The sequence below is a fragment of the Stenotrophomonas sp. YJH_SMC_135 genome (assembly GCF_059372355.1).
Window position 1 is genome coordinate 1 of sequence record NZ_JCAFVN010000006.1, and the last position, 57,671, is coordinate 57,671.

Annotated in this window: 44 protein-coding genes and 1 pseudogene (1 of these 45 running past the window's edge); 35 read left to right on the top strand and 10 right to left on the bottom strand. The window is 60.1% G+C overall.

Annotated elements, in window-relative coordinates; all coding sequences use genetic code 11:
• The 19 genes and pseudogenes from AC5P98_RS17890 to AC5P98_RS17980 all read left to right on the top strand — a co-directional run.
• Nucleotides 1-781: bifunctional molybdenum cofactor biosynthesis protein MoaC/MoaB (locus AC5P98_RS17890; RefSeq protein ID WP_495230132.1), on the top strand; the 781-nt coding region annotated here is incomplete at its 5' end.
• Nucleotides 778-2,031: a molybdopterin molybdotransferase MoeA gene (locus AC5P98_RS17895; protein WP_017354495.1), complete on the top strand. Its 1,254-nt coding sequence runs from the start codon at nucleotides 778-780 to the stop codon at nucleotides 2,029-2,031. The genes AC5P98_RS17890 and AC5P98_RS17895, both read left to right, overlap by 4 nt.
• Nucleotides 2,031-2,291, top strand: a complete 261-nt coding sequence (locus tag AC5P98_RS17900; RefSeq protein ID WP_017354494.1) for a MoaD/ThiS family protein — start codon at nucleotides 2,031-2,033, stop codon at nucleotides 2,289-2,291. Before AC5P98_RS17895 ends, AC5P98_RS17900 begins: the two co-directional genes overlap by 1 nt.
• Nucleotides 2,292-2,294: 3 nt before the next feature.
• On the top strand, nucleotides 2,295-2,813 hold the full coding sequence (locus tag AC5P98_RS17905; protein WP_495230133.1) for a molybdenum cofactor biosynthesis protein MoaE: 519 nt from the start codon (nucleotides 2,295-2,297) through the stop codon (nucleotides 2,811-2,813).
• Nucleotides 2,779-3,345 (top strand): molybdenum cofactor guanylyltransferase, encoded by a 567-nt coding sequence (gene mobA / locus AC5P98_RS17910; RefSeq protein WP_026070512.1) that lies wholly within the window; start codon nucleotides 2,779-2,781, stop codon nucleotides 3,343-3,345. Before AC5P98_RS17905 ends, mobA begins: the two co-directional genes overlap by 35 nt.
• Nucleotides 3,342-3,701: a hypothetical protein gene (locus AC5P98_RS17915; protein WP_017354491.1), complete on the top strand. Its 360-nt coding sequence runs from the start codon at nucleotides 3,342-3,344 to the stop codon at nucleotides 3,699-3,701. Before mobA ends, AC5P98_RS17915 begins: the two co-directional genes overlap by 4 nt.
• A gap of 87 nt (nucleotides 3,702-3,788) precedes the next feature.
• A complete protein-coding gene (modA, locus tag AC5P98_RS17920) occupies nucleotides 3,789-4,532 on the top strand; it encodes a molybdate ABC transporter substrate-binding protein (protein ID WP_026070511.1) in 744 nt (247 codons plus the stop codon).
• A 3-nt stretch (nucleotides 4,533-4,535) separates the two neighbouring features.
• Complete coding sequence (gene modB, locus AC5P98_RS17925; protein ID WP_005413347.1) at nucleotides 4,536-5,219, top strand: molybdate ABC transporter permease subunit; 684 nt, start codon at nucleotides 4,536-4,538, stop codon at nucleotides 5,217-5,219.
• Nucleotides 5,209-5,868, top strand: a pseudogene (locus AC5P98_RS17930) (ATP-binding cassette domain-containing protein); the annotation flags it as partial. The gene modB and the pseudogene AC5P98_RS17930, both read left to right, overlap by 11 nt.
• A gap of 685 nt (nucleotides 5,869-6,553) precedes the next feature.
• Nucleotides 6,554-7,951 carry a sigma-54-dependent transcriptional regulator gene (locus AC5P98_RS17935; RefSeq protein WP_026070510.1) on the top strand — a complete coding sequence of 466 codons (1,398 nt, stop codon included), beginning with the start codon at nucleotides 6,554-6,556 and terminating at the stop codon, nucleotides 7,949-7,951.
• A gap of 9 nt (nucleotides 7,952-7,960) precedes the next feature.
• Nucleotides 7,961-9,982 (top strand): cache domain-containing protein, encoded by a 2,022-nt coding sequence (locus AC5P98_RS17940; RefSeq protein ID WP_017354487.1) that lies wholly within the window; start codon nucleotides 7,961-7,963, stop codon nucleotides 9,980-9,982.
• A 120-nt stretch (nucleotides 9,983-10,102) separates the two neighbouring features.
• On the top strand, nucleotides 10,103-11,026 hold the full coding sequence (locus AC5P98_RS17945; protein ID WP_227832955.1) for a bestrophin family protein: 924 nt from the start codon (nucleotides 10,103-10,105) through the stop codon (nucleotides 11,024-11,026).
• Between the two features lie 233 nt (nucleotides 11,027-11,259).
• Nucleotides 11,260-13,239 (top strand): excinuclease ABC subunit UvrB, encoded by a 1,980-nt coding sequence (gene uvrB / locus AC5P98_RS17950; RefSeq protein ID WP_017354485.1) that lies wholly within the window; start codon nucleotides 11,260-11,262, stop codon nucleotides 13,237-13,239.
• A gap of 212 nt (nucleotides 13,240-13,451) precedes the next feature.
• Entirely contained in the window at nucleotides 13,452-13,727 is a 276-nt protein-coding gene (gene frmR, locus AC5P98_RS17955) for a formaldehyde-responsive transcriptional repressor FrmR (protein ID WP_017354484.1), read from the top strand.
• A 503-nt stretch (nucleotides 13,728-14,230) separates the two neighbouring features.
• Nucleotides 14,231-15,559 carry a DUF3422 family protein gene (locus AC5P98_RS17960; protein ID WP_026070509.1) on the top strand — a complete coding sequence of 443 codons (1,329 nt, stop codon included), beginning with the start codon at nucleotides 14,231-14,233 and terminating at the stop codon, nucleotides 15,557-15,559.
• 68 nt (nucleotides 15,560-15,627) lie between these two features.
• Nucleotides 15,628-16,458: an S-formylglutathione hydrolase gene (gene fghA / locus AC5P98_RS17965; RefSeq protein WP_017354482.1), complete on the top strand. Its 831-nt coding sequence runs from the start codon at nucleotides 15,628-15,630 to the stop codon at nucleotides 16,456-16,458.
• A gap of 15 nt (nucleotides 16,459-16,473) precedes the next feature.
• Nucleotides 16,474-17,778 (top strand): NAD(P)/FAD-dependent oxidoreductase, encoded by a 1,305-nt coding sequence (locus AC5P98_RS17970; RefSeq protein ID WP_026070508.1) that lies wholly within the window; start codon nucleotides 16,474-16,476, stop codon nucleotides 17,776-17,778.
• Between the two features lie 54 nt (nucleotides 17,779-17,832).
• Entirely contained in the window at nucleotides 17,833-19,161 is a 1,329-nt protein-coding gene (locus tag AC5P98_RS17975; protein WP_005413341.1) for a replication-associated recombination protein A, read from the top strand.
• A gap of 41 nt (nucleotides 19,162-19,202) precedes the next feature.
• Nucleotides 19,203-21,854, top strand: coding sequence for an excinuclease ABC subunit UvrA (locus tag AC5P98_RS17980; protein ID WP_032967168.1), 2,652 nt, complete (start codon nucleotides 19,203-19,205; stop codon nucleotides 21,852-21,854).
• Between the two features lie 85 nt (nucleotides 21,855-21,939).
• On the opposite strand, the gene AC5P98_RS17985 is transcribed toward AC5P98_RS17980, so the two are convergent.
• A complete protein-coding gene (locus AC5P98_RS17985; protein ID WP_032966742.1) occupies nucleotides 21,940-22,899 on the bottom strand; it encodes a LysR family transcriptional regulator in 960 nt (319 codons plus the stop codon).
• 131 nt (nucleotides 22,900-23,030) lie between these two features.
• On the opposite strand from AC5P98_RS17985, the gene AC5P98_RS17990 reads away from it, so the two are divergent.
• From AC5P98_RS17990 to AC5P98_RS18030, 9 genes are all read left to right on the top strand, one after another.
• Nucleotides 23,031-23,438, top strand: coding sequence for a ketosteroid isomerase-related protein (locus tag AC5P98_RS17990; protein ID WP_005413338.1), 408 nt, complete (start codon nucleotides 23,031-23,033; stop codon nucleotides 23,436-23,438).
• A 1-nt stretch (nucleotide 23,439) separates the two neighbouring features.
• Complete coding sequence (locus AC5P98_RS17995; RefSeq protein WP_017354477.1) at nucleotides 23,440-24,045, top strand: GNAT family N-acetyltransferase; 606 nt, start codon at nucleotides 23,440-23,442, stop codon at nucleotides 24,043-24,045.
• Nucleotides 24,042-24,914: a carbon-nitrogen hydrolase family protein gene (locus AC5P98_RS18000; RefSeq protein ID WP_017354476.1), complete on the top strand. Its 873-nt coding sequence runs from the start codon at nucleotides 24,042-24,044 to the stop codon at nucleotides 24,912-24,914. The genes AC5P98_RS17995 and AC5P98_RS18000 overlap by 4 nt, the downstream gene beginning before the upstream one ends.
• 72 nt (nucleotides 24,915-24,986) lie before the next feature.
• Entirely contained in the window at nucleotides 24,987-26,276 is a 1,290-nt protein-coding gene (locus AC5P98_RS18005; RefSeq protein WP_037590709.1) for an NAD(P)/FAD-dependent oxidoreductase, read from the top strand.
• Between the two features lie 265 nt (nucleotides 26,277-26,541).
• Nucleotides 26,542-27,651 carry an S-(hydroxymethyl)glutathione dehydrogenase/class III alcohol dehydrogenase gene (locus tag AC5P98_RS18010; protein ID WP_005413335.1) on the top strand — a complete coding sequence of 370 codons (1,110 nt, stop codon included), beginning with the start codon at nucleotides 26,542-26,544 and terminating at the stop codon, nucleotides 27,649-27,651.
• 56 nt (nucleotides 27,652-27,707) lie between these two features.
• Nucleotides 27,708-28,283 carry an S-(hydroxymethyl)glutathione synthase gene (gene gfa / locus AC5P98_RS18015; RefSeq protein WP_005413334.1) on the top strand — a complete coding sequence of 192 codons (576 nt, stop codon included), beginning with the start codon at nucleotides 27,708-27,710 and terminating at the stop codon, nucleotides 28,281-28,283.
• 121 nt (nucleotides 28,284-28,404) lie between these two features.
• Nucleotides 28,405-29,124 (top strand): cation diffusion facilitator family transporter, encoded by a 720-nt coding sequence (locus AC5P98_RS18020; protein WP_017354474.1) that lies wholly within the window; start codon nucleotides 28,405-28,407, stop codon nucleotides 29,122-29,124.
• A 543-nt stretch (nucleotides 29,125-29,667) separates the two neighbouring features.
• Nucleotides 29,668-30,708, top strand: coding sequence for a lipid A deacylase LpxR family protein (locus AC5P98_RS18025; RefSeq protein ID WP_017354473.1), 1,041 nt, complete (start codon nucleotides 29,668-29,670; stop codon nucleotides 30,706-30,708).
• A gap of 108 nt (nucleotides 30,709-30,816) precedes the next feature.
• Complete coding sequence (locus tag AC5P98_RS18030; RefSeq protein WP_157804745.1) at nucleotides 30,817-31,431, top strand: flavodoxin family protein; 615 nt, start codon at nucleotides 30,817-30,819, stop codon at nucleotides 31,429-31,431.
• Nucleotides 31,432-31,575: 144 nt separating this feature from the next.
• On the opposite strand, the gene AC5P98_RS18035 is transcribed toward AC5P98_RS18030, so the two are convergent.
• The 4 genes from AC5P98_RS18035 to AC5P98_RS18050 form a co-directional block, all read right to left on the bottom strand.
• Nucleotides 31,576-32,061, bottom strand: a complete 486-nt coding sequence (locus AC5P98_RS18035; RefSeq protein WP_017354472.1) for a hypothetical protein — start codon at nucleotides 32,059-32,061, stop codon at nucleotides 31,576-31,578.
• A gap of 273 nt (nucleotides 32,062-32,334) precedes the next feature.
• Complete coding sequence (locus AC5P98_RS18040) at nucleotides 32,335-35,091, bottom strand: caspase family protein (RefSeq protein ID WP_017354471.1); 2,757 nt, start codon at nucleotides 35,089-35,091, stop codon at nucleotides 32,335-32,337.
• Nucleotides 35,092-35,148: 57 nt separating this feature from the next.
• Nucleotides 35,149-36,714: a hypothetical protein gene (locus AC5P98_RS18045; RefSeq protein ID WP_017354470.1), complete on the bottom strand. Its 1,566-nt coding sequence runs from the start codon at nucleotides 36,712-36,714 to the stop codon at nucleotides 35,149-35,151.
• A gap of 353 nt (nucleotides 36,715-37,067) precedes the next feature.
• Nucleotides 37,068-37,925, bottom strand: coding sequence for a BrxR family helix-turn-helix transcriptional regulator (locus tag AC5P98_RS18050; protein WP_146027645.1), 858 nt, complete (start codon nucleotides 37,923-37,925; stop codon nucleotides 37,068-37,070).
• Nucleotides 37,926-38,043: 118 nt separating this feature from the next.
• Here AC5P98_RS18050 and AC5P98_RS18055 point away from each other — a divergent pair, with 118 nt between their 5' ends.
• The 5 genes from AC5P98_RS18055 (at nucleotide 38,044) to AC5P98_RS18075 (ending at nucleotide 48,311) form a co-directional block, all read left to right on the top strand.
• Complete coding sequence (locus AC5P98_RS18055; protein WP_049400904.1) at nucleotides 38,044-39,465, top strand: Wadjet anti-phage system protein JetA family protein; 1,422 nt, start codon at nucleotides 38,044-38,046, stop codon at nucleotides 39,463-39,465.
• Between the two features lies 1 nt (nucleotide 39,466).
• Nucleotides 39,467-40,123, top strand: a complete 657-nt coding sequence (locus tag AC5P98_RS18060) for a DUF4194 domain-containing protein (RefSeq protein WP_017354467.1) — start codon at nucleotides 39,467-39,469, stop codon at nucleotides 40,121-40,123.
• Nucleotides 40,110-43,529, top strand: a complete 3,420-nt coding sequence (locus AC5P98_RS18065; protein WP_158704768.1) for an SbcC/MukB-like Walker B domain-containing protein — start codon at nucleotides 40,110-40,112, stop codon at nucleotides 43,527-43,529. The genes AC5P98_RS18060 and AC5P98_RS18065 overlap by 14 nt, the downstream gene beginning before the upstream one ends.
• A 50-nt stretch (nucleotides 43,530-43,579) precedes the next feature.
• Nucleotides 43,580-44,737, top strand: coding sequence for a Wadjet anti-phage system protein JetD domain-containing protein (locus tag AC5P98_RS18070; protein WP_192813847.1), 1,158 nt, complete (start codon nucleotides 43,580-43,582; stop codon nucleotides 44,735-44,737).
• Nucleotides 44,738-44,828: 91 nt separating this feature from the next.
• Nucleotides 44,829-48,311: a hypothetical protein gene (locus AC5P98_RS18075; RefSeq protein WP_495230134.1), complete on the top strand. Its 3,483-nt coding sequence runs from the start codon at nucleotides 44,829-44,831 to the stop codon at nucleotides 48,309-48,311.
• Nucleotides 48,312-48,735: 424 nt separating this feature from the next.
• Here the strand turns inward: AC5P98_RS18075 and AC5P98_RS18080 are convergent, their stop codons facing one another.
• Both AC5P98_RS18080 and AC5P98_RS18085 read right to left on the bottom strand, forming a co-directional pair.
• Nucleotides 48,736-49,017 (bottom strand): DUF427 domain-containing protein, encoded by a 282-nt coding sequence (locus AC5P98_RS18080; protein ID WP_102947209.1) that lies wholly within the window; start codon nucleotides 49,015-49,017, stop codon nucleotides 48,736-48,738.
• Between the two features lie 203 nt (nucleotides 49,018-49,220).
• Nucleotides 49,221-50,360, bottom strand: a complete 1,140-nt coding sequence (locus tag AC5P98_RS18085) for a glutathione-independent formaldehyde dehydrogenase (protein WP_102947208.1) — start codon at nucleotides 50,358-50,360, stop codon at nucleotides 49,221-49,223.
• A gap of 350 nt (nucleotides 50,361-50,710) precedes the next feature.
• On the opposite strand from AC5P98_RS18085, the gene AC5P98_RS18090 reads away from it, so the two are divergent.
• Nucleotides 50,711-51,667, top strand: a complete 957-nt coding sequence (locus AC5P98_RS18090) for an IS5 family transposase (protein ID WP_102947207.1) — start codon at nucleotides 50,711-50,713, stop codon at nucleotides 51,665-51,667.
• Nucleotides 51,668-51,793: 126 nt separating this feature from the next.
• On the opposite strand, the gene crcB is transcribed toward AC5P98_RS18090, so the two are convergent.
• The 3 genes from crcB to AC5P98_RS18105 are packed head-to-tail and all read right to left on the bottom strand — an operon-like array spanning nucleotide 51,794 to nucleotide 56,452.
• Nucleotides 51,794-52,171, bottom strand: coding sequence for a fluoride efflux transporter CrcB (gene crcB, locus AC5P98_RS18095; RefSeq protein WP_102947206.1), 378 nt, complete (start codon nucleotides 52,169-52,171; stop codon nucleotides 51,794-51,796).
• Nucleotides 52,168-55,170, bottom strand: coding sequence for a Tn3 family transposase (locus AC5P98_RS18100; protein ID WP_102947214.1), 3,003 nt, complete (start codon nucleotides 55,168-55,170; stop codon nucleotides 52,168-52,170). Before AC5P98_RS18100 ends, crcB begins: the two co-directional genes overlap by 4 nt.
• A gap of 7 nt (nucleotides 55,171-55,177) precedes the next feature.
• Entirely contained in the window at nucleotides 55,178-56,452 is a 1,275-nt protein-coding gene (locus AC5P98_RS18105; protein WP_102947205.1) for a tyrosine-type recombinase/integrase, read from the bottom strand.
• A gap of 223 nt (nucleotides 56,453-56,675) precedes the next feature.
• Between AC5P98_RS18105 and AC5P98_RS18110 the strand changes: the two genes are divergently transcribed.
• A protein-coding gene (locus AC5P98_RS18110) for a DNA-binding protein (RefSeq protein ID WP_102947322.1) crosses the window boundary here: on the top strand, nucleotides 56,676-57,671 show its 5' portion. Its footprint extends 57 nt past the window's final position; the window shows 996 of its 1,053 coding nt (coding positions 1-996); its start codon is at nucleotides 56,676-56,678; the stop codon falls past the right edge of the window.

The window sequence follows — 57,671 nt, forward strand, 5'->3', positions numbered from 1 at the left end:
CCCGCTGCCGCTGGAACTGGTGCAGGTGTTCTGCGCGCCGGTACCGGAACGGCAGGCGATCCGCGTGTGGTGCGAGTGCGCCAGCGAGGCGCGCACCGGCGTGGAGATGGAGGCACTGGCCGGCGTCAACGCGGCGCTGCTTACCCTGTACGACCTGAGCAAGCCGGTGGAACCGGCCCTGCGCATCGAAGGTATCCGCCTGCTGTTCAAGGAAGGCGGCAAGCGCGGTGTCTGGCTGCACCCCGACGGCATGGACGATGCCGAGCGCACGCGTTTCAAGCCGCGTGCGCCGAAGGGCCTGGAGGGCGCGGCCTGCGCGGTGATCACGCTGAGCGATCGCGCCAGCGACGGCACCTATGAGGATATCTCTGGCCCGACCCTGGTGACCGGCCTGAAAAAGCTGGGCGGCGAGGTGGTGGCCGCTGAGGTGTTGCCCGATGGCATCGAGCCATTGGCGGGTCGCCTGCAGGCCTTGGCCGCCGAGGGCGTGCGCCTGTGCCTGTGTACCGGTGGTACCGGACTGGGCCCGCGTGACCTGACCCCGGAGGCGCTCCGTTCCCTGAACGCGCGGCCGGTACATGGCCTGGCGCAGATGGTGCGCGCGCTGAGTGCACAGCACACGCCGATGGCCTGGCTGAGCCGCGCCGAGGTGGTGCAGCTGGGCAACATGCTGGTGTTCGCGCTGCCCGGCAGCCCGAAGGCGGCGGCGCAGTGCCTGGATATCCTGGCGCCGGTACTGGGCCACGCCCTGGCGATGGTCGAGGGGGATGGCCACTCATGATTCCCTATTGCGAAGCCTTGCAGCACCTGCTGGACGCGGCCACGCCGCTGCCGGCCGAGCGCGTGCCGCTGCATGAAGCCGGCGGCCGTACCCTGGCCAGTGACATCCACAGCGGGCAGTCGTTGCCGCCGTTCGACAATTCGGCGATGGACGGCTTTGCGCTGCGCGCCAACGGCGCGACGTTCGAGGCCGGTACCGAATTCGCGGTGCAGGGCTGGCAGGCAGCCGGCGATGCCGGCGCCGAAGGCGGCGAGGGTGCCTGGGAAATCATGACCGGAGCGCGCATGCCGGTTGGCCTGGATACGGTGGTGCCGGTCGAGAACGTGGAGATCCTCGCCAGCGAGGACGGCCGCCCGACCCGCATCGCGCTGACCGCGACGGTGAAGCCGGGCCAGAACGTGCGCCTGCGCGGCCAGGACGTGCGCGAGGGTGAGCGCGTGCTGTGCGCCGGCCAGGTGCTGGATATCAATGCCCGCACCCTGCTGCACGCCCTGGGCGTGGGTGAGGTGGCGGTGGTGGCGCGGCCGAGGGCGGCGGTGATCGCCACCGGCAAGGAACTGGTGACCGAGGCGGCGCAGGCGCTGGAATCGGGCCAGATCCGTGACAGCAATCGCCCCTACCTGGTGGGCCGCCTGCAGGCGGCCGGTGCCGAGGTGGTCTGGCAGGGCACGGTGGGCGACGACGTGGCCGCGTTCAATGCGGTGCTGGATGAAGCGCTGGCCGCTGGCGCGCAGCTGCTGATCAGTACCGGCGCGGTGTCGGCCGGCCGCTACGACTTCGTTCCCGATGCGCTGCGTGGCCGTGGTGCGCGCATCGTCTTCCATAAGGTGGCGATCCGCCCCGGCAAGCCGTTGTTGTTCGCGGTGTTGCCCAATGGCGCGCTGTACTTCGGCCTGCCCGGCAACCCGGTTTCGGCTGCCGTGGGCCAGCGCTTCTTCGTCGAGCCGGTACTGCGCCGCCTGCTGGGGCTTGCACCGGAACCGGTGTTGCGGCTGCCGCTGCAGGCCGACGTGCGCAAGCCGCCCGGTCTGCGCTTCCACGCGCGGGCGCGGGTGGAAATGGACGGGCAGGGGCGCCTGAGTGCGCGCGTACTGTCCGGGCAGGAGTCGTTCCGTTTGATGTCCATGCTGCAGGCCAACGCCTGGGTGGTGCTGGAGGCCGAGGGAGACCTGGCCAGCGCTGGCACCTTCGTGCGCGTGCAGGGCTGGGGTCACCACGAACCGGTGCAGCTGGTGAGCCAGGAGTCATGATGAAACAGGTGAATCTGCAGTTGTTCGGTGCGTTTTCCGATCTGGATGCCAGCCGCGAAATCGCCGTCGATGTGGCCGGTGGCACCGTGGCCGATCTGCGCCAGGCGCTGCGCGAGCTGCTGCCGGTGCGTTGGCCGGGTTTCCGCGCGGGCCTGCTGGACTACTCGGCGTTTGCCGACCAGCAACGCGTGCTGCGCGACCACGAGGCGCTGCCCGACGATGGCCGCGTGGCGATCCTGCCACCAGTGAGCGGGGGCTGAGCGATGAGCGAGAAGATCATCGCGACGGTGGTGGACCGCGCGCAGGCGGCGATCGATCCGGCCGAAGGCATCGCGGCGGTATCTGATCCGGGCTTCGGCGGCATCGACGTGTTCATCGGCAAGGTGCGCGACGTCAACATCGGCCGGCCGGTGGCCGGGATCACGTACGACCTGTTCGAACCTTTGGTGCTGAACGAGTTCAAGCGCCTGGCGGCAGAGGTCGAGGCGACGTTCGGTCCGAAGCTGAAGCTGTATGTGGCCCACGCCAAGGGCCGGTTGGGCATTGGCGATGTGGCGGTGGTGGTGGCCGCCGGCAGCCCGCATCGAGACGAGGCATTCCGGGCCTGCCGGCAGTTGATCGAGGTGGTCAAGCACCAGTGCCCGATCTGGAAGCAGGAGCATTACGAGGACGGCGACAGCGAGTGGACCGAAGGCTGCAGTCTCTGCCATGCGGATAACGAACCCACGCAAGCTCATGACAATGCCCATGAATGTGCACACGATCACGAACATTCCCACTGACGGCATCGTGCTGGCCGGTGGTCTTTCCAGCCGGATGGGCCGTGACAAGGCGCTGCTACCGTGGCACGGGCGAACCCTGCTAGAGCACATGCGTGGCCTGCTGCGACAGGCAGGTGCGGAAAGGGTATGGGTGAGTGGCAACTACCCGGCCTTCGGTGGCATTCCTGATCGCGTGGCACGCTGCGGCCCGTTGGGCGGGCTCTACAGTGTGGCCATGTGCATGCCGGACGCTGCCGCTCTGGTGCTTCCGGTGGATACGCCCAATGTGACCCCGGCGTTACTACAACGGTTACGTGATGCGCCTTCGGCTGCCTGTGTGCTGTTTGCGGAAGAACCCCTGCCGATGCGGTTGCAGATTGATGACCATTGCCGGCATGTGTTGCGGGAATTGATCGAGAATCCGGCGGCGCACCGCTCGCTACACGCCCTGCGAGAACGCTTGGGCGCAATCGAGCTGCCACTGGCGGATAGCGAATACGACCAGCTACTCAACTGCAACACCTCAACCGAGCTCGAGTTCATTGCATCATGAAAGTCCAGCTACAGCGGCAGGCAGTTCGTCTGCGCGTTGATGAAGAGGAGCTAGCGCAGTTGCTGGCCGGCGAATCGGTGGAGAACCTGACGCGGTTCGGCGGCGATCGCGGCTGGGGCATGGTGCTATCACTGCATGCAGGGCAACAGGCGGTGCTTCTGGAGGGGAGCGAGTACTGCCGGTTGATGCTTCCTCGCGAAGCGGTTCAGTCCTTGGCATTACGTTTGCCCTGTCGTGATGGTCTGGGTTTTGGCATTGCGCTGGATGATGACATCTCGCTGCAGCTTCAATTCGATGTGGATGTACGAGACAGCCTGCGCCAACGAGGTCCGCACCGTCGTGCACCCTCTACCTAGCTCTGGGCGGGCCAGCTATGTAGCGCCTGCGATGCCAAGGATAGGCGGTGAAACCGATCTAAACCCAACCAAACGGGGAAACCAATGATGAAACGAGTTGGACTGTTGTTGCTGGGACTGCTGGCCACGGTGCCGGCCTTGGCGGCCGACCTGACGGTGTCGGCGGCATCGAGCTTGACCGAGAGCTTCCGCGAACTGGGCACCGCCTATGAGAAGGCACACCCGGGAACCAAGGTCGATTTCAACTTCGCCGCGTCCGGCGTGCTGCTGCAGCAGATCAGCCGCGGCGCGCCGGTGGATGTGTTCGCGTCGGCCGATGAAACCACGATGGACCAGGCCCAGCAGCAGGACCTGCTGGCGGCCGGCACCCGCGAGGTGTTCGCGGTGAACGCGCTGTGGGTGGTGGTGCCGCCGCAGGCCAAGGCTGCGCCGCGTACCTTGAAGGACCTGGCCGGTGCCGGTGTGCAGCGCATCGCACTGGGCAACCCGGACAGCGTGCCGGTCGGCCGCTATGCCAAGGGCGCGCTGGAAGCGGCGGGCCTGTGGCCGTCGGTGCAGGGCAAGACCATCACCACGCAGAACGTTCGCCAGTCGCTGGACTACGTGGCGCGCGGTGAAGTGGATGCCGGCTTCGTCTATGCCACCGATGCGCAGGCGATGCCTGATCGGGTGCGCCGTGCCTTCGCGGTGCCGGTGGCGGGGCGCATTGCCTATCCGTTGGCGGTGACCAAGGCCAGTGCGCAACCGGTTGAAGCCAAGCGCTTCACCACCTTCGTGCGTTCGGCACAGGGCCAGGCGATCCTGGCCAAGCATGGGTTCGGCAAGCCCTGAGGCATGGATCTCGACTGGAGCGCACTGTGGTTGTCGCTGAAGGTGGCCGGCTGGGCCACCGCGATCAATCTGGTGCTGGGCGTGGCACTGGGCGCGCTGCTGGCACGTCGGCGATTTCCTGGCCGTGAGCTGCTGGATTCGCTGCTGACCCTGCCGATGGTGCTGCCGCCGACCGTGCTGGGGTATTACCTGCTGGTGCTGATCGGCCGCAACGGCCCGATCGGCGCGTGGCTGCAGTCGTGGTTCGGCATCAACCTGGTGTTCACCTGGCAGGCGGCGGTGATCGCTGCGGCGGTGGCCTCGCTGCCGCTGGTGTTCAAGCCGGCACGCGCGGCGTTCGAGGAAGTGGATGGACAGTTGGAGCAGGCCGCACGCACGCTCGGTGTGTCCGAAGCAGCGGTGTTCTTCCGCATCACGCTGCCGCTGGCGTGGCGCGGCATCCTCGCCGGCCTGCTGCTGGCGTTTGCACGCGCGATGGGCGAGTTCGGCGCGACGCTGATGGTGGCGGGCAGCATTCCCGGCCGCACGCAGACGCTGTCGATCGCCATCTACGAAGCGGTGCAGGCCGGCCAGGACGGCAAGGCCAATGCGCTGGTGATCCTGACCTCGGTGGTGTGCATCGTGATCCTGCTGCTGGCCGCGCGGCTGGTGGGCGGACGTCGCCGGGAGCTGCGTGATGTGGCTTGACCTGCAGGTGCAGCGTCGCCTGCAGGCGGCCGGCCAGGATTTCGTATTGGACGTGTCGCTGCAGTGCACGCAGCGGCAGGTGGTGCTGTTCGGGCCCTCGGGCGCGGGCAAGAGCCTGACCCTGAAGGCGGTGGCCGGGCTGCTGAGGCCGGGCCAGGGTCATGTGCGCCTACAGGGGCAGACCCTGTTCGATGCGGCCACCGGTGTGGATCTGCCGCCGCAGCACCGCCGGCTGGGCTACGTGTTCCAGGATTACGCGCTGTTCCCACACCTGAGCGTGCGCCAGAACGTGGCGTTCGGTCTGCAGAAGGGCTGGTTGAATCCGCGGGTCGGCCAGCGCTTCGATGCGGTGGAGCAGTGGTTGCACGCATTCCGCATCGATACGGTGGGTGATCTGCTGCCCTCGCAGGTGTCCGGCGGCCAGCGCCAGCGTACCGCCTTGGCACGCGCCTTGGTGACGCAGCCGCAGGCGCTGCTGCTGGATGAACCGTTCTCCGCGCTGGACCAGGATCTTCGCCAGCACTTGCGGCAGGAGCTGGAGGCCGTGCTGGACGGGGCCGGTATTCCACTGCTGCTGATCAGCCATGATCCCAACGACATTGAGATATTTGGGGGCCAGATCGCCTGCATCGAAAATGGGCGACTGATCTCTCCTCCCGGCTCGCGTCAGAGGCCGACCCGTCAGCCCCGCCTTCTACCATCCTTAGTCGGCTCCCCAACAAGCCCGGGTCTTGAGGGGAAGAGCAACCATCAGTCAGTCGGAGACTCAGAGAGTCCAAAGCCACGATACATCTGCCCGCGAGCCGCGCAAATGGGAGACGACCCTGGTGCATAGGCATCTCTATGCCGGTAGGCGAGCGGTAGGGCCTGGACCTTCTTGCAAGGCGGATCGACTCGCCCGCGCTTGGCCGCGCTGCGTGGCTCCGGCCGAGGCGGGGACAACGCGCACCCAGCGCTTCCCATATGGCCGAATTGGCGTAATGATCCGCTCGAAGGGAGCGAGACTTCTCCAGCCTCCCGTGGCGACCGACCGCCGAGGGGCTTGGAGGGGCACGGAGGCCATTGGCGCTCTGGGCAATATGGCGAGGAGCCCCCGGTCCGTTTGGCCACCAAGAGGTCGATACTAGGCTCGTAGGGCAAGAGTTCCGGATTGGCATATGACTGAGGTCGACAGCATTGAACGTCTCAGACTGGCCTTTGGTGCACAACGTCCTACGTCGTGAGAGGGGGTGTTTTGTTCGATATGTCACCCGTCATCTAGCGGTCGAAAGATCGAAATGAACTCGAACACGAATCGACGGAACTAGCCACGCTTCAATTGTACTGAGGGAAACATGACGCCAAAGAGCGCCAACCAATCTTCCGAAGAGCGCGCAAACGGCGATCTTGCATGGCCGGACCTTGCGCGCTCATCGATACTGATCGTTGACGACGAACCTGGCATGCGTAGCTTCTTGGTTCGTGCCTTGCGACCGCGATGCAAAGTTGTGGAAGCTGCAGCTGACACCATTGAAGCGGAGCAGCATCTGACGGAGCGCCACTTTGACATCGTGATTGTGGACAACGTGTTGCCAGGGAAGAGTGGCATCGCGTGGCTGGAGGACCAGCGCAGGGGAGGGGTCTTGGCCGACTTCATTCTGATTACTGCGTACGCAGACTTGGATTCCGCTATCGGCGCTATCCGCGCGGGAGCGGCTGATTTTCTTCTCAAGCCTTTCAGAACCAATCAGTTGCTGGCCGCTATATCGCGCTGCCTGGAACGCGGTCGCCTACGGCGGGAGAATGCCATTCTCCGTCACGAGCTACATGGCTCCGGTGCACCAGCTGCGCTTCGAGACAGGCTCACAGGTAGCTCGCGTGCGATTCAGGCCACCAAGGATCTGATCGCGAAGGTCGCACCACTGCCCAGTAGCGTGCTGTTCACTGGAGAATCCGGCTCTGGAAAGGAGGTTGCCGCAAGATCGCTGCACGCGTTGTCCGCACGGGCATCTCATCCTTTCATTCCAATAAATTGTGCAGCTGTTCCCAGCGAGTTGATTGACGTTGAACTGTTCGGGAGTCTCAAAGGAACGTTCAGTGGAGCGAACTCGTCTCGCCAAGGACTGGTCGCCTATGCAGAAGGCGGAACATTGCTGTTTGACGAAGTCGCTGATCTTCCCTTGGCTCTCCAAGGAAAGCTGCTAAGGATGCTTGAAGATAGACGGATACGACCAGTTGGCGCAGATCGGGAGATTCCGATCGATGTCAGATTCATCTTCTCAACCAACAAGAATTTGGTTGCGGAAGTGAAGAATGGAACATTCCGGTCGGATCTCTACTATCGCATCAACGTTCTCGAGGTGTCGCTTCCTCGCCTTCATGACCGCGGCGCTGATGTGTTGGAGCTGGCGGCGGGCTTCATGCGTGAGCTGGGGCTGCAGCTTGGCCTTCAACCGATTCCGATCGACGAAAGGATCCGGGCATATCTTCAGAGCTACTCGTGGCCCGGGAACGTCCGCGAGCTTCACAACTACGTTGAGCGTAGCCTGATACTCGGACACTTTCCGACTCAGCTTGAGCGGTTGGAGTCACTCTCTGACCCACGAAGCCGGCTGCTCTCGGAGGTCGAGCGCAGGCACATCCTTGCAGTGCTTCGTGAGACTGGCGGAGATCGCGAAAGAGCGGCCACGATCTTGGGCATATCGCGAAAGACGATTGATCGTAAGTGCTCCAGTTGGAATGTATCAGCCTAGGAATCTGCAATGAACCGAGCGCGCTCAGTTCGCTTCCGCCTGCTTCTAATCGCGATCCTTCCAATGTTTGTGATCCTGCCGGCTATCGTCGGCGGACTCATCTACCAATGGGATTTGCGCTTCGACCGACTGCTCGCCTCGAAGGTTGGCGGGGACCTGAAAGTTGCGGGACAGTACATGAACCAGCTGCTCGTCAACGACCGCGCGACGCTGGCTGCGATTGCTGATTCGCAGAGCTTCCATGGCGTCATTAGCCAGGGGGTCAACAAGAATGCAGAGCTTGGCAGCCTACTAGCGTCGAAAGCCCAAGGTGGTTCACTAGACTTCATCGCACTGTTGGATTCAAACGGTCGCTTGTTGGCTAGTAGTGAGCCGGCCTCGCCAGCTGAGCTTGACTTGGACTGGTCAGTCATCGAAAAGGCCCTGAAGGGAGCGTCCAGCGTGGAGGTGGGGGTGGTAAGCCGGGACGATCTGATGGAGATCTCCCCAAAGCTCGCCGCACGGGCCGAGGTCATTCGTCCGCATAACGCAAGGAATCCTGTCGATTCGGCCCAGAGTGAGAAGCGGGGCCTAATGATTCAAGCTGCAACGCCGGTTGCACTTCCAAACAATCAGGTTGGCGTCTTGATTGCGGGTACTCTGCTGAACCACAACACCGAGTTCATCAAGCAGATCACTGATCTTGTCTACCGAGATAAGGCCCTGCGTACTGGCGCAACAGGGATAGCCTCCATCTTCCTTGGTGATACCCGCATCAGCACCAACGCGTTGTTGGCGGGAGGGAACCCAGCGTCGGGGACACGGGTGTCTTCTGAAGTGGCCGAGGCCGTGCTGGGCCAGGGAAAGACCTGGCAGGCGAGAGCCTACGTAGTCAATGATTGGTACATTGCCGGCTATATGCCCATTCTCAATGGCCGGGGCGTACCTATTGGTATGCTCTTCGTGGGCTTTCTGGAGGAGCCATTCACCACCGCCCGTCGAAATTCCATCGGAGCGATCGTGTTCGGTTGCCTCCTTGTTGCAGTCATCACCGTACCCCTTTTTCTGTACATCGCTCGCGGCGTGTTCAAGCCACTTGAGCGGATGGATCAGGCAATTGGACGGGTCAAGGCGGGCGACCGCAGTGCTCGCTCCGGAGCAGGGGCATCCAATGATGAAATCGGACGTGTCGCTTCGCACTTGGACCAGCTGCTCTGTCAGCTGGAAGAGAAGGAACGGCAGCTGGTCGCCTGGAACGAGGAGCTCAATTCCAGGGTAGAGGAGCGAACTGCTGGTCTCGCACTAGCCAATAGACGGTTGGAAGAGACGACCCAGCACCTGATTGTCACTGAGAAGCTGGCAACAATTGGCGAGATCGCAGCAGGAATAGCGCACGAGATCAACAATCCGCTTGCCGTCATGCAGGGGAACCTCGAGCTTCTGCGTGACTCGATCAGGGAGCCCGAGGGTCAAGGGTTTGGAGAAGAGATTGACCTCATTGAGGATCAAATTGGGCGTATCAGCACCATTGTTTCCAAGTTGCTGCAGTTCTCCAAGCCCAGTGAGTACTCCGGTCATAGTGAGCTGTTAGAGCCTGCCACGCTGATGTTGGAGACGCTGCCCCTGATTCAACACCTCATCAAGCGCCATCCCGTGAAGATAGAGAAGAACTTCCTGTCCACACGGCTCGTAACGGGCAATCGGGGCGAGCTGCAGCAAATTCTTGTGAACCTCCTGATCAATGCAATCTATGTCATGCAGAAGGGCGGAACGCTGGGATTGGCGACGTTGGACGTTGACGACGTTCATGGTCACCCTGGCGTCGCTTTGCGAGTCTCAGATACTGGAAGCGGCATTCCTCAGGACATTCTGGTCCGAATTTTTGAGCCATTCTTTACGACCAAACATCGTCAAGGTACTGGGCTGGGTCTTTCCATCAGTCAGATGCTTGCCAACCGCCACGGTGGCAGCCTGTCGGTAGTGAGAACCGGCCTGACAGGGACGGTCATTGAACTATGGATGCCCGAGGCTGCCGACGATGAACTGCTTTAGACCTGCTGTAGCAGTGTCATGCGAACGGCGTGATGTCATTCGCATTTCGAACTCAAGTGGAAGGAATTTGTTGCCTAGGCGTATCGACGCCAGCAGTCGATCAATGAATCAGAGGTTGGCATGACACACCGTCTCCCAGATGTTGAAACGAGAATGCGAAGGCAGCCGACGTTGTGGGACGTTGCGTTTGCCGTCAGGGGTACCATCCTGCCCAGGATCGCATTGCATCTACTACTGATTAGCATTGTGACCGCAGGAGCGGTGCTCGCATCAACGGAGCATCCAGGAATCTTTGCTCGCTTCAGTGCCGTTCCGTTCACGCTCATTGGTATCGCACTTTCCGTATTCATGAGCTTTCGAAACAACGCTTGCTACTCCAGATGGTGGGAGGCGAGGCACCTTTGGGGTGACCTGGTCATAGCGTGTCGCTCAATAGCCAGGCAGACGTCCCTGCTGGATCCAAACAGCCGAGCACAGATCCTGCGAGGCCTGTGTGGCTTCAGTGCTGGCCTCTATTCTCGACTGCGCCGGGCCGACGAAGCCCATGCGATCGCACCTTGGTGGGATATTGGCAAGGCATCACAAGGCCCGAATCCGACGGACGCTGTGCTCCAGGGCATTGGCTTGAAGCTTGCCCATCTGGCTCATGAGGGAAGGATCGACTCGATTCAGTACTCGGTGATGGATAAGCAGCTTGCCAACTTGGCTCGTATCCAGGGGGGGTGCGAGAGGATACTCAATACTCCGATTCCATTCTCGTATTCGCTGCTGCTTCACCGGACTGCGATCGTATTCTGCACAACACTTCCTTTTGCGCTGGCAGGAACATTGGGGTGGTGGACCTTTTTACCGGTGCTCATTGTGGCGTACACGTTTTTTGGTCTCGATGCGCTGGGCCGTCAGCTGGAGGAGCCATTCAGTTCCGCGCCGAACGCGCTCCCGATCTACTCAATGCAGAGGACGATCGAGACAGAGCTAATGTCAACGCTGGCTCTGACTGCGGTCGATCAGGAGTCGGTACAGCAGCCAGGTAGGGAGGAGTGAGGCGTGAGCGGAGGGCGGCGGGTGCACTTCTGAGGCCGCTCCGGCATGTAACGACATGCCAGCTCACGCCCTAGCGCTAGTCAGGCATGGGTTGCCAGGCTCACCTGAAAGGAACTCGCCCAAAGATAGCATTCGTACAGCCCCCTTGGTTCCGCTCGCACATATGGGATGGAGTCTGTGAGACGGGAATAGTTCCTCTAACGATCAAGAATGAGCCAGTAGGAGCGTAAGTGATGTCAACAGATATGTTCGTAATGCATTCGGATCATACGCCGGCCGGGGATCAACCCGAAGCGATTGCCAGGCTAATTGCTGGCATCGAGGAGGGAGCAACACATCAGACCTTGAAGGGAATTACAGGGTCAGGGAAGACCTTCACGATGGCCAATGTGATCCATCGGCTGAAGCGACCCACGCTCATTCTTGCGCCAAACAAGACGTTGACTGCTCAGCTCTACGGGGAGATGAAGGCGCTGTTCCCCGAGAACGCCGTGGAGTATTTCGTTTCCTACTACGACTTCTTCCAGCCAGAGGTCTATATCCCAGGTAGCGATCGTTACATCCAGAAAGACTCAGCCATCAATGATCACCTTGAGAGGCTTCGACTATCGACTACGAAGTCTCTGATTGAGCGTAGAGACGTGATTGTTGTCGCTTCGGTGTCCTCAATCTATGGACTGGGAGACCCACAGAGCTACCGGGATCTGCAGGTTGAGCTTGCGCTTGGAATCGAACTGGATCAGAGGGACTTCCTGCGTCGGCTTGCATCGCTTCAGTACGACAGGACTGAGCGGACCCTGAAGCGTGGCACGTTCCGTGTGTCTGGCGATGTGGTCGATATTTTTCCCGCCGACTCTGAGTACAAGGCAATTAGAGTAGAGCTCACGGACGAGGGGAGAGTGCAGTCGCTCACCTGGATTGATGCGGTTACAGGGAAGAAGCTTGGCGATGAGACGCGCTACCTCGTTTCTCCAAAGACACTCTTCGCAAGCCCCAAAACAGAAATCAATGAGGCTACGAAGGCCATCCTCAAGGATTTGGAGGCCAGGGTGACGGAGCTCAACGCATCTGGTCGAATCGTTGAGGCAAATAGGCTTTACGAGAAGATCACGAACGACGTGGAGATGATGAGGGAGCTGGGATATTGCTCTGGCATGGAGAACTACTCCAGTTACCTGAACTCGAAGCCTTCAGGAGCTAGGCCGACGACACTCATGGACTACCTCCCGAAGGATGGCCTGCTATTTGTTGATGAGTCGCACGTCATGGTTCCTCAGATCGAGGCGATGTTCAGGAGCGATCAGAGCAGGAAGGATACTCTAATCGAGTACGGGTTCCGTCTACCTTCGGCGATGAACAACAGACCGCTTAGCTTCTCTGAGTTTGAAGCCATCAAGCCCCAGACGATCTTCGTTTCGGCTACGCCTGGCGCCTATGAGATTGGGAGATCCAAGGGAAGATTGATTGACCAGCTCATCAGGCCCACTGGCTTGCTCGATCCGCTGGTAGAGGTGAGGCCGAGGGAGGGCTACAGGCACGATCTTCTGTCAGAGATCGCCCGTTGTGTACGAGAGGGCGACAGGGTCTTGGTGACCACGCTGACAAAGGTGTCTGCTGAGGAGCTGTGCGAGTTCCTCGAGGATCAAGGGGTGCGTGCGAAGTACATGCACTCGGATATCAAGGCAGAGGATCGAGTTGAGATCATCAATGGGCTGAGGGCCGGCGAGTTCGATGTGCTAGTGGGTATCAGCCTGCTGAGAGAGGGGCTCGATATTCCTGAGGCCTCTCTGGTCGCTATCGTTGATGCGGACCAGGCGGGCTTCCTTCGGTCGAGCCAGGCCCTCATTCAGATGATTGGACGAGCCGCAAGAAACTCGCGCGGTAAGGCGATCATGTATGCCGATACGATCACTAGTGCGATGCGGCAGGCCATTTCTGAGACTGATGACAGGCGACAGCATCAGATCGCGTTCAATGAGGAGTTCGGCATCACCCCGTCAACGTCTCGCGGAATGTTGGGATCAACAGAGGCTCGACCTGACCGGTCGCAAGCCCATTCAGCGGAGTTCTGCGCCAACCTAAAAGACCTCTGTGATCGAATTACATCAAAGGAGCGACAGCTTCTGGAGCTCTCTGATGCCGGGGACGAGGAGGAGATCGAGTTCGTCAGGCTGGAGCTAGACAAGCTATACCGCCAATTCATCTACATGTAACCACTCTTTCGAGTGGTGGGGCGTGGCTCCTACAGGAGCCCGCCTTTTGTGGTGTGGGGGTGGGGCGGGAGGGGTCTGTCACTGGCCTCTGGCGGCGGCTCGAAATCAGGCGCAGACTCAGTTGACGGAGTTAAAGACCCTCGCAGATTGCTAGCTTGCATACTATCGGGGAGTATAGTATCGTTCCCTCATGTGATACGGACAGGTGCGCAATGCCTCACAGCCCTCGGGAGAAAAAGCAGGCCCTTACCCGCGTACGTCGGATCAGCGGACAGGTGGCTGCATTGGAGCAGGCTCTGGAGAGCGGGGCGGAATGTGCTGCAGTACTTCAGCAGCTTGCTGCTGTGCGCGGGGCGGTCAATGGTTTGATGGCGACGGTTCTGGAGAGCTATCTGCGTGAAGAGTTCCCGCATAGCGACACCCACACCGACTCTCAAAGGAAGTCGATTGACGAGACCATCTCTATTGTCCGCTCCTATCTCCGTTAGTCAGTTCGCGACATTGCTTGATGGCGCTAGTACTAAGTAGAGGAGGCAATCTATGGGTGTCCGAACTACTTCATTTCCAAGTAGAACCCGCCATTCCTAACCCCTTCGTGGGTTAGGGCGTCACGACTAGGACGTTGAGGCCTTTCCAGGAGGCTCCAAGGCATGCTGGATGATGTCAGTCGAGTTGCGCCTGTCTGTATTTCTTGGAGCGGGCAATCTCTGTCGGCATCGTTGCCTTCGGCATCTGACTGAGTCATGGGAGGCCCTTTGAAGTGAGCTTCCAGCCTCGTTGCGACTCCCATGCGGTCCGCGCCTGGCTGGAAGGTGGGAGAGCAAGGGCCTGCGATCTATGCGGTGCTGTCCTCCCAGCTTGTTGTGGTTCCCACTACCGCCCTACACCAGAGCCGGCTCCACCACACGACCTTTCGCTGAGCTATCGCACAAGCAAGTGATAGACCTCCCGTGAGCGGTGTTTAGAAGATCATCCATTCTTGAGGCTATGTATGAATGACCCATCCGGCCTGAGCCAAGCTGCAGGCACGCCAGCAGAAGGCTACGTATATGGGATGCCGGCGCACGCGGACCGCCGCGCCGCCGTTGAGGAAGTCCATGCGCGACCGCACCTTCTCACCCAGTCTCCGCGAAGCCTTCTCCAGCTCTCCTTCATGACAGAAGGGGACATGAGTCGAGATCGTGCCGCGATCGACGATCTTTCAGGTCGTATGGGGGCTGCAGTCGAGGATCACACCACACCTCATCACGCGCTTACGTGGAATGAGGGTGATCTGCACTGCGAGAAGCACACTGAGTTCTCTTCCTACCTCTGGAGCGCACCACTGAGCTCAGAAACAGGTGAGCCTTGTGGGGACAACCCGTTTAGACAGGGATTCAAGCCGCCAGGACCCGTGATCTCGGCTGTTAGCGTCAGGCTTTTGCCTTGGACCGCGGAGGCGGAGAAGGAAATAGATTGCTTTGATCCCGTCAGCCGCTGCTACTCGCTGGTTGAGAACGGTGCCGCGGCCATTGTGACCGACTTCCGTCAAGACGAGGAAGGGCTAACCCACATGCTCATCCTTGATCGCGACCTGACTCCGGCGCGGGCAGGAGCGCTGGCGCAACGACTGCTCGAGGTCGAGACATACCGAACGCTTGCCCTCCTAGCGCTACCGCTGACTCGTTCCATGACGTCGAATCTTCGTCGCATGGAGGCGCGTCTGGCTGCAATTACTGAAGAGATGCGCAGGGCCTCCGGCGGACGTCGTGACAGTGACGTGCTCCTCTCGGATTTGACCAGCCTGGCTGCAGAGTTGGAGGCGGACGCCGCGGCAAATCTCTATAGGTTTGGTGCAAGTCGGGCTTACTACGAAATTGTTGAAGAGCGACTGGATGCGTTGGCGGAGGATCAAGTTGCCGGCTATAGCACCTGGGCGGACTTCTTGTATCGAAGGATTGCACCGGCCATGCGAACTTGCCAGTCAGTGAAGGAGCGACAGGGGAAGCTCTCAGACAAGTTGACGCGCTCGATCTCGCTCCTCCGGTCGTGGATTGATGTTGAGCTCGAGCGGCAGAACCGCGACCTACTGGCGTCCATGAATGAACGGGCGAAGGTTCAGCTGCGCCTGCAGCAGACGGTGGAAGGTTTGTCGGTGGCCGCCATCTCGTACTACGTCGTGAGTCTTCTCGCATACCTGCTCAAGGGTTTGCCTGGGACGCATGACATCGCAGCAACCGTCACTGCGATCTTGGTTCCCGCTGTATTGCTGCTGATTTGGTGGATTGTCCGAAGGATCAGGCATGCACACGGTGACTCGGCAGTCGAGGACAAGGCCTAAAGCCTCGCTTAAGGCCACATTCGATTCGCGATAGATGGCCTATCAAATTCAACTCAGAGGAAAGAACAATGGAACGCATTGAGCGTCACGCAAGCTTCGGTGGATGGCAGGACGTCTACCAGCATGAATCATCCAGCCTTGGTTGCACCATGAAGTTTGGAGTCTATCTCCCTCCGCAGGCGTCCAGCGGCCCGGTACCTGTTCTCTACTGGCTCTCTGGCCTGACGTGCACAGAGCAGAACTTCATCACCAAGTCTGCAGTGCAGCAGCTCGCTGCTGAGCATGGCATTGCCATCGTTGCTCCGGATACAAGTCCGCGCGGAGAGTCCGTCGCGGATGATCCAGCTTACGATCTCGGCCAAGGTGCGGGGTTCTACGTCAATGCCACCGAGGCACCGTGGTCCGACCACTACCGCATGTATGACTACGTTGTAAGTGAGCTGCCTGCTCTCGTTGAGAAGAACTTCCCTGTTAGCCAGGCTCGCTCAATTAGCGGCCACTCAATGGGCGGCCACGGTGCCTTGGTCATCGCTTTGCGAAATCCAGGTCGCTATCGCAGCGTATCCGCCTTCTCTCCGATCGTGGCACCCACCCAGGCTCCTTGGGGCCAGAAGGCGTTTTCGGCCTACTTGGGGGGAGATCAGGAGCAGTGGCGGCAGTATGACGCCGTGGAGCTGATTGCAGATGCAAAGGAGCGCCTGCCCCTGCTCGTGGATCAAGGGCTCAGCGATGATTTCTTGCAGAATCAGCTCCGCCCCGAACTGCTTCAAGATGCATGCGCCAAGGTGAATCATCCGCTTTCGCTGAACCTTCGCGATGGTTACGACCATAGCTACTACTTCATCTCCAGCTTCATTGCCGATCATCTCAAGCACCACGCATCGGCGCTGAACACCTAACCAAGGAGTGCTGCCGTGATCAAGACCTCCAGAAATCGTCATCAAGTTGTGATCGTTGGGGCGGGCTTCGGCGGACTGGAGGCCGCCACGCACCTTGAAGGAGTGGATGTCGATGTAACAATCATTGACCGGCGGAACTATCACTTGTTCCAGCCGCTGCTCTACCAGGTGGCTGGTGCGTCACTGTCACCGTCGGAGATCGCATGGCCGATCCGCTATCTGTTCCGTGACCGCCCGGAGGTCAGAACCCTCATGGCGGAGGTCGAGGGTGTGGATAAAGCTGCCCGCCAAGTGATCCTTCAGGACGGCACTCGATACCCTTACGACACCCTTGTGCTCGCTACGGGAGCAACACATGCCTACTTTGGGCATGACGAATGGTCGAAGTACGCTCCAGGCCTGAAGAGCCTGGAGGATGCAACAACCATTCGAGGCAGGATCTTGAGCGCGTTCGAGCAAGCGGAGCTCTGCAATGATCCCGAGGTTCGAGAGGCCCTTCAAACCTTTGTGATCATTGGTGGTGGGCCTACAGGTGTCGAGCTTGCCGGAACCATCGCGGAGCTGGCGCGTGGCACGCTGCAGGATGACTTTCGGTCAGTTGATCCCAGCAAAACCCGGGTATTTCTCATTGAGGCGGGTCCGCGGCTGCTCCCCGTCTTTCCTGAAAAGCTCTCCGAGTACACGAGGCGCGCCCTCGAGAAGCTTGGGGTATCCGTTTTGTTGGGGGCCCCTGTCACCGAGTGCGCCTCTGATGGGGTGATGCTCAATGGCAAGAAGCTGGCGGCATCCACAATCGTCTGGGCAGCGGGAGTTCAGGCGTCTCCAGCCGCACGTTGGCTCGACACCGAATCAGATCGGGCGGGGCGCGCAATCGTCGGCCCTGATCTAACGGTGCCTGGTTCCCCCAACATTTTCGTGATCGGGGACACTGCTTCATCAGCCACTGCGGACGGAAAGACCGTTCCTGGAATCGCGCCGGCGGCCAAGCAGCAAGGCAAGTACGTCGCGGGCCAGATTGAAGGGCTGATAACAGGGGCGCGGAGGACCGCTGCATTCAAGTACCGGCACCAGGGCAACCTCGCCACGATTGGACGCAGCCTTGCAGTAATCGATATGGGGAAGCTAAAGCTGAGCGGAGGAATCGCATGGTGGATCTGGAAGCTCGCTCACATCTACTTCCTTATCGGAGTGCGAAATCGCCTGAGCGTCGCAATGAGCTGGGTATGGAATCACAGCGTTGGATACAGAGGGGCTCGCATCATCCTCCGTGAAAAAGCAAGCAATGCCACAAGCGGCTCATTGGATGGGAAGCTGAAATAGGGGCCAAGACGCTCTGAATGCACACTCGCAACTGACTTCCCGAAGGAGAACACCTTGGCAGATCTATTCACAGCGAAACCAAGGGCACCACTGGCCGAACTGCTACGACCGAAGTCTCTCGACGAGTTTGTTGGGCAGCAGCACCTGCTGGGGCCGGGGAAGCCTTTGCGTCTTGCCTTTGAAGCAAGAAGTCTGCACTCCTTCATCATGTGGGGGCCCCCGGGCGTCGGTAAGACCACCCTGGGGCGCCTCGCAGCGATGGTGACTGACAGTCACTTCATTGCGATCTCCGCCGTACTCGCCGGGGTAAAGGACATCAGGCAGGCCATTGATGATGCGCGGGCCGAACTCGACGTACGCGGTCGCTCCACGGTGCTTTTCGTCGACGAAATTCACCGGTTCAACAAGGCCCAGCAGGATGCGCTGCTACCTCACGTTGAATCAGGGCTACTCACGCTGGTGGGCGGCACCACAGAGCATCCAGGACTGGCCGTTAACTCGGCGCTGCTTTCGCGCGCGCAGGTGTACACACTTGAGCCTCTGTCTGACGCAGATCTTGAGAAGCTCTACGAACGCGCCAGACCTCACTTGCGAGGCGTTGACCTCTCCGATCCCGCATTGCAGCTGCTGAAGGGCTTCGCTGATGGTGATGGCCGCAGATTCCTGAATCTTCTCGAGCAGGTCTCAACTGCGGCCTCTGAGAAGCGGGTGGAAGAGGTGGATCTTGAGTTTGCCAAGCGCTCCACCAGCCCGTCACTGCGTCGATTCGATAAGGGTGGGGACGAGTTCTATTGGCAGCTCTCCGCGTTTCACAAATCACTGCGTGGCTCTGATCCCGACGCCTCCCTCTACTGGCTAGCGCGCATTCTGGATGGGGGCGGGGACGTGAGCCAGGTCACACGTCGAATGATTGTTATGGCAAGCGAAGATATCGGAAATGCTGATCCGGGCGCTCTGCACTTGGCCATCCACGCTGCGCAGGCGTATGAGCGACTTGGCTCTCCTGAAGGTGAAATTGTCTTGGCCCAGGCTGCGACCTATCTGGCGCTCTCCCCCAAGTCGAATGCGTCCTATGCGGCTTGGGATCTAGCAAGGGCCTTCGTCAAGGAGCACGGATCATTACCAGTTCCCATGCATCTTCGGAATGCTCCAGCGAAGCTTATGAGGCAGATGGGGTATCGACAAGCATATCGCTACGCGCATCATGAGCCAGACGGCTACGCAGCTGGACAGACGTACCTGCCGGAGGGTGTGGAGAGGCCGAACTGGTATCGGCCCACTGATCGGGGAGCTGAGCGCGCCTTGGCTGAGAGACAGGCATGGCAGCGAGCCTTGGATGAAGAGGCATCGCAAACCGAAGCCGATCCCTCTTCGGGCCAGTGATCCAGCTGAACTTAACGTCTACAACCTACAGAGACATGCACATGCCAAACGCCACATTCGGTGAAGCTTCCTGCAGTGTCGCAGCAAGCGGCCTTGTAGAGGTGCGCGGTGCGCGTGAGAACAACCTTAGAGACGTTGATGTCTCAATTCCTCGCAACGCACTGGTCGTCTTTTCCGGTGTATCCGGTTCCGGGAAGTCATCTCTTGCATTCGGGACAATCTATGCGGAAGCTCAAAGGAGGTACTTTGAGTCCGTTGCTCCCTATGCTCGACGCCTAATCGATCAAGCAGGCGTCCCTGATGTTGACTCCATCGATGGACTCCCGCCAGCGGTAGCACTGCAGCAGCAGCGTGGTGCCAGCAATGCGCGATCTTCGGTGGGTAGCGTCACCACGCTATCCAGCCTCATTCGTATGATGTATTCCCGCGCGGGAGCATATCCGGCTGATCAGCCTATGCTCTATGCCGAGGACTTCTCACCCAATACTCCCCAGGGCGCATGCGCGACCTGCCATGGCCTTGGCCATGTGTACGAGGTGACAGAGGCCCTCATGGTGCCGGATCCAAAGCTGAGCATCCGTGAGCGTGCCATTGCTTCGTGGCCACCTGCATGGCACGGGCAGAACCTTCGCGACATTCTGGTGACGCTGGGCTACGACATTGATAGACCTTGGAAGGACCTTCCCAAGAAGGACCGCGATTGGATTCTGTTTACCGAGGAGTCGCCCACTGTGCCGGTCTATGCTGGGTTCACGCCAGCGGAGACGCGTGCGGCCCTGAAGCGTAAGACTGAGCCAAGCTACATGGGAACCTTCACTGGCGCCCGTAGGTATGTCCTGCACACGTTTGCTAACACGCAAAGTGCCCTGATGAGGCGCCGCGTATCGCGATACATGGAGGGAAAGCTTTGTCCCACCTGCCATGGCAAGCGCCTTAAGGCAGAGTCGCTGTCAGTGACATTTGCGGGTGTGGACATTGGTCAATTCATGCAGATGCCTCTTGACCAACTGGCGTCCCTGCTCGAGCCCATTTCTCGAGGAGACTTCAGTGCTCATGCTGGCGGGGGGAAGGCGAACAAGGAGGCCACCCGTCGTGATCGCGCCGATAGGGCGGCCAGTGGGCGGGCGGTCCACGCGGTGTCTCCTGACGTCCGCCGCACCTCAGCGCTGTCGGAGGAGAAGCGCCTGGCCGCGCAGCGCCTCGCTAGTGGAGTGATGAGCCGAATCAGTCAGTTGCGTGGCCTTGGGCTTGGTTATCTAACTTTGGATCGCGCTACGCCGACATTGTCCGCTGGCGAGTTGCAGCGATTGAGACTCGCCACGCAGTTGAGCTCGCTGCTCTTTGGCGTGGTGTACGTGTTGGACGAGCCGTCGGCAGGCCTTCATCCCTCCGACAGCCAGGCTCTCTATGACGCCTTGGACCGCCTCCGCGACGGTGGTAATTCCGTATTTGTTGTGGAGCACGATCTGGAGCTGATGCGCCGTGCCCAGTGGTTGGTGGATGTTGGGCCTGAGGCGGGAGAGCGGGGCGGCAAAGTGCTCTACAGTGGAGAGCCGGATGGTCTTCGTGACATCGACGAGTCACGTACCGCGTTGTACCTCTTTGACAAGGTCCCGCCCCCTAGTGGCCAAGAGCGTCAAGCGAGTGGTTGGCTGGAACTTCAGGGCATCCAGCGTCACAACCTGAAGCGCATTGATGCAAAGATACCTTTGGGCATCCTCACCGCGGTGACCGGGATTTCGGGATCGGGCAAGTCCAGCCTCGTCGCCCAGGCGTTGCCGGAGCTGATGATGCTTCAACTTGGGCACGAGCCTGAGGACGACGCGGTGGAAACGGGGGCAGCAGACGGGCCAACCGTCATCGAGACGACAGGGGGACACCTCGGCGGAGATGTCGATGCTATTCAGCGTCTCGTCCAGGTTGATCAGAAGCCAATCGGACGGACGCCGCGATCGAATCTCGCGACTTACACCGGCCTTTTCGATCATGTTCGAAAGCTTTTTGCCGCAACACCAGATGCGCGGCGTCGACGTTACGACGCAGGTCGATTCTCCTTCAACGTGGCCAAGGGACGTTGTGAGACGTGCGAAGGGGAGGGATTCGTGAGCGTCGAGCTGCTGTTTATGCCTAGCGTCTATGCACCGTGCCCAACGTGCCACGGTGCGCGATACAACGAGGCTACGCTGAAGGTGCTTTGGAACGGTAAGAACATTGCAGACGTTCTGCGGATGACTGTGGAGGATGCACGTGAATTCTTTGGCGATGAGGACGCGATCGCTCGCCCACTTCAGTTGCTGAAGGAGATCGGCCTTGGATACCTTCGACTGGGCCAGCCGGCTACCGAGCTATCGGGTGGTGAAGCGCAGCGAATCAAGCTGGCCACAGAGCTTCAACGGAGCCAGCGCGGGCGGACACTGTATGTCCTGGATGAACCTACTACGGGCCTCCATGCCTCGGACGCGGATAGGCTGCTTGTGCAGCTCCAGCGGCTCGTTGATTCCGGCAATACGGTGGTCATGATCGAGCACGACATGCGTGCCGTTGCTCAGGCGGATTGGGTAATCGACGTGGGTCCAGGTGCCGGTGACGCGGGCGGGCAGATCGTGGCGGCAGGAACTCCAAAACAGGTCGCTCGCGTGAAGAGAAGCCGTACCGCCCCCTTCTTGGCTGAGGAACTCGCCCGCGCGGGTTGACCCGACGCTCTTCTGGCCACCATGAGCGTCCCTGGCGCTCATGGTGGCCAGATCCCGTATCAGAGAGCGGCCAAGCGACTCGGCGTTAGCGCTTCCCTGCTTTGGATGGCGTTAGGGCCGAGGTGGGGGAGGGCGTCATCTGCATAAGGCTCGGTAGTGCTCCGACGGCGGAATGGAGTGCATCGAAAACTACTCTGACGCGAGGTGAGACTGGGCCGCGTTGTGGCCGATAGACGTACAAGCCCCACGGGGCAGGATCGAATTCTTCCATCACACGCTGCAGAACACCTGACTGAATGAGTGGGGCAGCCATGTAATCAGCAAGTTGGGCAAACCCCAAGCCCGCAATGACCCCTGCCATCTCCATGTCGGCATTGTCTGCAATGAAGGCCGGTGCTGTCGGCGCCACCTGTACGCCTCCAGCCAGGTACCAGGGCCAGGGCCTGCCTGTATTGATGTCCACCGACGCAACCAGTGGAAACCGCGAGAGCTCGCTAGTCTCCGCTGGTGCTCCGATTCTCTCTACAAGTGCGGGGGAGCCAACGATGTGCAGTCGCATCTCTCCTGCCTTCTTCGCAATGAATCTGCTATCACGCATGAAGCCGACGCGGATTCCGACATCGATCCCTTCATCGACAGCGTCTGCAACCCGATCGCTTAAGCGAACGTCCAAGACAATTCCCGGGTGACTTTGGGTCACTGTATCCAAGGCGGCAAGAACTGCCCTGGAGCCCATGCTGTGAGGGGCACTAATTCGGACTGTGCCCACAATCTGTGAGGCCGTCGCCTTGGTTCGCGGGCGCCACAGCTTGTCTAAGCCCTCAAGCGCCGGCCGCAGCTGATGTAAGAGATCCTCCCCAAAGGCCGTGATGCGAACCTGGCGTGTGCTTCGGTGGAACAACAGCTCCCCGTAATGACTTTCAAGGGCCTGTATCGCTCGGGTGATGGCCTGAGGAGAGCTTCCCAGTCGAACAGCGGCCTCACGAAAGCTCGGCGCCTCAGCCGCGGCCCTAAACGTCTTTAGAAGATCCAGCTCGCTGTTCATCTCAAGGCCCCCGTGGTCGTTGGGCTCATATTATTCCATTTTAGGGAATTATGAAATCCTATCAATTCCATATACAACAATTCTCCAGGTCTCCAGAATTCCTCCACACCCTCACCTGACCGGAGAACCTGATGAGCAAGTTCAACTACATCGAAGAGTACTACCAGGCATTCAACCGCGGTGATCGCGACGCGATGCTCTCGATGCTCACTGATGACGTTGTGCACGATCTAAATCAGGGGAATCGCGAAGTAGGGATCGACGCATTCCGCGCGTTCCTGAGCCGCATGGATTCCTGCTACAGCGAGCAGCTTCACGACATCGTGGTGATGTACAGCAGCGATGGTGCGCGTGCCGGCGCGGAGTACGTGGTGCACGGACTCTACCACCACACGGACGAAGGTCTCCCTGCAGCGGCAGGGCAGATCTATGTTCTTCCCGGTGGCGCGTTCTTTGACATCCGTGATGGAAAGATTGCGCGCGTTACCAACTACTACAACCTGGAGGACTGGATTTCCCAGGTCCACAAGGCGCCCTGAAATGGCTACCAACGTGCGAGTAGAGGTACTGGTCGGCACCGAAATCGAGGACTGGCTCGATCGCGTCGCTCAGCTGCGGATCGAGATATTCAGTAGCTATCCCTACCTGTACGAAGGAGACATGGACTATGAGCGTCACTACCTCCGCAACTATGCGACGTCTGACGGGGGCATCGTTGTCCTGGCCAGGGATGGAAGGGACGTTGTAGGTGCATCGACTGGCCTTCCTTTGTTGAGCGCCGATGCCGCTTTCATTCGTCCCTTCCAGGAGCACGGTCCCCGGCCAGAAGAAGTCTTCTACTGCGGGGAGTCCGTACTGAGGCCGGAGTACAGAGGAGCTGGCTTGGGCCACGTCTTCTTTGATCGAAGAGAGGAGCAAGCCCGACGAAAGGGCTTCAAGTGGTCTTCTTTCGCGTCGGTGGTTCGGTCGGAGACTGATCCGCTTAGGCCACCTGGATATCGAAGCAATGAAGGCTTCTGGACTCGCCGTGGGTATGCACAACAGAGCGCGATGAAGGTCGCTCTTCCCTGGCGGCAGCATGGGGCCACGCACGAAACCGAGCAGACACTTTCACTTTGGCTCCGTTCCTTGGAGGACGTTACATGAAGATTGCAGCAGCTAAGTACGTGATCGGTCGTCCGAAGACCTTTGCCGAGTTCGCTGCGCGCCAGCGCCGAATTCTGAATGACGCAAGGGAACAAGGAGTTGAGCTTGCAGTACTTCCGGAATACCTGTCGCTGGAACTGGGTTCGACTCTTCCAGAAGCTCTTCAGCTTAGCCTGAGGTCCACCCTGGAGTCGCTCCAGATCTATCAGAGCGCATGGTGTGAGCTCTATAGCACCTTGGCTGTCGAACTGGGAATGACCATCCAGGCAGGAACGTTCCTCACCGCAACATCCCATGGGATGTATCGCAACCGTGCCTGGTGGTTCACAGCTGATGGTCGCAGCGGATGGCAGGACAAGCTTCAGCTTACTGGCTTCGAGAAGCAGGCAGTTGTCATCGAGCCTGGCGATCGCATCGCGGCGTTTGAGCAGGACGGAAAGCGTGTCGGGATTGCGGTTTGCTATGACAGCGAATTTCCGCTTCCTGTTCGCCTCCAGCAGGAGGCAGGGGTGCGCTTGCTGTTGGTGCCAAGTTGCACCGACACCGACGCCGGTGCCACCCGTGTCGATGTTGGGTGCCGAGCGCGAGCGCTTGAGAATCGGATGTTCGTGGCAAAGGCGGTCACCGCCGGCGTCGCCGACTGGAGTGAAGCGCTTGATGTCAACACCGGTGAAGCAATGATCCTCTCACCGATGGACCATGGCTTCCCCAGTGACGGCGTGCTCGCAGCGACCTCCGACGATCAGGAGTGGGCGATTGCTGACATTGACTTCGCAGCGCTCGAAGCAAGCCGTGCACGAGCGCAGGTAGCCGTCGACAAGGATTGGGATGGTCAGCTCCGCTTCCATTCCGTTGAGGTCCTGAACTAACCAACGTCTAGATGCCTGAGCCATGAAGTGCTCGTGGGCGTCGCTGGCAACTCAAATACCTGGGGAATCAAAATGCATCGTATTGTCATTGTTGGTGGTGGGGCCGGAGGGCTGGAGCTGGCTACGCAGCTGGGCCGGAAGCTCGGGCGCTCAGGGCGAGCAAAAGTCACTCTTGTCGATGCTCGGATGACGCATCTGTGGAAGCCACTTCTTCACGAGGTTGCCTCAGGCGCGTTGGATGCCGCAGAAAGTGAGCTCAACTATCTCGCCCAGGCTAGCTGGAATCACTTCCAGTTTCAGTTGGGGCGGATGACGGGTTTGGATCAGAAGTCCAGAAAGATCGAGCTTGCCCCACTGTACGATGAGGAGGGCAACGTTATTGCGCCCCGTCGCTCGATCTCCTACGACACCCTGGTGATCAGCGTGGGTAGCGGAACGAACGACTTTGGAACTCCCGGTGCAGCGGATCATTGCCTGTTCCTGGACGATCCCGATGCCGCCATTGCTTTCCAGAAGCGGCTGCTGAGCGAGTACATGGGCGCGCAAGCGCGCGGCAAGTCAGAAACACTGGAGGTTGCGATCGTCGGCGCCGGCGCCACCGGTGTCGAGCTGGCGGCCGAGCTGCGTGATGCTGCAAGGCAATTTAGCGCTTATGGGCTGGACAAGATCTCTCCCGAGAATCTGAAAATCACGCTTATCGAGGCTGGTCCGCGAGTGCTGCCAGCTCTGCCAGAGCGCGTGAGCCTGCCGGTCGCCGAGCGACTTGTACATGAAGGCGTTCGTGTCATGTGTGGCTCGGCTGTGACCCTAGTGGATGAAGAGGGCCTGCAACTCGCCAATGGCATCAAGGTTGCTGCGAGGCTGAAGGTATGGGCGGCGGGCATCCGTGCTCCCGTCTTCCTTGCATCCCTCGGGAACCTAAAGACCAATCGCATCAACCAGCTCGAGGTATCTGAAACGCTGCAGACAACGCAGGATCCGAACATCTTCGCATTCGGGGATTGTGCAGCCTGCCCGAATGGACACAGCGGTACAAACGTTCCCCCCAGGGCACAGGCCGCTCATCAGCAGGCTCACTTCCTTGCGCAGGCGATTACCCGCCGTATCGAGGGACGCCCGCTGCCCAGCTTCACCTATCGAGACTATGGATCGCTGGTGTCCCTGTCGAGGGAGGGCGCCGTTGGCACGCTGATGGGTAACCTCATGGGGTCATTCAAGGTCGAGGGCTGGCTGGCCAGGATGTTCTACATCTCACTGTATCGCATGCACCAGAGGAGCCTGTTCGGTACACGCCGGGTGGTTGCGCGCATGCTGGCAGACGCATTGGGACGGAGTACGGAGCCTCGCCTCAAGTTGCATTGATGCGGGCGAGCTGAGGGGCGGAGCTGCGAGTCAACAATTCCAACGCAAGGAATTATGAAATCCAATCTGTTCCATATACAGCAATCCATCGAAGTCCAATACTTGGTCCCAACAGCTCGCTAAGAAGAATGCTGTAGGCGCATTCGACCTGATTGAAACGCGTTCTAGAGCCGGCGCCAGGGGCGGCGCGCCCGATGTACCACTGATCAAGCTCGCCCCAAAGACCGTTGTCGCACTTATCTCGTTACACCCAAGGAGAACTCACATGAAATCCCGTGCAGCCGTTGCATTCGGTCCCGGTCAACCGCTCGAGATCGTCGAAATCGATGTTGCTCCGCCGAAGAAGGGCGAAGTACTGGTGAAGATCACCAGCACTGGTGTCTGCCATACCGACGCATTCACCCTGTCGGGCAATGACCCTGAAGGCCTGTTCCCGGTGGTGCTGGGCCATGAAGGCGCCGGCATCGTTGTCGAAGTGGGCGAGGGCGTGACCAGTGTGAAGCCCGGCGATCACGTCATCCCGCTGTACACCGCAGAATGCGGTGAGTGTCTGTTCTGCAAGAGCGGCAAGACCAACCTGTGCGTTGCCGTACGCGCCACCCAGGGTAAGGGTGTGATGCCTGATGGCACCAGCCGCTTCAGCTACAACGGCCAGCCGCTGTATCACTACATGGGCTGCTCGACCTTCAGCGAGTACACCGTCGTGGCCGAAGTCTCTCTGGCCAAGATCAATCCGGAAGCGAATCCGGAGCACGTCTGCCTGCTCGGTTGCGGTGTCACCACTGGCATTGGTGCGGTGCACAACACGGCCAAGGTGCAGGAAGGTGACAGCGTGGCCGTGTTCGGCCTCGGTGGCATCGGCCTGGCGGTGATCCAGGGTGCTCGTCAGGCGAAGGCTGGTCGCATCATCGCAGTGGACACCAACCCGTCCAAGTTCGAGTTGGCCAAGCAGTTCGGCGCAACCGAATTCGTGAACCCGAAGGATTACGACCGTCCGGTTCAAGAAGTCATCGTTGAGATGACCGGCTGGGGCGTCGATCACAGCTTCGAGTGCATCGGCAACGTCAATGTGATGCGTTCGGCGCTGGAGTGTGCACACCGCGGCTGGGGCCAGAGCGTTGTCATCGGTGTGGCCGGTGCTGGTCAGGAGATCTCCACCCGTCCGTTCCAGCTCGTGACCGGTCGTCGCTGGATTGGCAGCGCCTTCGGTGGTGTGAAGGGCCGTAGCCAGCTGCCTGGCATGGTCGAAGACGCCATGCGGGGTGAGATCGATCTGGCTCCGTTCGTGACCCATACGATGGGCCTGGAAGCAATCAACGAAGCCTTCGAACTCATGCACGAAGGCAAGTCCATTCGTACTGTCATCAACTACTGATGCACCGCAGCACCGGGCAACCGGTGCTGCACTTCCAACAATAGGAGTTTAAGTCCATGCAACACCAAACTATCCATCCCTCGGTCGATTCCGGCGTCGTTGCCGGAACCGCCGGCTTCAAGGGCGGCACGCTGAAGTGCCTGTGCTCTGACAAGCCGGTTGAGATCTCCGTCGCAAGCAATGTGGCCCACAACCATGCCTGTGGTTGCACCAAGTGCTGGAAGCCGGAAGGCGCCATCTTCTCCGTGGTCGGTGTCGTTCCCCGCGATACCGTTTCGATCACGGCGAATGCCGACAAGCTGGCGATTGTCGATCCGGCTGCGACCATCCAGCGCCACGCGTGCAAGGACTGCGGTGTCCACATGTTTGGCCGCATCGAGAACAAGTCCCATGCCTTCTACGGCCTGGACTTCATTCACGTTGAACTGTCCGAACAGAAGGGCTGGGAAGAACCGCGCTTCGCCGCATTCGTGTCTTCGATCATCGAAGGCGGCGGCGCAAGGCCGGAACAGATGGACGGCGTCCGTAGCCGCCTGAAGGCTCTGTCCCTGGAGCCGTACGACGTGTTGAACCCGCCGCTCATGGATGCGCTGTCCGCGCATGCTGCACGACTCAGCGGCGTTCTCTCCTAAGCAGTGTAAATGCCGCCCCTTGCATGCAAGGGGCGGTACTTCCTGACAGTACGCCACCGGCGTATACATTTTCGCTCAGAGCCTGGAGTCTTCGACCATGTCCTTGCTTCCCCCCAACGCAATGCACGAGCGGACTCTGCAGGGCGTACAGAGCACCGGCAACGCACGGGCAATTACGAAGGCCGCGACTCTCACTGCGGTCATGATGTCCGTCGAAATTGCTGGAGGATGGGCCTTCAACTCGATGGCTCTTCTCGCAGATGGCTGGCACATGAGCTCTCACGTGCTGGTACTCCTGTTCGCACTTTCTATCGCTTGGTACGCTGAGCGGAATCAGAGCCGCCCAGAGCGCGCGGCTCGGGTGCTAGCGGTTGAGCTCATCGCGGCGAGCGTAAGCGCGATGATCATGCTTTGGATTGCCGCTTCGATGGCCTATGAATCGACGGAGCGTCTCCATGCGCCAGAGGCTGTTCAGTACTCAGAAGCGCTTGCCATCGCCGTTGCGGGTTTGATTACAAATATATTCTCAGCGCGGTGGCTACATTCTGCCTACCATCGCGAAGGTGCTGCGGTTGATCACTGCCACGTTCCGCATGAGCGCCATGCTGACGAGAAGGGGGCCGATGCGCGCAGGAGTCCCAATCTTCGTGCGGCCTATCTTCACGTCGCTACGGACACCGCTGTAACGGCACTCGCAATTACTGCACTTGTCGTGGGGATGATCTGGGACGTGACGTGGCTGGACTCAGTCACAGGCCTCATCGGAGCGTCGGTTGTCGCAGTCTGGGCCATTAGATTGCTTCGTAGCTCCATTTCGGCGTGGATAGGTCGGCGTAAGTAGCTAGTGCGGTGGTGCCTCCGTGCTCAGCACGGAGGCTAGCCCTGCGATTGGGAGCCTTCCACAAAACTCGCTGCGACCGGAGTCATTCCTGGACGCATCTGGCGAGCCCGCTGAGCGCATATGCCCCACCTCACATGATGCGGAGTTGCTGGCGGGGTGGCCATTCTCTCAGTCAGAGATCAACAAACTGACTGTGATTCTGAAACGTCCATCTTGAGCGGCTGACGTTGCTTCGCAGCGAGGTGACGTGCCCTTCAGTCTAGGTCAGTACCTGGGGCGCCGGCTGTTGCGGCACTAGGGGAGGGCCTGGACGATCTCTTGCTCAGGCGAACGTCTTGGCGAGCCCAAGAGCGCTAGATACTGCTGCAGGGATGCGCCGCCTTTGAAAGCAATTGGCGTGCGGCCGGCTGATGGCCTGGTGTATGGCTCAAACCCCTTCCTCCGGGTCTACTGCGACAGCGCATTAGATCTTCAATTGAACCTCACATTGAGTCAAATGGCAGCAAGCCCATGAAAAGACTGGCGCTTAGTCGGTTGTCTGTGATGGCGGCACTCGTGTTCCTGGCCGCTGCCCGAGCCCCGGTGGCCCAGGCGGCCGAACAATGTGGCCCGGACGCGATGCGCGATCACCCGCCGCAGATCAGCTTCCGCGTCGACAACGACCTGTTCGGTGGCCGCCACCAAGACCAGGGCTATACCAACGGCGCGCAGCTGACCCTGGTCTCGCCGAACCTGGTCGACTACACCGCCGACCCGTGCCTGCCGCGCATGGCGCGCTGGGTGAACCAGTACCTGGAAGGCCTGCACCCCGGCAGGTTCGAGCAGCAGAACATGATCTTCAGCATCGGCCAGGCCATCTTCACCCCCACCGACCCGACCCGCCGCGACCTGATCGAGGATGACCGGCCGTATGCCGGCGTGCTGCTGGCCAGCTTCGGCTTCAACGCACGCAGCGGCGACCGCCTGCAGACCACCCAGCTGGCCGTGGGCGTGGTCGGGCCCTGGGCCCAGGGCAGGCAGGTGCAGAACGCCGTGCACGACGCGCTAGGGGACGAGAAGTTCAAGGGTTGGGACAACCAGCTGCACAACGAGCCGGTGTTCATGCTGACCCACGAGCGCATGCGCCGCTGGCCGGCCGATGCCAGTGTCAATGCCGGCGGCTGGGGCTGGGATGCGATCAGTCACTATGGCGGTGCGATCGGCAACCTGGAAACCAAGGCCAACGCCGGTGGCGAAGTGCGCTTCGGCTGGAAGCTGCCCGACGACTTCGGCAGCACGCCGCTGCGCCCGGCCGGCGAGAACACCGCGCCGACCCGTGGTGGCCGCCTCAGCGGCTGGTCCTGGCACTTGTTTGCGACCACCGACGCGGCATGGGTAATCCGCGACATCACTCTGGACGGCAATACCTTCCGCAACAGCCACAGCGTGGACAAGCGCCACGTGGTCGCCCAAGGCGGCTACGGCATCGCGGTGATGCGCGGGCGCTGGAGATTCGCAATGGCGCGTTACCACAGCACCCGGGAGTTCTATGGCCAGCGCCAGTCGCCGGTGTTCGGAAGCTTCACTATTAGCCGCTCGCTATAGTAGGTGGCGACGATCGCGGGTGTTCGACCATGCAATGTCCTTGAGTGCAGTACCTCGCAGAGCGACTACAGAAGTAACGCGGGAGTGCATGATGGAGAGTACTGAATGATGCTAATCACCAAGCTCGTCGTAGTCATCGTCGCGCTTGCCGCTGGGATCAAGGTGATTGATTGCTGTGTCGTGTGGGCAGCGCGACGAAGGCTGGAGAAACTTCAGAAGCTAAAGGCGCCGGCCCCATCGAGATCTCCTTTACCCGATGCCCTGGTGGTCTACTACTCTCGCTCTGGGCACACCGCCTTAGCCTCTAGTTATCTGGCGAACCAGTTACACGCCGATCTGCGTGCTGTCGAAGCATTTGACTACTCATTGGGCTTGGCCGGGTGGGTGAATGCTATGGCTGATGGGGGTCTTGATGACGCGTGGATAAATCCCGCGTGGATGGATCTAGCTCCCTATGACGCTATCTATTTGGGAACACCCATCTGGCGTGGTTGCCCAGCGCCGCCGGCTTGGGAGTTTGTTAGGAGCAACATGTTCCCTGGGAAAAAGGTCGTACTAGTCACTACATCCAGAGGATCATGGAAGCAGTCAGCTATTGAGCTCCTTGGGCGAGAGATAGTTCGACGAGGTGCGCGATCATTCGAGCATCGGCCTTTGGCGCGCAAGCGTGCCTGGTTCAGAAGATCGGACCCAGATGATCTCAGAATTACGGATCTGATGTGACCGACCTACCATGAATGCCCCCGGCCAATGCTGCGTTTAGTCGGCACCCCTCGCCTTAGCTAGCGCTATGCCAATCGCCGCGTCGCCCCTTGCTGCACGCTCGTCAACGGCCTAGGGCCGTCCCGAGAGTTTCGTGAGGTGGTTTCATTCGCGATTGTCGAGCCGTCCGTTAGACAACGCATGCTGGAGAGCAATCGCAACCTGCGTCGCGGCGTAGACCCAATCGTTGTCTTCTTCGTACGGATCCACTTCCGAATCTTCTTTGCCACCATGGAAGAGGTTGTTGCGGACTTGCCGCATGGCTTCCACCAGCGCGACCGCATCCGATTCGGCATCCAATGGGCAGGGGCAAAAGCGGGCCACCAAGTTCCCGTTCTCTTCAATAATCATCTGCTTCATGGGGCGCTCATCGCGTTGACAGAGAAGGCGCGCACGCGCCGACTCAGGAACCTCTGACGCGAAATCGTCGCCCAACTTTCGGACGCGCTCTTGCACCTTGCGCCAAGCCACGTCGGACGTCGGTTGCCCCGTCCGGTCTTTCCGGAAGAAGTCCCCGTGCCGTCGGAGCTGGAATTCCAGTTTGCTCACGGTCTTGAGAAGGTCGTAGGCGAGATTGGCGCTTACCGGCATTTCAGCATTCTATGTGAGTAGTGTGAGGTCCGAATCGCAAACTGCCACAGCGAAGGCACAAGGACCACCAAGAAATGGCGCTACTTGAGAGCCGCCTAACACGCGGGAGGATGTCATCCTGTAGGCCGGGCGTCGCACCTCATCTAGATTCTTGACCTATAACCGCTTCGGGCTGGCAACGCAGGTCGGCAGTGACTTGGGACAACTTTGCCTAGACACCGCTAAGAATACTTGGATGGGGTTCGCGTGAAGGCCGCGCTTACGATTCGCCTCTCAGTAGTCGTCCATTGATTGCAGGTGAGTGCTGCGCTTCGACTTGGTGGCTGTCGAGTCTGGGTCGGGTTCATCTCCGTTCACCGTTACCCACTCGATGAGAGGGCCCAGGTCGGATTGGCGGCGGGCTTCCGCATACAGCTTGCTATAGGCGGCCATGGCGTATATCGGCGACAGCATGAGCTCCGCTGCCAAGGCGAAGACATCGGACTCGGGTGGCAGCGACACAGTGGTGAAGGCGCCGCTGTCGGCATCGGTGTGGCGCTCAGCCAGCGCATCCAGAAGACGCCGACGGAGTGCTTGCTGGAAGGGGCTATGGGTGGGATTAGGACACCTCAGGCCGTCTTCGACCGGAACCCAGGTGTCCAGTGACCAGGCGGGGGCGAGCACTTGCGGGGTTGCCGCGTCGTCAATCCCCTGTGCATTACCCTTCAGAGTGCCCATAGCCTGGTCAGAAAGCCGATTTCGCAACAACCAGCGGTCATCAACTGAACGCTGCCAGAGAGTCCATAGACTCCCACCGGACCGCCATTGGCCGATCTCCTCGAACAGTTCGGAGGCCAGTCCGCCTCGCGCCTCCAGCTTTGAGGCAAGGCTCCATGAGGCCGCCAGCGCGGGTGGGTTACGGAGCGGATGGGCCACGTTCGATAGGCCTAGCCATTGCGCGAGCACCGCAAAATCGGATAGACCCTCCCTGATTTCCTTAGGAACGGCTGCAACGCATTGTCCAACGGTATCGATGTGCTGCCCGCCCCGCTGGAAGGCAGCGAGGGCCGCGTACAAGGCCCACATCGGGCTGGCCATTGCTTGCTCGGTTGATGGCACCGCCACCTCCCGGCCGACTGTAAGCTGCGCTCGCGCCGCCTCCGTCGCAAGCCCGATCGGATCGAACAGCAGTGACGCACTTCCCATCCGGACCAGATGGATGGAGGCAGTCGCCAAGTCGAGCATTCGTGCGCCCTGAGTGTCCACCATCGGAGGGGTTGGCGGAGCTGAGGTACAGTCAAGGTAGATCTCGGTACGCCACCCCTTAATCACCGGGACGACCAGTCCGTCTTCATTCGACTCGTCCCAAGGGCTGGCCGTTCGCAGTGCGAGGCTGCCAGCTGTTGCTGCTAATTTGAGGTAGGCGTAGCCGAGCCTGTCGTCCGTACCACTGTGGATGAGGCGCTCCTCCAAGGTTGCCCCTACAAGGGAACTGAGGTGCCACTGCCGCCACGGTGGCGCGGGGTTTAGAGAGCCGTCGGGACTGAAACTGGAGTCGCGCGCGAAGACAAAGACCTCACCGATTTCGCTGAGATCGCGGCTTGGCTCCGTCGGAATCATCGAGTATTCAGCGGCATGAAGGGACTGATTTTGGTGCGTGGTTGACGTGCCGATGACGGGCGCAGCCGCGGAAAATTCGGGCCCGGGCAACCGCTGGTCGAGGGGCGCATCCGCAACAACGAACAGCGATTGCGCCGATTCGGCCCCGACGTGCACCAGGGCTTTGTAGAGTCCCGGAGCTAAGGACAGCGAGACCACTCCCGTACCGATGCTGACACGAGCGTAGCTAGCATCGAGCACCGTGATCTGCGCGTTGGGATTGTCCGTCCTCAACACCACCGGCTGCGCTGCAACCTCGTCGGTTCGCAAAGCGGGCATGTCGATAGGTGCAGCAACGGGAGGGGTGTTGCCTGCAGCTGGCAGCACCGGGTAGGGAACCTCGAAGGCGACGTCGGGTAGATTCCCTGGTGTAACGACGAGATGCAGACCCGGGGTCAGCTCCACGATGGGATGCTCGAGCTGGCGAAGCTGGCTACTGCGTAGCTGCCCATTTGGCGTCATGTCGGTGGGCGGCGCGGGTGGGTAAGGTGAGATGTCAGGATCCGGTTGCCGGTCGATGGCCGCGAATTTAGCAATGATGCGGCTCAGGTCGACGGCAACCCGGCGTGGGAGCGCGGAAGCTGGCGCCGACGCCGGGCGCTGATATATTCGAATCCGCTTCGTTGCGGGAGTCAGTGGTGGCGTGTATCCGGTTTCCTGTTCGTAGCGATCGGCCCATAGCACCTGGAAGTAGTCCGCGACGGCGCGATCCGTCACCCATCCGTCGGCGTCAGGCGGTGCGCTGCGCAGCGCGTCCAGTAGGACGCTAGTGAACAGGCCGCGAGACTGCCCGGCCGGGCCAATGTTGCGCTCAAAGGACTGACGTCCCCGCGGCGCTCCATACGCCTGGAACAATCGGACGTGTGCCGTTCGTTGCCGGTCCGGCGGGGTCCAAGTCGGCTCGAGCACCTGGCTCGCCTTGAGTACGTCCTGGCAGCAGTCCGTTACCAGGATGATTTCATCAAAGAAACCCGCGTTGGCGATTTTCGACGCATAACGCAGGACGGCGATATGCGCCGTGTCGCCGTTTTGCGCGACGGCCGAGAATAGTGCCGGGTCGTGAATCGCCGAACCGGCTGTGAACCCGTGTCCGGCGAAGAACAGATACAAGCGCTGTCCAATGCGGTCATGCCATCCGTTCGGGGTGCGCAGCCATAGATTAAGCGCCTTCTTGAGCTCCTTCTCGGTCGGGTTTGCGTCGTCCGGGGTCGCTGCCACGCCATAATCCTGCGACCGTATGACTTGGATACGTCGGGTGTCCAGGTCGCCGTACTCCGGATCGAGGAGCCATTGCCGGAACTCTTCGCCATCGTTCTCAGGTCCATGGAGGTCACTCAGGCCGGGATAACGGTTAATTGTCAGCACGATCGCGTAGTGATCATCTCGCGGCATGTCCACATCTCTCCCTGTTGCGTACACAAGGGCACCTTTGGCGTGCTCTCGAAGATGTCACCATCCGCCGAGGAGGCTCTCAACGCTGAGCAGCGTATCTTCGTCGTCGTCGAAAGCTCCGTGATCAATGCTTGTGCTGTTCAAGCCTGCTGTCTGTCCTTGGGACTTGGACCAGATCGTACGGTTCGGTGCAGCTCCGAGCCACGCGCGGACTGCACCTATTTCGGGAAACTTGCTATCTGAGTAGATGTGGTGCCAAGCGAAGAAGCGTTCCATGCCCAGCAGCGGCATGTCCGGTTCGTCGACGAGCGTTCCGTCGGAATTTGGGCGCGATTCGAGGACACCCGACACCAGATAGAGGAGGGAGCTGGGATAGATGAAGCGCTTCCAGTCCTGCCCATTGGGAAATTTAGAGTCGTCTCCGACGACCTGATCGTCCCGTTCGAATTCATCGCGCATGCCAAACAAGCGGAAGTGACGGATGCGATCGCCATGTTGGGTGATCGTGGCGGCAAAGCGCTCGTAGGTGATGGCGGGCGCCAGGAACACGACGTCGAATGCAATCTCGGCCGGCAGAAGCTCTGATGCCTTGTCAAGCCAATTGGCGATGTAGACGGCGCCAGTGCTGTGGCCGACTAGAGTGATCCTCGATAGCAGCCCTTCAGAGGCATGGGCGGCACGCAGCCGCTCCAGCAGCGCAGTTCCGGCATACAGGTCGGAGCCGTCGCCGAACGCATCGAGTGAGTCCTGCTTCATGCGGTTCCACTGGAGTGCCTTGCCCCATTCATTGAGTCCACTGCCACCAAAATGAACACCACGCAACACTTCCTCTACGACCGTTGCATACAGGCCGTGATCGCGTTGATCCGCGTACCGACGCAGAACACCCTGCAGGATGCGCTTCACCAGAAGGGAAACTTTGAACCAGACGATCAACCCGCGGCCTCCCTCGACCCCGGCGACCTGCGTTGATACCGCCTGCGAGAACGGGGTATCTCGAACGCTCGCTCCGCCCCCGATGAATGCATCGCGTGCTTCGTCTAACGCGGTTGGCAGGGTTTGCATGGCGACCACAAACTCGCTGTCGGTTTGCAAGTCGGCTTCGATCTCGGCGTCGTCGATCAGCGCACTCGCCGCACGCGCACCTGAGGGCCCCACTACAGGTTTGAAATCACGGTAGGGCACGTGATTGCGACTGGGATCGCTCCAATATGTATCAACTGCCTGGCGGACCTTCCCTGCATCGACGTTGCCCGGCGTGATGGTCCGGGCGCCGTTGCTACCTCCCAAGCGGCGGAGCGCGTACTCTAGCGCCTTGCGCACCAGATTCTTGAATACCGGCTCATCCGGCAGCTCGCGCAGGTTGTTGCGGATCGTTTCAACGAAACCCGACTCCCACACGGAAAAAACCGGATAGGCCGATTGAGAAAAGCGCCCCTCAAGTCGCTGGGCAATACCGATACCCGCGGCCTTGTCGACCAGGCCCCCGTGAAAGTAAAGCAGCAAATGACCACGCCCGTCCTTACGAAGCGCCGTGACGATAGCGTCGATATCCTCTGGCTTCGTATCGGTTCCGGCACCGATACGGCCGTTGCGACTGTGGATTTGATGCAGACTGCCCATACCTGGCCCCCTGTGACCAGAATGATGCCAACCCAGAGTGCCATGAGTTTATGAAGTGGGCAATCAGTAATCGCCTAGGTAGGGATTGGTCACCTCAATGCCGAGTAAGCGAAGGGCTAGAGTTGAATGCCCCGGACCATGCCGCAGCTGGGGCGGTAGTTTGCATTTGGCGCTCGATCGATAGGGACACGAGGGCACGGCTCATCGACCTGATCATTGAGGTACAGACGGAGAATTGGCTTTGAATGCCAATGGCGTCCATCTGATACGGTTCCTATGTAGGGTAGCTACCCAGGCAGGGGTAGCGCGGTATCCGTGCCGGGCCTCAAGTTTGGCTACGATCATGCCATCCGCTAATTCAGCTCGCCAAATAGCCACGGTTGGATCGCGGTTGGATCGTCGACGCAGAGGTGAAATTCGTTCGGCGGCTCCTTCTCTGCATCGGTGGCGCAGCGCAGTTCATGTAGTCGGTATTGGAGTAGTGCGGCACGGGTTCTTAACCTGTAGGCTGCCTTACCTCCGAAATACTCGATACGCACCATATCCTTCTGATCTGGTGTCAGATGCGGATGGGGGACGATCGACAGCTCTACCTGTGTCTGCCAGGCGGCGTCCTGGCTAGGCTCGGCCCGCTCTGGCCGAGGATCAGCCAGCTGTTTCAAGCCGCTCAGCCGATTTATAGACAGGTCCAGGAAGCGTCCGGCTTCCGCCTCGTCCTCGGCGATGACAAATGCGCGAACATGCCAGCGCCTGCCTGCCTGCACCAGCGCATGAGGGAACAGTCGTTTGGTGCGAGGTGCTGGGTTGCGCATGGACCGGTGCTCGCCAACGAGCCCCTTGCCCTCTCTGCAGGCACGATTAAGCAGTGCGAAGTGGCGTCGTTCAACGCCGCCGAGGATAAGCTGGGAGCTCTCGATAAAGCCTGTAGCTTCCTGGGGGCGCTCAAACGCAAGGTACTCTTCGATCAGCCCTTCGGTTAGGAGGGGTCTGAAGCCAGACATCGCCACGTATCCGCGCACATGGCTTCGGTACTCAAGGCCGCCTCCATTGAGTTCAGCATATTGGGTTAGCAATCGACTTACCGTGGTGATATGCAGATCAAACACTTGGCGTACTCGCTCATTGGTGACTTGCCCCTCCCAGAGGAGCAGCGTTTCGATGGCTCGAAGTGTTTCCGGACTTTTGTTTGGATTGGGGCGGGGGCGGGGCATGGGGCTGGGCCGGGGTCAGATGACACGCAGCTTAGCATTGATGCTAAGTTAGCGTTTATGATATGTTAGCGTTTATGCTAATGTGAAGTAGATAGCCCAACTTCTGTGGAGTTGCACAGTGTCCAGCTCTCTGTTTGAGGTACTGCCATCGCAACTCTTTCGCCCATTGGCCTCGGCAAATCGGGAGAACTACTGGCGGCTGCTCTTGGGTCTGTACGAAGAATTCTTCGGGCCAGAGGCTGAGGTTCCCCCGGCGACCGGCTGGGAACGGCGGCAGTTGACGCAGTTCATCGAGAACTACCTCGAACACGATGACGCTTGGCAGGCAGAAGAGGGGGTAGGCCAGCTCACTCCGCTCAACATTCGCGCCAACATGTACTTGAGCCATCTCACGGAGAATGGCTGGTTCGAAGAAGAGCAGGTGGGACTCACGCGCACTCTGTCCATGACTGCTGTGGTAAGCCGTTTCCTTGCCACCTTGCAGGTCTTCACAGAAGACACGCCGGCGATGGTGGGCGCGAAGATGCGTTCCATTGAAGACACATTACGTCGGGTGCTTGATCCTGCAAGCAATGTCTACGGTGACGACTTCGTAAACGCCGGCGACAGCGCCCATGCGCTTCTGTCCGGGATTGCCGCCATGAGTCTGAACGTGCGTACCCTGCAGCGCGAGATATTCAAGTCCGCGACCCCCGGGGCGGCTATCCGTCGGTTGTTTGAAGACTACATTTCCAAGCACGTCATGGCTGACTATGCGGACTTGGCTGGCGCCGATCACCCCCTCGCACGAAAGGCGCAGGTGTTGAGCCTAACTCAGGAAATCCATTACGGGGATCATCGGGAACGGATCATCGTGTGGTTGGCCGAGCGACGCTACAAAGGTGATAAAGGCACGGCTGAGGCTGTCTATGAGAAGGCGATCAGGCGATTGAGCAATGTCTATCGTCTGCAAGACTACTTCGATCGCTTGGGCCAGGATCAGCGCCATATCGAGCGTCGCATGCTGGCCATGATCGAGTACCAGCTTCGCGCGCCGGGCCAGCTCGAGAGACGGATCAAAAAGGCTATCGCCGGAGTCAATGCTGCGGAGAACTTCGACGCCTCCATGCCCGTTGGGCCCGGAGCATTGCTTTCCGGTGAACTCCTGTTTCAACCACGCATCGCCCGTCCGCCCATTCCCAGGACCGCGGATTCTCCGCGGCAGATGACAGCCGAGCAGGAGGCGCGGATGAACCTGCACAGGCGTGCGCGTGATGCGCGTACCGCCATGCCAACAGAGGTGAGGGTGTACTTGCAGGGTGTCATGGGAGGAGGTAGGCAGATCCGGGCGTCTCAGCTTCCCATCACCGGTATCAAGCAATTTCGAATGGTGCAGACGCTGTCCACCTACGCACAGGAAGCAATGACAGGCCTCGGAAAGAAGCACCATGAAGGAATTTCAAAGCGACTACCTGGATATCGCTTCCAAAGCGCCGGTGATGAACGAATTGCCGGGCCGTATTTGGACATGCCGGACTTCTACATCACCAAGGTGAAATGACATGGCACGCCACTGGGAAAAGGCGCTTAGCCGCGACACTATGTACGAAGAGCAGGACTACGAGCAGGCGGCCTATCGGCTAGTAACCCATCAGGTCTTGTCCGCCTCTGACCGGGCGACCCGGAAGGATTACGGCATTGTCAGCCGAAATATCAATGACTTTGAGCAGGCAGTTCGTCCCCTTGGCATCGAGCTGTTGCACGACACCAACTACCAGTACATCGTGGCGCGGCCCGTGCACGTACTGACCCAACAGCGAGCCAGCAAGGACGAAACCCTGCTGCTGTTGGTGCTCGCCGGCGTTCATCATCGCGTCCGTTTCGAGGGGCGCGAAGAGCCAAATGGCGAAACTTTCGTCGATTTGCCTGACTTGCAAGAGCACTACGAGAAGGAAACGGGCAGGGACTTTCCCTCGCCTGGGGACTTCCGCTCTTTGATGACCAAGTTCAAGCGCTGGGGGATTGCTGCCTTTGAGGACAAGGACGATGTACGGAATCAGCTCGCGAAGGTTCGCATCCATCCCGCGATCGGAGATCTGCTGCGGAAGGAATACTTGAGCCATCTGGAATCCTTCCGTAAGGAAGTGGCAGGTGAGGGGGATGCGGCTACTTTCGACGCAATGAATGAAGTCACGGAGGATGGCGATGTATCTGCTTGAGAAATTTCACTTGGTACAGTTTTTCCTATTCCGTGCCGAAACCCTGAGCTTTAGCCCTGCAACAGGCATTGTGGCGCCTAACGGATCTGGAAAATCTGCGATTCTGGATGCGATGCAGATCGTCTTGTACGGAGGGGATCAGAATCAAATCGATCTCAATGCGCAGTCAGGGGGGGTATCAGGCACTCGAGGGCGTTCAGTGCGCGAATACTGCCTCGGCTACTATCGCGGTGACGAGCATATTCGTGAGAATGCGACGTCCTATTTGACCATGGTGTTTCGCGACACTGAGGGCGAATTGCCGCCGGTTTCGGTTGGCCTGGCCCTGGGCGCGTCAGTGGGCGACCCAAAGCTGCACGTCTACGGGCGCTATGTGGTCCAAGGGGTTGCGCTCGCGTTAGATGATCATCTTGAAGCGAACGCCGAGGCGGAACTTTTGCCGTTGGCCTGGGGAACGTTCAATAAGCTGATGGAGGACGCAGTCAGTCGCGTGAATGGTAGGCTCGCAGTGCCTCCGTCGGCGGAGAAGCAGGTTGAAGCAATGTTGTTCGCCTTGCGCCCCAAAGGAGGGGGCAGCATCGACCCGAGAGCTTTTCGGCGAGCGATGAAGAATGCGCTTAATCTGCAGAAAGTTCCTGACACCAGCAGCTTTGTTCGAAATTACATTGTCGATGCCTATCCTATCGAGCTCAAGAACTTCCGCTCCCAGCTCGACAATCTGCGCTCGCTTCAAGCCAAGGTTCTGGAAACACTGGACAGGCTTGAGAACGTCAAAAGCTTGATCGCAGCCGGTCATAAGGCTACTCAGACTCGGATGCACGCAGCGACCTATAGGGCGCTGTTGGATGACTATGAGCGTGAACAACACATGGATGCTGTTGATGCGGCACAAACTACGCTGCATGAAGCGCGGGACAGGCATCAGGCAGCGCAGAATGCAGTCGACAGCGCCAAGGCGGAGCATGATCGACTCAACGGCGTGTACATCGAACTAGAGCTTCAATCAGCAGCAGATCCGGCGATCAGTGCCGCCCGTGACCTGGCCAGCGAACGAGAGAGATCACTTAGACCTATCAAAACCAACGTGGCCCAGGCCATTCGCGAGGTGGTGGCGGGCTTCGAGAAGGCCAACCGCGTGAAACCCGATCTCGGAGGCTGGCAGCATCTGGCGATGCCGTGGGTTGAGCTTCTTGATGCGGTTTCCAGTACATCCGTATCCGATGCGCTTGTGCTTGACGTTTCGCAGGCCTCGGCAGCATTGCGCGAGTCCAGCATGCGGGTTGCTCCGATCATCCAGTCGGCACGGCGTCAGCTAGACCATGACGAGCAGAGGCTGTCCAAGCTTGGAAATGAACTTAGGATCGCTAACGAGCAGATCAAACGCATCCAGGAAGGCAAAGCGGAACTCCCGCCGGCCGTCCAAGCAGTTGTGAACATACTTGGAGACAAAGGACTTCTGTGCACGCCCGTCTGCGATTTGGTTACAGTCACAGATGCCGACTGGGCACCCGTAATCGAGGGATTCCTTGGTCGTTCGCGCACTGCCCTGGTTGTCCGTAGCGGCAAGTTTGAGGATGCCTTGTCCGTTTTCAACAAGATTCCGTGGGATACAAAGCCGGATTCAGTACTGTTGGTGAACCCGGTGAAGTCGAAGGCGGATATGGGTGTGGTTCCGCCAATGGGTCTCGCGCACCTGATCGCGGGTGACAATCAAGTGGCGGTGGACTATATCCGTCTTCGACTCGGCCGGCTGGAGCGATTGGAGCGCGTCACCACGGATAGCCCAGAGGGCTTCACCCGTACTGGCGAGCAGGCTGGACGTGCTGATTTCGGCCGTCGACGCCCCTTGTCTGCAACGGAACTGGTGTTGGGACGCCAAGATGCGAGCCATCGCCTGGCGGTGCTTCGGCAGCAGCGCAGCACTTTGGGGCAGAACGCAGCCGAATGCGAGCAGGAGGCGAACCGGTCGCGCCAGTTGGTTGAAGCCCTTGAGAAGTTGGTGGGACTTGAAGGACGTATCCAGGACATTGAAAGATGGCTGAACTCGCACATTCAGGAGCAATCCGCGCTTGATGCAAAGGCGGCGATGCAAGAGATCGCAAGCGCACCTGATCTCCTTGCTCGTCAGCTGCTCATCACAGAGGCAAGGCGAGCTGCCCTGGCAGCACAGTCGAAGCTGGAAGAAAGCAGCAGAGACGTCGGAACTCATGGTGAGGCTTTCCGGCAAGCACAGAGACGGCTAGACGAGCTTGCGGATAGAACCAACGGAATCTGCTCAAAGGCGGCTCTCAGTCGCCGCAATGAATACGTGGGTGATGAGTGGTTCGAAACAAAACGCGATGAGTTTGATGGTTCCGGCCTATCGCTGCATACGATTGTGGCGAAGATTAGTGACGCTACGGTTAGAAGTGGCAATCAGCTGTCTTCCCAGGTGCAGGCCTTGGCAAGTGACATGTCTACATACGCAAACCAATTCGATCCGCAGATGGATATCGCGGTGGGCGACTTGGGTGCCATGTGCGAGACGATGGCTCAGGAGAAGCAACGGCTAGAGGAATCCGAGCTCCATCACTACCAAGTGCTTTCCGCGGAAGCTGCAGAAGCGGCAGAGCAAACGTTCAAGGTGCAGATCGCCGCCCGCCTGAGCGACCACTTCGCCAGCATGCGCAGCACGCTCAATGAGCTGAACAGTACGATGGAGCGCTTGCCGCCATTCTCGAACAACGAGAAGTATCACTTCGTCACCAATCTCAATAAAGATCATGAGTCGCTGTACAAATTCATACTGAAGGTGGCTGGTGCGGGACCGGAGGGGGATATCTTCTCTGGACAGGTGGATGCTCCTCCTGAGTTCAGGGCGATGCTTGAGGGAAAGGATGCAGAGGCCAACAGGCTTCTGGAGGACTATCGCAATTTCTTCAACTTCGAGATTGACGTTCGCAGCAATGGTGTGACGGTGACCGACTTCTCAAAGCGCATGGACAAGGGTTCCGGGGGCGAGCACCGCGCGCCTCTTTTCATCGTTGCTGCAGCGTCGATGGCGCGCGCATTGGGAAAGTTGCGCGGTGATCAAGGCGGCATGTCGCTGATAATTTTCGATGAGTTGGGTGACAAGATTGACTCAGTGAATACCCGTGCCGTCTTTGAGTACCTGAAGGCATTGGGCCTTCAGCCCATCGTCGCGGCACCGGACGATGCCTTGGGTAAGATCAACGAATCGGTGGATACCTACATCGAGATGTACCGTGACGACGATCTTATCTCCATCAAACACGTACGCATTGATGACGATGGTCATGTAATTCTGGATTCCGATAACTGGCGCAAGCATCCCGAGCTTTTCGAGGAGGAGCTCAAGCGTGTTGAAGCAAGTCGAATGCCCCATGGGGAAGGGGTCGTTGCATGACTATAGCCCGGGCCTTCCTTACGTCAATTTTCAATCGCTCCCAGAATGCAGTGAGTCGTGGCAAGGATGAGCGAATAGCTCTCAGGCTGACGGAGTCATCATGCCCAGAGTTCTTCAGCCTGCGCAGCATCGAGGATGCAAGAGCGTTTCGTTCCGAACTTGAACTGGCTGAGCGCTCTGGAGCCATCGAAATCAAGGCCAAGGTGATGGTGCAGCCGCCTCTAGATGTTGCGGGCGTTGCCGTACTGAACCTCGCAAAGCTGGCGAACTTCTTGGGCGCACGACTTCGTCGTGATTCCGTATCAGAGGCCCGTTCCATGCTGGACACTCACACCGGCCTTTTCCCCGTACTGACCGAGGTCATTGAGCGCTGGTCGCTGGGCCATAAGGTTCGCGGGCAAGAGGCTACCGATGCTTCTGTAGCGCAAATACTGGATGCAATCAGACTCATTTCAGCAAGGCGAGGTGTCGTCAGGGACGAACTGTTGCGCCGGGTTTCGGCCATGATGTTTGGTGACAGCAAGCGAGTGGAGGGCATCGTGAAATGGATCGATTTGCTTTGGTTCAACTCTATTGCACCATCTGGACTTGATAGTAGCGAGGTCTTCTCGGCCATAGGCCTGCACAAGGAACCATTGCCCGTACTGATCTCAGGTCCGCTTACGGTTGTTACGTCGACTACGGTGGTGGGAGTGGTTCATCCATATCTCGGCTTCGCTCCTGCCCACATCACTGGATTCGTGCCGAATCCAGCCGTGTTGAGTTGGCGTGTTCTCACCATAGAGAATCGACAGACATTCCATGAGTTTGCTGAAGCTGCATCTGATCAAGTCGGCCTCGTGCTGCTCTATACCGGTGGTATGCCGTCCCCATCCTGGAGACAGGTCTACATGCTGATCTTGAAATCACTTCCTTGCCAGACAACTCAGGCGTTTCATTTCGGCGACTTGGATGAGGGGGGGATGAGAATTGGCGCCGTCATCGCAGGATCTGCCGCCGAGGCGGGGTTCACCCTGAAGCCGTGGTTGATGGATCCCAGGGAGCTCATTGGTCTCGGTTACGCTCTCAAGCCAACGGCTGAATCGGTGTCTAGCGCAATATCTCGAACTTGTCGATCCATCGGGTGGAATGACTTGGCCATTCATGTGGAAACGCATCCGGGGACGCTGGAGCAGGAGGTTCTCCTTCCACAGTTTCCAGGCTCCTAGAATTCTGGGCAGTCTGACCTAGGCGACAAATTGCTTTGCGCCGTCTTTAATGCCTTGATGCGCGTGCCCCGATCATTGCGGGAAGGGAATCATGAGATTTTTTGAACTTGATGCTGTAGATATCACAGCGCTCAGTGCTGGCGATCTGCGTGAATTGGTTGCCCGTCTTTGCGAAGCGGAGGTAATCCAGCAGGGGCGTCGGCCGAAGAGCGTTATGTGGGGAGGTGCGCAGGAGGCACCTGATGGCGGTTTGGATGTCCGTATTGAGGCTATGGACTTGCCGTCCAACGACGGCTTTGTTCCTCGTGGGATCTGCGGTTTCCAGGTCAAGAAGCATGCTATGGGTGCGGCGGCATGCAGGGACGAGATGTTGGAGGGTGGCACCCCAAAGCTCGTACTTGCAGATCTTGCCGATCGAAATGGTGCCTACATTATCGTTAGTGGCAAGGACGATTGTTCAGACAGCATGTTGGCGAGTCGAGTGCGGGCGATGGAGGCGGTCGCGGAGACCCTTCCTGGAAAAGCGTCTCTGCGCGTTGACTTTTATGGTCGAGATCGATTGGCGACTTGGCTACGGCGGCATCCAAGCGTTGCGCTGTGGGTTCGTGCGCGCCTCGGCCGCCCCTTGTCCGGCTGGAGGCCTTTCGGGAGGTGGGCAGCTACTCCCCCAGCCCAGAACGACGCATTCCTTGTTGATGACCACCCCTGCGTGATTGACGCGAACTCGAGCGCAAAGACTCCTATGCCTGTTTCTGAGGGTATACATCTAGCTCGAGAACGGTTGCGCCGCCGCGGTAGTGCGGTGCGCATCACCGGCCTCTCCGGAGTGGGGAAGACGCGATTCGCGCAGGCCCTGTTTGAGGCGAACGTTGGTGAGGAGGCCTTGTCACCAGCTAGCGCAATCTACGCCGACCTGGGTGAGAACTTGACACCGACGGCATCCGAGCTAGTTTCATACATCGTTGCTAACGATCATGCGGTTCAATTGGTGCTGGACAACTGCCCGCCAGACGTGCATCGGCAGTTGCAGAAGCAGGTCTCCGCAAGTAGCGCGATGCTCAGCCTTCTGACAATCGAGTACGACATCTCGGACGATCGTCCTGAGGAAACCGAAGTGATCCACCTCGAGCCGTGCAGCGAGGAGACGGTCTCGATGCTGATCCAGCGGCGGCACCCAGACATCGGGAAGTTGAACGCGGGCAAAATCGCCGAATTTTCCGGCGGCAATTCGCGCATCGCGATCGCGCTGGCCAGCCGGGTAGATGCAGATGAGACGTTGACAAACTTCTCCGACGAGGACCTTTTCCATAGGTTGTTCAGTCAACGAAAAGGAGCGTCCAATGAACTTCTGGAATGCGCTGAAGCGCTATCGCTCGTCTATTCCTTCAATGTCTCCTCGTCCGAGTTCAATGATGAGCTTGGCGTCCTAAGTGCCATCGTTGGCCTCGATCGTCGTGGTCTGCATCGGGCTCAGGCTGAGTTGATGCGTCGTCAGCTCGCGCAGAGTCGTGGTGAGTGGAGAGCAGTTCTTCCTCATGCACTTGCCAATCGTTTGGCGAAGCGTGCGCTGGAGAACATCCCTGTCGATGCAATCAATGCCGAGCTGCTAAAGCCAGAGAACCTCCGACTTTTCGTCTCATGTGCGCATCGACTGGGATACCTGCACGATTTCGAGCCTGCGGTTCGGATGGCAAATAGTTGGGTGAGCCCCGGCGGACCGCTGCATGATATTGGATCGTGTAACGAAGGCACGCTGTCTGCATTGCTATACATAGCGCCGGTATTCCCGGAGACCGTGCTGCAGCTGATCGAGAACGCCGCAACCAAGCCAGGCTTTGCCTCGCGCGAGAACCGAAACTTCAGGTTGTTCGTGCGCCTGCTGCACCAGCTAGCTTACGACGACGATAAGTTTGATCGTGCTGCGACGGTCATGCTGAAGTTCTCCGAGGGCGAGAAGTCAGGTGAGAACAGGGACAGCATAGTTGGACAGATGCGGCATCTGTTCTCGTTGCACCTGTCAGGTACGCTGGCGCGACCAGAACGGCGGTGTGCGTTTGTCAGCAAGCTACTCGAGTCGGGCACCGAGAGGCATCGCGAGATCGCAGCCGAGCTGTTCCATGCTGCGTTCGAAGCGACGCACTGGACGTCTTTCTCTGCGTTCGACTTCGGTGCACGTAGACGTGATGCTGGCTGGCAGCCGCGAACGCGTGCCGAAGAGCTCGAGTGGTATATCGGCTTCTTGAACTTGCTGCGACCGGTGCTGACATGTGATGACTTGACTCTTCGCGACTGGGCGCGCTCACTTCTGGCAGGTCATTTCCGGGAACTATGGACGTTTGCGGGCTGTTTTGATGATCTCGAGGAGATAGTCAGAAGTCATGCTTCGAAAGGGGAATGGCCGCAGATGTGGGTCTCGGTAAAGAAGACGCTTGGCTTCGATGGCGACTCAGCTCATCCTGATCTACTGGCTCGGCTGGAGTCACTTTCGCGCGTTGCGGCACCATCCGACCTCTATTCTGAGATCGAGGCCTATGTGCTGTCCAATACTTGGGATCACATCGAGAGTAGGGGGGGGCAAGTAGCCTTCAGTGACGAGATGATCAAAGAGAAGGTCATCTCTCTTGGTGAGATGGCCGCAGCAGAGCTAGGTTGCTTAGAGCGATTGGGTCCAGGGCTTTGGTCGGGCGAGTTCGATGCACTGCATCCTTTCGGCATTGGGCTGGCGCAAGGCAGCGTCGACCTAATTGCCACTTATGAGCGTCTTTTGAGCCTGGTGCAACTGCAGGCGCCTGCGAAGCTCAATCCACAGGTGCTTCAAGGCTATATCAGCGCTGCAAACGATATCGACCCCCGCTTGGCCATGGTGATGTTGGAGCGGGTGCTAGATCATCCCTTGTTGCGGACCTTCTTCATCTACCTGCTCAGCGCCATCAAGATTGGCCCATGGGGGTTCAATATGCTGATTGAGTTGGCTCGAGGGGAAGAGTTCGAAGCGTGGCGGTTTGGACAGCTTGCCTATGGCCGCATGCACGAGTCCCTTACCGACAGCGAGCTCGCGGAACTGTTCACCATATTGAACCAGCGCCATGGTGGCTTCTACACCACGCTTAGTGTGCTAGAAATGCGATTCTTCGCGGGGAGGGGCGGAAACTACGTGCCGAGTGAAGATCTCCTTTCGACAGGGCGCGACGCCATTCGCGCTCTACTCGGGGGGAAGCGCGGACAGACTGAATTGAATCGCATCCGAGGGACCAAGCGGATCGCCCAGCAGTGCCTATCTGAGTCTGCTCCAGAACAGGAAGTCGAGGAGATCGTGAGGTTGCTTTGCGAAGGGTTGGATGATCTTAGAATTCGCAGCTCTGATTTCGAAGTCCTCATGACAACGCTATTCCGCAACTTCCCGGAGATTGTCCTTGGAGAGATCTTCACGGGCGACGATAGGGAGCGTCGTTTGATTGATCGCGTTTTCAAGTGTCGTTTCGGAGGTGCTTCGCCGTCACTCAATAGTATGCCGGTGGATCGGTTGATTACCTGGTGTCGAGGTGATCAAGAGGGTCGGCAGGGATTCGTGTAAAAAACAGCTAAAAGCGAGTTAAGTCATTGGCATGGTTAAAGTTTCCAGCGACGACTGTGCCACTGCAAGCCCCGGGTTGCTATGCTGCTCCCAGAGCCGACGCCTAGAGTGAGGCATGGAGCGCGACCGCTATCCCCCTCTCGCTGCTGAGTGCGAGCATTGGCTGCGCACCGAGGTCGCCGTGGCCTACGACGCACTCAAAGCCGATCCCACGCGGGGTTTGGCCATCGATGACGTGCGAGCCAACCTCGTCAAAGCTCGTCGCGATCGCGAAGCTGCGGCGTCCTCGTGCGGCGGCAATGGTTGGTGCAACTACTGTGGGAGCGACGTGAGTCGCGATGAGGCATTACCGGTAAAGCTTCATCACGACTCACGTCGCTCCCACAAAAGCAGGGTGGCCGCTGCGTACGAAGCGACGCCCCTTCTACGTCCCCTGCACACCCTTCCAGAACGCAACATGCCCGCGAATCTGTTTGGCGGCGTCCTTCGGCTCCGGGTAGTACCAGGCCGCATTGGCGTTGACCGCATCTCCGACCACCACGTCGTAGTAGTGCGCCGTGCCTTTCCACGGACATACCGTAGTGTGGCTGGATTCGCGGAAGTATTCGCGCGGGAGCGACGCCAAGGGGAAATAGTGGTTGTTTTCGACTACGACCGTAGCGTCGCTGCTGGCCAGGGTGGTGTCGTTCCAGATGGCTTGTTTCATTGGGGGAACCTGCAGTGAGGGTGCCGGCCAGTATGCGCGTCGACAAAAAGAAACGGACATACAGCCTCTTCCGACCTGCTGATCCTGTGAGAGCGACGTCAGTCGCGATGAAGCTTTACCGGTAATGCCTCATCGCGACTGACGTCGCTCCCACAGGAAAATCTGACTGCAGGCAGGTTTGTGAAGCTAGTGATTGCCCGCACTCAGCCACCGGGCTTCAAAACCACCTTGGTCCAGCCGTCTTCGCGCGCATCGAAACGTTTGTAACCCTCGGGCGCCTGCGCCAGTGGCAACTCATGCGAGATCAGGAATGAAGGCTTGGCCTTGCCTGCCTGGATCAGGTTGCAGAGTTGGCGGTTGTACGCCTTGACGTTGGCCTGGCCGGTGCGGATCTGCTGGCCCTTGAACCAGAACTCACCGAAGTTGAAAGCCAGGTGGCCTTGCTTGGCCAGCTTGTCCTCGGCACCCGGGTCCTCGGGAATGAACACGCCCACGACGCCTATCCCGCCGGTCGGCTTCACCGTCTTGACCAGGTTGTTCATGGTCAGGTTGGGCACTTCATGGCCCTTGCAGTTGAAACATTGATAACCGACGCATTCGCAGCCGCGATCGGCGCCGTTGCCTTCTGTGAGTTCGAGCACCTGCTCGACGCCGCTGCCTTCCACGTCGTGGATCGCGATTGCACCGATTTTTTCGGCCAGTGCCAGGCGGTCCTTCTGCATGTCGACCACCATGACCTTGCTGGCGCCCTTGATCATCGCCGAATACGCCGCCATCAGTCCCACTGGCCCGGCGCCGTAGATCACCACCGTTTCGCCAGGCTGCACGCCGGCCAGTTCGGTGGCGTGATAACCGGTGGGAAAGATATCGGAAAGCATCACGTAGTCGTTCTCCTTCTCCTGCGCATCCGGCGGCAACACCAGGCAGTTGAAGTCGGCATACGGCACGCGCAGATACTCGGCCTGGCCACCTTCGTACGGTCCCATGCCGGCGAATCCGTAGGCGCCGCCGGCGTTGCCCGGGTTCACCGTCAGGCAATACCCAGTCTTGCCGCGTTCGCAGTTGGCGCAGAAACCACAGCCGATGTTGAAGGGCAGGCACACGCGGTCGCCGACCTTGACCCGATCCACCGCATCGCCGACTTCGATCACCTCGCCCAGGTTCTCGTGGCCGAGGATGCGCCCGGCCTGCATGTCGGTGCGACCTTCGTACATGTGCAGATCGGAGCCGCAGATATTGGTGGTGGTGATGCGCACCAGGGCATCGGTGGATTTTTCGACTTTCGCATCGGGGACATCGACCACGCTGACATCTCGCGGGCCGTTATAGACGAGGGCTTTCATGGGGAATTCCTTGAGCGAGAGTGACGCCGGGTGCCGACGCGCTGTCGCAGCGTTGTTGTTGTGCGGTAAGGGTGTTGAAGCGAGCTTAGCGATCGGCGCGTATGCATCGCGGCAAGACGATGTGATCCGTGGGTGAAACCGGCTTCGTCCGGCCCTGGGGGTTTTTCTCGATGACCGACAATCGTGCTTGCCACTGAAGCGCCATCGATTGACCTGAAACGCCTGCTGGATTCATGAGGCAACCGCTCCGCAAGTAACGCCAGGTGCCGCGAATTTGTCTAAGGCAACGCTGATCAAGTCTCAAAAACCTGAGAAAATAGTCTCATGTATTGGATAGCGGGAATCGAGCGATGAAGCAGCAGACCTTGGCGATGGCGGCGGATCAGGAAGTTGGGTTCGAGCAGTACCGTCGGCCCACGCGCCGGGATGTGTTTCTTTCGACGATGGAGCAGATCGTGCCGTGGTCGGCGCTGTGCGCGGTGATCGAGCCGCACTACCCCAAGCCTGGCAACGGTCGTCCGCCGGTGGGGCTGGAGCGGATGCTGCGGATGTATTTCGTGCAGCACTGGTTCAACCTGGCCGACCAGGCATGCGAGGAAGCACTGCTCGATAGTCCGGCGCTGCGGCGGTTCGTGGGGATCGACCTGGGCCGCGAGCGGGTGCCCGACGCCACCACGCTGCTGAAGTTCCGCCGCTTGCTGGAGCACCACGAGTTGGGCGCAGCGTTGTTCGCCCAAGTGGGAGACGTGCTTGAGGACCGCGGCCTGAAGGTGGGCACCGGCACGATCGTGGATGCCACGATAATCGCAGCACCGAGTTCGACCAAGAACGCCGACAAGGCCCGCGATCCTGACATGCACCAGACGCGCAAAGGCCAGCAGTGGTATTACGGGATGAAGCTGCACATTGGCGTGGACAGCCGCACGGGGCTGGCGCACAGCGCGGCGGTGACCGCAGCCAACGTACACGACAAGCACTTGCTGGAGGACCTGCTGCACGGGGAGGAGCGGCGGGTCTATGGCGACAGTGCCTATGCCAGCCAGAAGGCCCTGATTGGCGAGCATGCGCCGCATGCCAAGGACTTCACCAACCAGCGGGTGCGCAAGGGCGGCGAAGTGGATGAAGCCGAGCGCAACCGCAACAAGTCCAGGATCCGGGCACGGGTGGAACACGTGTTCGCGGTGGTGAAGCGGCTGTGGGGCTTCAGCAAGGTGCGCTACCGAGGGCTGGAGAAGAATGCCAATCGCAGCTTCGTGGTGTTGGGGCTGGCCAACCTGTACTTGGCGCGTGCCCGTGTGGCGGGATAGATGCCCTTGGTGGGCAGCGATGGGGGTGAAAATCCCCGACCGCTGCAAGGTTCAAGCTACAAAAGTCCATGTAGGGACAAAAATCGCTTCATCGAATTCATCTTGATCAGTGCAATCGCTGTGCAGCTACTTGATCAGCGTTGCCTTAATGCCCAGCCAGACTGCGGCGATGCCGAGTACAACACTTGCGCCCGCGTACAGCACGGCAACCCACAGCTCGCCACGCCGCAACAGGTGGGTTGCTTCAAGGCCGAATGCAGAAAACGTGGTAAACCCGCCGAGTAGGCCGGTGAAGAGGAACAATCTTGTGCTTGGGCCAAACAGCTCGAACCGCTCGGCGAGGCCGGCAAGAATGCCCACAACGAGACATCCCAGCACGTTGACGGCGAACGTGCTGTACGGAAAGCGCTCTTGTGCGGTCAGGTGTAGGACGACGCCGCCAAGCTTGTAGCGAGCGACCGCGCCAATGAACCCTCCGAGACCCACGAGCAGGATGGCTTTCATGCTGTGTGACCTGCCGTGAACTCAAGAATGCGCCTGGAGAAATCGATCGGCTCGACTTCGCGCTTGAGGTCCAGCGTGTAGTCGCCGAACCGGTTGATGTGGCTGGTCCGGTATGGCGACAACCCAGCAAGCACTTCCGGGCTGATGTTAGCGCCATCTTGCCGCAGCTCCGCCAGCACCCGGGTCATCTGCTCCACGTTGTGCAGGATGACCAGGTTGGCCACCAGCTGGTTGTAACGCACGATCTTGCGCTGCTCGTGCTGGACGTTCTCGGCAATGATGCCCTCGCCGCCGAAGAACGCCCATTTGACGAAGCCGTTGAACTCCTCGCTTTTGTTGGTGGCGGCGTGGATGGTTTTGCGCACTTCGACATCGTCGATGTAGCGCAGCAGGAACAACGTGCGCACGGCCTTGCCCAGTTCGCGAAACGCCCAGTACAGCTTGTTCTTCCGGCTGTAGGTGCCGAGCCGGCGCAGGATGGTCGAGGCGGTAATCTTGCCCACTTTGATGGAAATCGCGACCCGCAGCATGTCGTGCAGGTGGGTCTCGATCAGCTTCCAGTCGATGCTGTCGCCGAACAGTGCCTGGATGTTCTCGTACGTCCGCCCCGGCTCCGGCCGGGAGAACACCAGATCCTTGATGTTGCGGATGCGAGGCATCAGGTTGATGCCTAGCAGATGCGCCAGCCCGAACACCGGGAAGCTCTGCGCCTGGGTGTCGCCGTGCACCGTGTCGGGCTGGATGTCGGAGCGGTTGGCCAGCAGCCCGTCGAGGATGTAGACCGCCTCGTGCACGCCGCACGGGATGAAGTGGCTGAACAACGCGATGTACTTGTCGGACACGTGGTAATAGCCGATGCCGCCATAGCCGCCGTACCGGATGTGGTACTCCGACAACAGGTTCTGCTCGTACACGCTCCACTTGGTGCCGTCGGCCGAGGCGCTCTTGCCGCTGCCCCAATAACCGGGCAGCTCGAACTTGTTGTACAGGTTGATCACCTCGACGATCGCCTTGTCGAGGGTCTCGTCGGTGACGTATTTCAGGTTCAACCAGGAGATCTGACGCCGGCTGAAACCCTTGACCGAGCGCGCGGTCTGGGTCGGCCCAAGATTGCAGCCGTAGCAGAACAGCGTGGTGATCACCCGCCGCAGCAGATCGTCGACCCGCGCGTCGGTGCCGGCGATCGGACGGAAGTGCACGTGCAGATCCAGCCAGCGGGTGGTGTCAACCAGGACATCGACGATGCTGGTCGGTGGCAGGCGTTCAGTGATCGCGCTATCCACCGCGGCGATCGCCTGCGTTACCTGGGCGCCCTGCAGGCGCCTGAGCACCAATCGCCCGTCGACCACGCTGGCGTGCAGGTTGTCCGGAAACCGGGCATCGACGGCATCGGCCAATGTCGTCAGCTCGGTGCGCAAGCCCTGCACAAAGTCGGCCGCGTCGGTGGCGATCCCCGATACCTCGCCGTAGGCGTCCAGCTCCTGCGCGAACGTCGCCTCGTCGACCAGCTGCTCGCGGTAGTCGTCGTAGCGCTCGCCGTGCGGGATGTACAAGTCGCCGGATTTGAGTTCGTCCTTGACCTGCGCCAGCACCGCCAGCTCGAAATACTTGCGGTGGATCCAGCCGGGGCTGGCAGCAGCCAAGGCCTTGGGCAGCACGTGCTTTCGCCAGGCGGCCGACAGCCAAGTCAGGTCGGTGGTCACCTCCAGCCCCAGCCCGGCCGCGTCGACCGCCTCGCGACGCTGGCTGCGCAGCGCGAGTACGGCGCCGATCATGTGCTCCATGCTGGGATCCTGGCTGGCGGCCCGCAGGCCCATGATCTCCAGACAGTTGAACAGCAGCGGGCGCAATGTCCCGTACGGCGCCAGCAGGAACGGCAGGTAGTTGCGGCCGGCGTAGGCCATGTGCTCATCGCATTCGGCCATCAGCAGGCTGATGTCGGCGACCAGCACGCCCTCGATCGCATCCACGCGCTGGGTATCGGTGCCCTCGACCTGGTAGGCCTGCAGGATCTCCCGGAGCTGGCCGATCAGCGCGTCGGCGCGCTTGCTGTGTTCGAGCTGGTAGGCGATCAGCTTCTGCTGCGCGGTGTTCTCCAGGTTCTGAATCAGCCGGATGAACAGGTCGGCCGCATCGTCGAGCGTCTTGCGGTACTGCGAACGGATGAAGATCGCGGCCAGCGCATAGCGCTTGACCGGGACCAGTTCGGCCAGTTCGCTGGCATCGAGCGCGCGGGCCATCGCGCGGAATTGCTTGAGCTTGGGCACCGAGACATCAATCGGCGGCAGTTGCTCGGCCAAGGTACGCAGGCGCTGGATGTGCTGCAGGTAATGGCGCACTTCCTTGTTGGTCGGCCGCTTGGGCTCGCGCTTGAGCGCGTGCCAGCCGCTGTGATGGCTGCCCGGCGGCGTCAGCAGCAGCTCGTCGATCAGCGCCCGCATCGCCGGCGTCAGCGCGTCCGTAATCTGGCGGTAGTGCGCGTCGTGGACCTGTTCGCGGGCGGCGATCGCGAGACGTTCGAGCGTGCTGAACGCCGGCAGCTCAAAGCGGTGGTGCACCAGCTCTTCGAGCATCACGTTCACGATGTCGGGCACGATGTGTTTGGTCTGAGCCGCCGTTTCAGCAACCGTGCCAAGCCAGTCACGCCCGGCGCTATCGAGCGGGCGGACATTGAGGAACGCCCGCAGCTGGGCCAGGTGCCCACGCTTGCCACCGGACGTGTCGTAGCTCGCCAACCGGTCGGCCGGTACGCGCCGCATCCCCACGGCCTGGGCGACGTGCTGCGCGATGCGTTGGGGCACCTCGTCCAGTGTCGTGAAATAACCCAACCGCTGAAACAGCTTCAGATGCAGCAACAGGGCCAGACGCGTGGCCGGGCCGCTGGTGATGCTTCGGACGCACTGAAGTTCCGCCTCGCTGGGCGTGTAGATGTCCTGCAGTTCTTTGGCGGTGGGATCGGGCTTGAGGCGTGGGTAGGCGGTTTCGTGCAGCGTCGTCATGCGCAGCTCAGTCCCAATGGCGGCCGCCCGCTTCATCGCGCAAGGCGACGGCGAGGAAGCACTGGTGGTTGTCGGCGATGCGGTGCATCTCGTCGAGCAGCATCGCGATGGTTTCTTCCAGCGCCGCGTCGTCAGATGCGGCGATCGCCAGGCGGTAGCGAGTGCCATCGGCATCGAGCCGCTGCGCCTGGTGGGGGTGCAGGCAGATCTGCTCGATCAGCCGATGGGCCTTGGCCAGGCCGCGCACGCGCGGGGTGAGCCGGGTCAGCGTGATGGTCGCCTCCACTGTCGTGCTCGGCACCGGCGCGACAGCCGGCGCCGGCAGCGCCAGGCGCGGGGGCGCGATCGGCGGCAGACTGGCTTCGATGCGCTCACGGGCGAACGGATCGGCGCCATCGAGGTAGCGCATCGCCGAATTTACGTCGCGCCAGCCGACGTACTCCATCAGCGCCTTCACGTCCCAGCCGTTGGCGTTGGCCCAGCCGGCGAAACCCCGGCGCAGCGAGTGGCTGCTGTAGTCGTCGGGCGAGGCCAGGCCGGCCTCGCGGAAGATCCGCCGCAGCAGGCGCACCAGGCTGTTGGGATGCAGCGGCGTGGCGGCGATCCCCGCCCACTGGTCGACCGCGCGGAACAGCGGGCCCTCGTGGAGGTCGGCCGCCGCGATCCAGGCCGAGGTCGCCGCGACCGGACACCAGCGCGACAGCGCCGGCACCTTGTAGGTCCGGCCGGTGTGCTGGCGGTCGCCCTTGCTGTGCGACAGGAAGCAGGTCATGCCTTCGCCGGGCACCAGGCGCAGGTCCTGCACCTGCAGACGAACCAGTTCGTCGCCGCGGAAGCCGCGCCAGAAGCCCAGCAGCACCAGGGCGCGATCGCGCAGGTGCCGGAGCCGGCCGGCCGGATCGCCGCGCGTGCCGGCCGCGGCCGCGGCGCCGTCGAGCCAATCCACCACCTGGCCCAGTTGCGTGAGCTGCAGCGGTGTGGCGCGCTTCTCTTGGCTCGGGTGCAAGGTCTGGATGCCCTTGAGCACCTTGCGCACGATCGGGGCCCGCGTGGGGTCGGCAAAGCCGTGCGCGTGATGCCACTGGGCCAAGGCTGCGAGCCGGTGCTTGAGCGTGTTGAGTGCGAGTTGCCCCGCGTAGGCGGCCAGGTAGCGGGCCACCTGATCGGCGGTCGCCGGCAGATGACCGCCCCAGTCGACCTCGAAGTGACGGGTCGCGCCGGCGTACGCGCGCTCGGTGTTGGCGCGGGTGGCCGCATCCAGGTACTGCTCGACCGTGCTCATGGTGGGTGCTCCCCGCTTGCCATCGCTGCGGACCGACGACGAATCGCCTGCGCTGAGGGTTTCGTACCGCTTCGGGCCGACTCTACCCCAGTTTTGGGGCTAAGGCGGGATAATTCCACATTATCCCGCGTAACTAGTCAGCCGTAAATACGGCTTGACTTGATATTATATAGTACGTAAATACGTAGTACGTACTACGGTACGAAATTCTCAGGAGGCGGACATGGCACGCGGCGGGCTCTACAAGTCGGAAATCAAGAAGGCGCGGGACAGCCTGTTGGCGCAAGGCATCAATCCTTCTCTCGATGCGATTCGTATCGCCTTGGGCAACACGGGCTCCAAGACGACCATCCATCGCTACCTCAAGGAATTGGAGGCGGAGGAAGGCCAGGGTGTCGGGGCGACGGTGGCGGTCAGCGATGCGCTGCAGGACCTGATCGGCCGGCTCGCAGCACGCCTGCACGAAGAAGCCGAGACTGCGATTACCGAGGCTCGGGAGCAGTTCCAGGCACAAATGCGGGAGCGCGAAGCCGCGCTGGAGAGCCAACGGCAGGAGGCGGCCGCGCTGAGCACCCAACTGCAACGCACCGAAACCGCCCTGCAGGCCGAAACCGAGGCGCGCGCGCAGGGGCAGCAGGCCCTCACTGAGGCGAACACCACGGTGCGCCAGCTGGAGGAGCGCGTCGCCGGGCTGACGACGCGCGTGGTCGAGCACGAGGCGCACGCCCGCTCGCTGGAGGAGAAGCACCAGCACGCACGCCAGGCGCTGGAGCACTACCGCACCTCCGTCAAGGAGCAGCGCGAACAGGAGCAGCGCCGGCACGAGCAGCAGGTGCAGGAACTGCAAGTCGCATTGCGCCAGGCCAACGAAGCGCTGACCGCCAAGAACCACGAGCTGCTGCAGCTCAATCGCGACAACGGCCAGTGGCTGGAGCGCCACGGGCGTCTGGAGCGCGAACTGGCGCAGGCCAAGCACACCGCGGAGGCACAGCAACGGGAACTGGATGCGTTGCGACTGACCGCGACCGAGCACCAGGCCCTGCAGACACGATGGGCCGAGGACGTACGAACGCTGGACAGCGTACGCATCGAACTCACCGACGCCCGCGCCGAAACCACCCGGGAGCGGGAGCGCCGCGAGCAAGCCGAAGCCAATGCGCTGCGCGCTGGCGTGCGCCAGGAAACGCTGGAACAGTTGCTGGCACAATTCCGCCCCGAG

Coding starts and splice junctions, on each gene's coding strand:
- AC5P98_RS18065 (WP_158704768.1), top strand. CDS start 40,110: ATGTATCTGCTTGAGAAATTTCACTTGGTACAGTTTTTCCTATTCCGT.
- AC5P98_RS18090 (WP_102947207.1), top strand. CDS start 50,711: ATGAAGCAGCAGACCTTGGCGATGGCGGCGGATCAGGAAGTTGGGTTC.
- AC5P98_RS18075 (WP_495230134.1), top strand. CDS start 44,829: ATGAGATTTTTTGAACTTGATGCTGTAGATATCACAGCGCTCAGTGCT.
- AC5P98_RS18060 (WP_017354467.1), top strand. CDS start 39,467: ATGGCACGCCACTGGGAAAAGGCGCTTAGCCGCGACACTATGTACGAA.
- mobA (WP_026070512.1), top strand. CDS start 2,779: ATGAATGTGCACACGATCACGAACATTCCCACTGACGGCATCGTGCTG.
- AC5P98_RS18050 (WP_146027645.1), bottom strand. CDS start 37,925: ATGCCCCGCCCCCGCCCCAATCCAAACAAAAGTCCGGAAACACTTCGA.
- AC5P98_RS17945 (WP_227832955.1), top strand. CDS start 10,103: ATGACACACCGTCTCCCAGATGTTGAAACGAGAATGCGAAGGCAGCCG.
- AC5P98_RS17990 (WP_005413338.1), top strand. CDS start 23,031: ATGAGCAAGTTCAACTACATCGAAGAGTACTACCAGGCATTCAACCGC.
- AC5P98_RS17895 (WP_017354495.1), top strand. CDS start 778: ATGATTCCCTATTGCGAAGCCTTGCAGCACCTGCTGGACGCGGCCACG.
- AC5P98_RS18010 (WP_005413335.1), top strand. CDS start 26,542: ATGAAATCCCGTGCAGCCGTTGCATTCGGTCCCGGTCAACCGCTCGAG.
- AC5P98_RS18035 (WP_017354472.1), bottom strand. CDS start 32,061: ATGCCGGTAAGCGCCAATCTCGCCTACGACCTTCTCAAGACCGTGAGC.
- AC5P98_RS18045 (WP_017354470.1), bottom strand. CDS start 36,714: ATGGGCAGTCTGCATCAAATCCACAGTCGCAACGGCCGTATCGGTGCC.
- AC5P98_RS18025 (WP_017354473.1), top strand. CDS start 29,668: ATGGCGGCACTCGTGTTCCTGGCCGCTGCCCGAGCCCCGGTGGCCCAG.
- AC5P98_RS17980 (WP_032967168.1), top strand. CDS start 19,203: ATGCCAAACGCCACATTCGGTGAAGCTTCCTGCAGTGTCGCAGCAAGC.
- frmR (WP_017354484.1), top strand. CDS start 13,452: ATGCCTCACAGCCCTCGGGAGAAAAAGCAGGCCCTTACCCGCGTACGT.
- fghA (WP_017354482.1), top strand. CDS start 15,628: ATGGAACGCATTGAGCGTCACGCAAGCTTCGGTGGATGGCAGGACGTC.
- AC5P98_RS17960 (WP_026070509.1), top strand. CDS start 14,231: ATGAATGACCCATCCGGCCTGAGCCAAGCTGCAGGCACGCCAGCAGAA.
- AC5P98_RS17985 (WP_032966742.1), bottom strand. CDS start 22,899: ATGAACAGCGAGCTGGATCTTCTAAAGACGTTTAGGGCCGCGGCTGAG.
- modB (WP_005413347.1), top strand. CDS start 4,536: ATGGATCTCGACTGGAGCGCACTGTGGTTGTCGCTGAAGGTGGCCGGC.
- crcB (WP_102947206.1), bottom strand. CDS start 52,171: ATGAAAGCCATCCTGCTCGTGGGTCTCGGAGGGTTCATTGGCGCGGTC.
- AC5P98_RS17940 (WP_017354487.1), top strand. CDS start 7,961: ATGAACCGAGCGCGCTCAGTTCGCTTCCGCCTGCTTCTAATCGCGATC.
- AC5P98_RS18100 (WP_102947214.1), bottom strand. CDS start 55,170: ATGACGACGCTGCACGAAACCGCCTACCCACGCCTCAAGCCCGATCCC.
- AC5P98_RS17935 (WP_026070510.1), top strand. CDS start 6,554: ATGACGCCAAAGAGCGCCAACCAATCTTCCGAAGAGCGCGCAAACGGC.
- AC5P98_RS17915 (WP_017354491.1), top strand. CDS start 3,342: ATGAAAGTCCAGCTACAGCGGCAGGCAGTTCGTCTGCGCGTTGATGAA.
- AC5P98_RS18105 (WP_102947205.1), bottom strand. CDS start 56,452: ATGAGCACGGTCGAGCAGTACCTGGATGCGGCCACCCGCGCCAACACC.
- uvrB (WP_017354485.1), top strand. CDS start 11,260: ATGTCAACAGATATGTTCGTAATGCATTCGGATCATACGCCGGCCGGG.
- AC5P98_RS18040 (WP_017354471.1), bottom strand. CDS start 35,091: ATGCCGCGAGATGATCACTACGCGATCGTGCTGACAATTAACCGTTAT.
- AC5P98_RS18030 (WP_157804745.1), top strand. CDS start 30,817: ATGCTAATCACCAAGCTCGTCGTAGTCATCGTCGCGCTTGCCGCTGGG.
- AC5P98_RS18085 (WP_102947208.1), bottom strand. CDS start 50,360: ATGAAAGCCCTCGTCTATAACGGCCCGCGAGATGTCAGCGTGGTCGAT.
- AC5P98_RS18080 (WP_102947209.1), bottom strand. CDS start 49,017: ATGAAACAAGCCATCTGGAACGACACCACCCTGGCCAGCAGCGACGCT.
- modA (WP_026070511.1), top strand. CDS start 3,789: ATGAAACGAGTTGGACTGTTGTTGCTGGGACTGCTGGCCACGGTGCCG.
- AC5P98_RS17900 (WP_017354494.1), top strand. CDS start 2,031: ATGAAACAGGTGAATCTGCAGTTGTTCGGTGCGTTTTCCGATCTGGAT.
- gfa (WP_005413334.1), top strand. CDS start 27,708: ATGCAACACCAAACTATCCATCCCTCGGTCGATTCCGGCGTCGTTGCC.
- AC5P98_RS18020 (WP_017354474.1), top strand. CDS start 28,405: ATGCACGAGCGGACTCTGCAGGGCGTACAGAGCACCGGCAACGCACGG.
- AC5P98_RS18000 (WP_017354476.1), top strand. CDS start 24,042: ATGAAGATTGCAGCAGCTAAGTACGTGATCGGTCGTCCGAAGACCTTT.
- AC5P98_RS18005 (WP_037590709.1), top strand. CDS start 24,987: ATGCATCGTATTGTCATTGTTGGTGGTGGGGCCGGAGGGCTGGAGCTG.
- AC5P98_RS17995 (WP_017354477.1), top strand. CDS start 23,440: ATGGCTACCAACGTGCGAGTAGAGGTACTGGTCGGCACCGAAATCGAG.
- AC5P98_RS17905 (WP_495230133.1), top strand. CDS start 2,295: ATGAGCGAGAAGATCATCGCGACGGTGGTGGACCGCGCGCAGGCGGCG.